Annotated in this window: 53 protein-coding genes and 1 tRNA gene (2 of these 54 only partly in view); 33 read left to right on the top strand and 21 right to left on the bottom strand. The window is 66.9% G+C overall.

Features of this window, described 5'->3' with window-relative positions:
* From J7U46_RS03530 to J7U46_RS03510, 5 genes are all read left to right on the top strand, one after another.
* Positions 1 to 681, top strand: the 3' portion of a protein-coding gene (locus J7U46_RS03530) for a hypothetical protein (protein WP_282823449.1). 150 nt of this gene lie to the left of the window's left edge; 681 of the gene's 831 nt are visible here — the last part of the coding sequence; its start codon lies off the left edge, out of view; the stop codon is at positions 679 to 681.
* 139 nt (positions 682 to 820) lie between these two features.
* Positions 821 to 1,045: an RNA-binding S4 domain-containing protein gene (locus tag J7U46_RS03525; RefSeq protein WP_282823448.1), complete on the top strand. Its 225-nt coding sequence runs from the start codon at positions 821 to 823 to the stop codon at positions 1,043 to 1,045.
* A 21-nt stretch (positions 1,046 to 1,066) separates the two neighbouring features.
* Positions 1,067 to 1,585 (top strand): ribonuclease E activity regulator RraA, encoded by a 519-nt coding sequence (gene rraA / locus J7U46_RS03520; RefSeq protein ID WP_282823447.1) that lies wholly within the window; start codon positions 1,067 to 1,069, stop codon positions 1,583 to 1,585.
* Between the two features lie 27 nt (positions 1,586 to 1,612).
* Complete coding sequence (locus J7U46_RS03515) at positions 1,613 to 2,698, top strand: hypothetical protein (protein ID WP_282823446.1); 1,086 nt, start codon at positions 1,613 to 1,615, stop codon at positions 2,696 to 2,698.
* Between the two features lie 103 nt (positions 2,699 to 2,801).
* Complete coding sequence (locus J7U46_RS03510) at positions 2,802 to 4,091, top strand: amidohydrolase family protein (RefSeq protein WP_282823445.1); 1,290 nt, start codon at positions 2,802 to 2,804, stop codon at positions 4,089 to 4,091.
* A gap of 4 nt (positions 4,092 to 4,095) precedes the next feature.
* On the opposite strand, the gene J7U46_RS03505 is transcribed toward J7U46_RS03510, so the two are convergent.
* Positions 4,096 to 5,949 (bottom strand): EAL domain-containing protein, encoded by a 1,854-nt coding sequence (locus tag J7U46_RS03505; RefSeq protein ID WP_282823444.1) that lies wholly within the window; start codon positions 5,947 to 5,949, stop codon positions 4,096 to 4,098.
* A 493-nt stretch (positions 5,950 to 6,442) separates the two neighbouring features.
* Here J7U46_RS03505 and J7U46_RS03500 point away from each other — a divergent pair, with 493 nt between their 5' ends.
* Positions 6,443 to 8,776 carry a hypothetical protein gene (locus J7U46_RS03500; protein ID WP_282823443.1) on the top strand — a complete coding sequence of 778 codons (2,334 nt, stop codon included), beginning with the start codon at positions 6,443 to 6,445 and terminating at the stop codon, positions 8,774 to 8,776.
* A 33-nt stretch (positions 8,777 to 8,809) separates the two neighbouring features.
* A complete protein-coding gene (locus J7U46_RS03495; protein ID WP_282823442.1) occupies positions 8,810 to 9,577 on the top strand; it encodes a PEP-CTERM sorting domain-containing protein in 768 nt (255 codons plus the stop codon).
* Here J7U46_RS03495 and serB read toward each other — a convergent pair.
* The 4 genes from serB to mfd form a co-directional block, all read right to left on the bottom strand.
* Positions 9,574 to 10,287: a phosphoserine phosphatase SerB gene (gene serB / locus J7U46_RS03490; protein ID WP_282823441.1), complete on the bottom strand. Its 714-nt coding sequence runs from the start codon at positions 10,285 to 10,287 to the stop codon at positions 9,574 to 9,576. The two genes, J7U46_RS03495 and serB, sit on opposite strands and share 4 nt — an antisense overlap.
* Entirely contained in the window at positions 10,287 to 10,709 is a 423-nt protein-coding gene (locus tag J7U46_RS03485) for a PIN domain-containing protein (RefSeq protein ID WP_282823440.1), read from the bottom strand. The genes serB and J7U46_RS03485 overlap by 1 nt, the downstream gene beginning before the upstream one ends.
* Complete coding sequence (locus tag J7U46_RS03480; protein ID WP_282823439.1) at positions 10,706 to 11,029, bottom strand: virulence-associated protein VapB; 324 nt, start codon at positions 11,027 to 11,029, stop codon at positions 10,706 to 10,708. Before J7U46_RS03480 ends, J7U46_RS03485 begins: the two co-directional genes overlap by 4 nt.
* A gap of 62 nt (positions 11,030 to 11,091) precedes the next feature.
* Positions 11,092 to 14,550, bottom strand: a complete 3,459-nt coding sequence (gene mfd, locus J7U46_RS03475; protein WP_282823438.1) for a transcription-repair coupling factor — start codon at positions 14,548 to 14,550, stop codon at positions 11,092 to 11,094.
* Positions 14,551 to 14,683: 133 nt separating this feature from the next.
* Between mfd and J7U46_RS03470 the strand changes: the two genes are divergently transcribed.
* A complete protein-coding gene (locus tag J7U46_RS03470) occupies positions 14,684 to 16,468 on the top strand; it encodes a DUF885 domain-containing protein (protein WP_282823437.1) in 1,785 nt (594 codons plus the stop codon).
* A 113-nt stretch (positions 16,469 to 16,581) separates the two neighbouring features.
* Positions 16,582 to 17,109, top strand: a complete 528-nt coding sequence (locus J7U46_RS03465) for a hypothetical protein (protein ID WP_282823436.1) — start codon at positions 16,582 to 16,584, stop codon at positions 17,107 to 17,109.
* A gap of 78 nt (positions 17,110 to 17,187) precedes the next feature.
* On the opposite strand, the gene J7U46_RS03460 is transcribed toward J7U46_RS03465, so the two are convergent.
* The 6 genes from J7U46_RS03460 to J7U46_RS03435 all read right to left on the bottom strand — a co-directional run bounded on the left by J7U46_RS03460 (position 17,188) and on the right by J7U46_RS03435 (position 24,174).
* Entirely contained in the window at positions 17,188 to 18,624 is a 1,437-nt protein-coding gene (locus J7U46_RS03460) for a PA domain-containing protein (RefSeq protein ID WP_282823435.1), read from the bottom strand.
* A complete protein-coding gene (locus J7U46_RS03455; RefSeq protein WP_282823434.1) occupies positions 18,611 to 19,090 on the bottom strand; it encodes a hypothetical protein in 480 nt (159 codons plus the stop codon). The genes J7U46_RS03460 and J7U46_RS03455 overlap by 14 nt, the downstream gene beginning before the upstream one ends.
* A gap of 93 nt (positions 19,091 to 19,183) precedes the next feature.
* Positions 19,184 to 19,768 (bottom strand): choice-of-anchor J domain-containing protein, encoded by a 585-nt coding sequence (locus J7U46_RS03450; RefSeq protein WP_282823433.1) that lies wholly within the window; start codon positions 19,766 to 19,768, stop codon positions 19,184 to 19,186.
* A gap of 249 nt (positions 19,769 to 20,017) precedes the next feature.
* A complete protein-coding gene (locus J7U46_RS03445; protein ID WP_282823432.1) occupies positions 20,018 to 21,067 on the bottom strand; it encodes an RNA methyltransferase in 1,050 nt (349 codons plus the stop codon).
* Positions 21,068 to 21,117: 50 nt separating this feature from the next.
* Positions 21,118 to 23,664 (bottom strand): ATP-binding protein, encoded by a 2,547-nt coding sequence (locus J7U46_RS03440; protein WP_282823431.1) that lies wholly within the window; start codon positions 23,662 to 23,664, stop codon positions 21,118 to 21,120.
* 18 nt (positions 23,665 to 23,682) lie between these two features.
* Complete coding sequence (locus J7U46_RS03435; RefSeq protein WP_282823430.1) at positions 23,683 to 24,174, bottom strand: cache domain-containing protein; 492 nt, start codon at positions 24,172 to 24,174, stop codon at positions 23,683 to 23,685.
* Between the two features lie 83 nt (positions 24,175 to 24,257).
* Between J7U46_RS03435 and ispD the strand changes: the two genes are divergently transcribed.
* Together ispD and ispF are read left to right on the top strand one after the other, a co-directional pair.
* Positions 24,258 to 24,968 (top strand): 2-C-methyl-D-erythritol 4-phosphate cytidylyltransferase, encoded by a 711-nt coding sequence (gene ispD, locus J7U46_RS03430; RefSeq protein WP_282823429.1) that lies wholly within the window; start codon positions 24,258 to 24,260, stop codon positions 24,966 to 24,968.
* A gap of 2 nt (positions 24,969 to 24,970) precedes the next feature.
* The gene (gene ispF / locus J7U46_RS03425; RefSeq protein WP_282823428.1) at positions 24,971 to 25,468 is read left to right on the top strand and encodes a 2-C-methyl-D-erythritol 2,4-cyclodiphosphate synthase; all 498 of its coding nucleotides are present in this window, start codon (positions 24,971 to 24,973) and stop codon (positions 25,466 to 25,468) included.
* On the opposite strand, the gene J7U46_RS03420 is transcribed toward ispF, so the two are convergent.
* Together J7U46_RS03420 and ompR are read right to left on the bottom strand one after the other, a co-directional pair.
* Entirely contained in the window at positions 25,446 to 26,771 is a 1,326-nt protein-coding gene (locus J7U46_RS03420; RefSeq protein ID WP_282823427.1) for an ATP-binding protein, read from the bottom strand. The genes ispF and J7U46_RS03420 overlap by 23 nt on opposite strands.
* Before the next feature lie 16 nt (positions 26,772 to 26,787).
* Entirely contained in the window at positions 26,788 to 27,519 is a 732-nt protein-coding gene (gene ompR, locus J7U46_RS03415; RefSeq protein WP_282823426.1) for a two-component system response regulator OmpR, read from the bottom strand.
* A 147-nt stretch (positions 27,520 to 27,666) separates the two neighbouring features.
* Here ompR and J7U46_RS03410 point away from each other — a divergent pair, with 147 nt between their 5' ends.
* Positions 27,667 to 28,380 carry an SIMPL domain-containing protein gene (locus J7U46_RS03410; protein WP_282823425.1) on the top strand — a complete coding sequence of 238 codons (714 nt, stop codon included), beginning with the start codon at positions 27,667 to 27,669 and terminating at the stop codon, positions 28,378 to 28,380.
* Between the two features lie 59 nt (positions 28,381 to 28,439).
* Complete coding sequence (locus tag J7U46_RS03405) at positions 28,440 to 29,030, top strand: ATP-dependent Clp protease proteolytic subunit (protein ID WP_282824952.1); 591 nt, start codon at positions 28,440 to 28,442, stop codon at positions 29,028 to 29,030.
* A gap of 101 nt (positions 29,031 to 29,131) precedes the next feature.
* Here J7U46_RS03405 and J7U46_RS03400 read toward each other — a convergent pair whose 3' ends face one another.
* Positions 29,132 to 29,902 (bottom strand): 3-hydroxybutyrate dehydrogenase, encoded by a 771-nt coding sequence (locus J7U46_RS03400; protein ID WP_282824950.1) that lies wholly within the window; start codon positions 29,900 to 29,902, stop codon positions 29,132 to 29,134.
* Positions 29,903 to 29,975: 73 nt separating this feature from the next.
* On the opposite strand from J7U46_RS03400, the gene J7U46_RS03395 reads away from it, so the two are divergent.
* The 3 genes from J7U46_RS03395 to J7U46_RS03385 all read left to right on the top strand — a co-directional run bounded on the left by J7U46_RS03395 (position 29,976) and on the right by J7U46_RS03385 (position 33,187).
* Positions 29,976 to 30,845 (top strand): alpha/beta hydrolase, encoded by an 870-nt coding sequence (locus tag J7U46_RS03395; RefSeq protein WP_282823424.1) that lies wholly within the window; start codon positions 29,976 to 29,978, stop codon positions 30,843 to 30,845.
* Positions 30,842 to 33,043 (top strand): bifunctional (p)ppGpp synthetase/guanosine-3',5'-bis(diphosphate) 3'-pyrophosphohydrolase, encoded by a 2,202-nt coding sequence (locus J7U46_RS03390; protein WP_282823423.1) that lies wholly within the window; start codon positions 30,842 to 30,844, stop codon positions 33,041 to 33,043. The genes J7U46_RS03395 and J7U46_RS03390 overlap by 4 nt, the downstream gene beginning before the upstream one ends.
* 67 nt (positions 33,044 to 33,110) lie before the next feature.
* Positions 33,111 to 33,187: transfer RNA gene (locus tag J7U46_RS03385), tRNA-Val, on the top strand.
* Positions 33,188 to 33,408: 221 nt separating this feature from the next.
* Here J7U46_RS03385 and J7U46_RS03380 read toward each other — a convergent pair.
* Positions 33,409 to 34,350, bottom strand: coding sequence for a PEP-CTERM sorting domain-containing protein (locus J7U46_RS03380; protein WP_282823421.1), 942 nt, complete (start codon positions 34,348 to 34,350; stop codon positions 33,409 to 33,411).
* Positions 34,351 to 34,654: 304 nt separating this feature from the next.
* On the opposite strand from J7U46_RS03380, the gene J7U46_RS03375 reads away from it, so the two are divergent.
* On the top strand, positions 34,655 to 36,007 hold the full coding sequence (locus J7U46_RS03375) for a tetratricopeptide repeat protein (protein WP_282823420.1): 1,353 nt from the start codon (positions 34,655 to 34,657) through the stop codon (positions 36,005 to 36,007).
* Positions 36,008 to 36,201: 194 nt separating this feature from the next.
* The gene (gene phaR / locus J7U46_RS03370) at positions 36,202 to 36,777 is read left to right on the top strand and encodes a polyhydroxyalkanoate synthesis repressor PhaR (RefSeq protein WP_282823419.1); all 576 of its coding nucleotides are present in this window, start codon (positions 36,202 to 36,204) and stop codon (positions 36,775 to 36,777) included.
* 31 nt (positions 36,778 to 36,808) lie between these two features.
* On the opposite strand, the gene J7U46_RS03365 is transcribed toward phaR, so the two are convergent.
* Entirely contained in the window at positions 36,809 to 37,606 is a 798-nt protein-coding gene (locus J7U46_RS03365) for a transporter substrate-binding domain-containing protein (RefSeq protein ID WP_282823418.1), read from the bottom strand.
* A 112-nt stretch (positions 37,607 to 37,718) separates the two neighbouring features.
* Between J7U46_RS03365 and rimO the strand changes: the two genes are divergently transcribed.
* Both rimO and J7U46_RS03355 read left to right on the top strand, forming a co-directional pair.
* On the top strand, positions 37,719 to 39,110 hold the full coding sequence (gene rimO / locus J7U46_RS03360; RefSeq protein ID WP_282823417.1) for a 30S ribosomal protein S12 methylthiotransferase RimO: 1,392 nt from the start codon (positions 37,719 to 37,721) through the stop codon (positions 39,108 to 39,110).
* 11 nt (positions 39,111 to 39,121) lie between these two features.
* On the top strand, positions 39,122 to 40,312 hold the full coding sequence (locus tag J7U46_RS03355) for a PLP-dependent transferase (RefSeq protein WP_282823416.1): 1,191 nt from the start codon (positions 39,122 to 39,124) through the stop codon (positions 40,310 to 40,312).
* Here the strand turns inward: J7U46_RS03355 and smpB are convergent.
* Positions 40,298 to 40,759, bottom strand: coding sequence for an SsrA-binding protein SmpB (smpB, locus tag J7U46_RS03350; RefSeq protein ID WP_282823415.1), 462 nt, complete (start codon positions 40,757 to 40,759; stop codon positions 40,298 to 40,300). The genes J7U46_RS03355 and smpB overlap by 15 nt on opposite strands.
* 48 nt (positions 40,760 to 40,807) lie before the next feature.
* Here smpB and J7U46_RS03345 point away from each other — a divergent pair, with 48 nt between their 5' ends.
* Positions 40,808 to 41,275, top strand: coding sequence for a type II toxin-antitoxin system RatA family toxin (locus J7U46_RS03345; RefSeq protein WP_282823414.1), 468 nt, complete (start codon positions 40,808 to 40,810; stop codon positions 41,273 to 41,275).
* Positions 41,262 to 41,612, top strand: coding sequence for an RnfH family protein (locus J7U46_RS03340; RefSeq protein ID WP_282823413.1), 351 nt, complete (start codon positions 41,262 to 41,264; stop codon positions 41,610 to 41,612). The genes J7U46_RS03345 and J7U46_RS03340 overlap by 14 nt, the downstream gene beginning before the upstream one ends.
* A gap of 63 nt (positions 41,613 to 41,675) precedes the next feature.
* Here J7U46_RS03340 and J7U46_RS03335 read toward each other — a convergent pair whose 3' ends face one another.
* Positions 41,676 to 42,188, bottom strand: coding sequence for a DUF4124 domain-containing protein (locus J7U46_RS03335; protein WP_282823412.1), 513 nt, complete (start codon positions 42,186 to 42,188; stop codon positions 41,676 to 41,678).
* A gap of 125 nt (positions 42,189 to 42,313) precedes the next feature.
* On the opposite strand from J7U46_RS03335, the gene guaB reads away from it, so the two are divergent.
* From guaB to J7U46_RS03315, 4 genes are all read left to right on the top strand, one after another.
* Positions 42,314 to 43,786 carry an IMP dehydrogenase gene (gene guaB / locus J7U46_RS03330; RefSeq protein ID WP_282823411.1) on the top strand — a complete coding sequence of 491 codons (1,473 nt, stop codon included), beginning with the start codon at positions 42,314 to 42,316 and terminating at the stop codon, positions 43,784 to 43,786.
* A 107-nt stretch (positions 43,787 to 43,893) separates the two neighbouring features.
* Positions 43,894 to 45,099: a TCR/Tet family MFS transporter gene (locus J7U46_RS03325; RefSeq protein WP_282823410.1), complete on the top strand. Its 1,206-nt coding sequence runs from the start codon at positions 43,894 to 43,896 to the stop codon at positions 45,097 to 45,099.
* Between the two features lie 39 nt (positions 45,100 to 45,138).
* On the top strand, positions 45,139 to 46,746 hold the full coding sequence (gene guaA, locus J7U46_RS03320; protein ID WP_282823409.1) for a glutamine-hydrolyzing GMP synthase: 1,608 nt from the start codon (positions 45,139 to 45,141) through the stop codon (positions 46,744 to 46,746).
* Between the two features lie 58 nt (positions 46,747 to 46,804).
* Positions 46,805 to 47,368 carry a hypothetical protein gene (locus J7U46_RS03315; RefSeq protein WP_282823408.1) on the top strand — a complete coding sequence of 188 codons (564 nt, stop codon included), beginning with the start codon at positions 46,805 to 46,807 and terminating at the stop codon, positions 47,366 to 47,368.
* A gap of 15 nt (positions 47,369 to 47,383) precedes the next feature.
* On the opposite strand, the gene J7U46_RS03310 is transcribed toward J7U46_RS03315, so the two are convergent.
* Both J7U46_RS03310 and J7U46_RS03305 read right to left on the bottom strand, forming a co-directional pair.
* The gene (locus tag J7U46_RS03310) at positions 47,384 to 47,626 is read right to left on the bottom strand and encodes a glutaredoxin domain-containing protein (protein WP_282823407.1); all 243 of its coding nucleotides are present in this window, start codon (positions 47,624 to 47,626) and stop codon (positions 47,384 to 47,386) included.
* Between the two features lie 32 nt (positions 47,627 to 47,658).
* Positions 47,659 to 48,906 (bottom strand): spore maturation protein, encoded by a 1,248-nt coding sequence (locus J7U46_RS03305; protein ID WP_282823405.1) that lies wholly within the window; start codon positions 48,904 to 48,906, stop codon positions 47,659 to 47,661.
* Positions 48,907 to 49,032: 126 nt separating this feature from the next.
* Between J7U46_RS03305 and J7U46_RS03300 the strand changes: the two genes are divergently transcribed.
* Both J7U46_RS03300 and J7U46_RS03295 read left to right on the top strand, forming a co-directional pair.
* Entirely contained in the window at positions 49,033 to 49,608 is a 576-nt protein-coding gene (locus J7U46_RS03300; RefSeq protein WP_282823403.1) for a 2'-5' RNA ligase family protein, read from the top strand.
* Positions 49,609 to 49,641: 33 nt separating this feature from the next.
* A complete protein-coding gene (locus J7U46_RS03295; protein ID WP_282823402.1) occupies positions 49,642 to 49,869 on the top strand; it encodes a hypothetical protein in 228 nt (75 codons plus the stop codon).
* Between the two features lie 4 nt (positions 49,870 to 49,873).
* Here the strand turns inward: J7U46_RS03295 and J7U46_RS03290 are convergent, their stop codons facing one another.
* The gene (locus tag J7U46_RS03290; RefSeq protein WP_282823401.1) at positions 49,874 to 50,944 is read right to left on the bottom strand and encodes a DUF72 domain-containing protein; all 1,071 of its coding nucleotides are present in this window, start codon (positions 50,942 to 50,944) and stop codon (positions 49,874 to 49,876) included.
* Between the two features lie 48 nt (positions 50,945 to 50,992).
* Here J7U46_RS03290 and tadA point away from each other — a divergent pair, with 48 nt between their 5' ends.
* From tadA to J7U46_RS03265, 5 genes are all read left to right on the top strand, one after another.
* Positions 50,993 to 51,562 (top strand): tRNA adenosine(34) deaminase TadA, encoded by a 570-nt coding sequence (tadA, locus tag J7U46_RS03285; RefSeq protein WP_282823400.1) that lies wholly within the window; start codon positions 50,993 to 50,995, stop codon positions 51,560 to 51,562.
* Positions 51,559 to 52,509, top strand: a complete 951-nt coding sequence (locus J7U46_RS03280; protein WP_282823399.1) for an LD-carboxypeptidase — start codon at positions 51,559 to 51,561, stop codon at positions 52,507 to 52,509. Before tadA ends, J7U46_RS03280 begins: the two co-directional genes overlap by 4 nt.
* A 587-nt stretch (positions 52,510 to 53,096) precedes the next feature.
* Positions 53,097 to 53,744: an energy transducer TonB gene (locus J7U46_RS03275; RefSeq protein WP_282823398.1), complete on the top strand. Its 648-nt coding sequence runs from the start codon at positions 53,097 to 53,099 to the stop codon at positions 53,742 to 53,744.
* 105 nt (positions 53,745 to 53,849) lie between these two features.
* Positions 53,850 to 54,671, top strand: coding sequence for a MotA/TolQ/ExbB proton channel family protein (locus tag J7U46_RS03270; RefSeq protein ID WP_282823397.1), 822 nt, complete (start codon positions 53,850 to 53,852; stop codon positions 54,669 to 54,671).
* Positions 54,672 to 54,695: 24 nt separating this feature from the next.
* Positions 54,696 to 55,102, top strand: partial view of a biopolymer transporter ExbD gene (locus tag J7U46_RS03265; RefSeq protein ID WP_282823396.1) — the 5' portion only. 19 nt of this gene lie beyond the right edge of the window; only the first 407 of its 426 coding nucleotides appear in the window; the start codon lies at positions 54,696 to 54,698; its stop codon lies beyond the right edge, outside the window.

Genomic DNA, 55,102 nt, shown 5'->3' with positions numbered 1-55,102 from the left:
GCCAGCGGCTTCGCGCTGGAGTGTCTCGAGACCGACGAGTCGGTACTGCGCAGCCAGCGCGACGATCTCAGCCGGGCCGAGCTGTTGCGCCGGCTGCAGGCCTTCCTGGCTTGCGGCGGCGAGGGTGAGACGGAGGCGCCCTGGCGCCAGGGGCTGCGCTGGTCGGCCGGCGGGGAGGAGCGACCCGACGAGGGCCGGCCGCCCGGTTGGGGCCGATGGCTGCGTGATCTGCTGCTGCTCATGCTCTTCCCCAGCCTGCTGGCGGCGGGCGGCTACTGGGGGCATCTGGAGGGCGAGCGCTATCGCAGTCAGGCGCGGCAACTCGAGATGCAGGTGCTGGCGCGCGAGGTGCGCAGCACGGGTTCCAAGACCTACACCGTGTTGACCCTGAGCGCTACCGATGAAGCCCTGGGGCGCAAGACCCGCCACGTCTATGCCGCGGGCTCGAAGAACCAGCTGCGGCATGCCCAGGTGGGCGAGCGCATCCAGCTCTGGCAGCGCCAGATTGGCAGCGGCGAATTGCGCGATATCCCTCCGAACGGCAACCTGCCGTTCGTGCTGGCGGGCATGTTCGCGTTCGGGATCCTGGTCTTCTGGGGGCGTGGTGTGCGCCAGGGCTTGCGCGTCCGCGGCCGGCCCGGGCGCTGGAGCGTCGTGCCGGCGCGTTCAGTCGGGCCTTGATCGCGTCCGGCAGGCGGGGGCTGTGCATGGCCACCCGATGGCGGCACGGTACGCACGACCCGGTCAGCGGCTTGGCAGGAAATGAAGGGACAGGGTCGGGCATGGGGACTCCGGGCCGCCCCTGCGCGACAATCACCGCATGCAAGACATTTCCTTCGAACTGCGTGGCGAATACATCGAGCTGGACAAGCTGCTCAAGGCCACCGGCCTCGCCGAGAGCGGTGGCCGCGCGCGCGTGATGATCACCGAGGGCCAGGTGCAGGTGGATGGTCGGGCCGAAAGCCGCAAGACGGCCAAGATCCGGGCCGGACAGCGTGTGCAGCTGGCAGGCCAGGCGATCGTGGTGCTGGCCCCCTCGGCCTGAAGCCGGCATGATCGATCCCTCATGAGCACGCCAACCACCTTTTCCACCTGTGACCTCTGCGATGCCTACAAGGCCGACGCAAGCGGGGTGCTGAGGGTGCTGCCCGGCGGGCTCTACCGCAGCTATGGTGGGAAGACGAGCTTTGCCGGGGCGATCAGCACCGTGCGCTGCCTGGACGACAACAGCCGCATCAAGGCCGCCGTCGAAGGCCCTGGTGAGGGCCGCGTGCTGGTGGTCGATGGGGGTGGCTCGATGCAGCGTGCGCTGCTCGGCGGCAATCTCGCCGCTGCGGCCGCGCGCAATGGCTGGGCCGGGCTCCTGATCCACGGCTGCGTGCGTGATCTTGCCGAGCTCAGGACGGCCGACGTCGGCATCCTGGCCTTGGGCCATGTGCCCATGCCCACGGAGCGTCAGGGGCAGGGCGTTGTCGACCTGGCCCTGCAGCTGCACGGCCTGCTGATACGCCCGGGCGAATGGCTTTATGCCGATGCGGATGGCGTGGTGATCAGTGCTGCGCCCCTGCATGCCAGGGCCGGCTAGCGGCACGACGACCCAGGCCAGGCCGCCATGCAGTCCCGGAGCGCGCCCACCATCACGCGGACCTGCGAGCCGCTGCTGAACGAGGCGCGCGCCGCCTTGGCCGCCGAGCGCCTGGATGAAGCCGCTGCGTTCGCCGCCGAAGCCGAGACCCAGGGCCTCGCTCACAAGGCGCTGCGCTGCGCCGCCCGGGCGGCTCAGCTGCAGGCCGAAGCGGCCTGGCGGGCCGGCCGCTATGCCGCAGCCTTCGCATCGGCCCTGCGCGGCGCGCAGCAACTGGGCGAAGCCCTGGCCTCGGCGGACCGCGTGCGTTGCCTGGAACTCGCGGCTTTGGCGGCTTGTTCGGCCGGCCTGCCCGAGGAGGGTCTGCCGCTGGCTGCACAGGCCGTTGCCCTGGCGGACCGGCAGGGATTGTTCGAAACGCTGGCCGCCGCGCTGGCGGCCTTGGCCCATGTGCAGGCCCATCTGGGCGAGTTCGACGAGGCGGAGCGCCTGCATCTGCAGGCCCTGTCGCGAGCGCGCGAGTCGGCCGATGGCCAGATCCTGGTTCGCAGCTATGCCAATGCGCTGATGGCCGGCGTGTTTGCGCACCAGGCCATGCTGGATGACCGTCAGTTCGACCGGGCTGCGGCCTGGGGCCAGCGCCTGCTGCTGCTGGCCAACCAGGCTCGCCGCCATCTCGACGAGCCCTTCATGTCGCCCTGGCAGCGCGCCGTGCTGCGGCTCAATATCGCCCATGGTCTGCTGTGCGGCGGCCGGCTGGACGAGGCTGCGCAACTGCTGGAGCAGGCCCGCCAGCTGTCCGACTCGCTGAGCAGCGCGCCGTTGCGCGATTCACTGGCCCACGCGCTCTGCGAGGTGGAGCTGCGCCAGGATCGCCTGGAACAGGCAGCCGCGCGCGTGCCCGAGCTGCTGCGCCACCTGGGGGACTCGTCCAACGCCCAGTTTCGCGAGCAGGTGCTGCGCACGGCGAGGGCGCTGGCCCTTCGCCGGGGGCGTGCGGAGCAGGCCGAGCGCCTGGCACAGCAACTGGCCGAGGTCGTCGAAGACCAGCGCCGGCAGCGCCTGCAGGCGGCCGCCGAGATTCGCGCCGCCCAGCAGTCCCTGCGGCTCTAGCAAGCAGCCAGGGGCGTGCTAACCCCTAGCGTGGCTCGCACGTGTAGCCACCGCAGCGGCGTGTCGCTGGCTACACTGCCGCGCACCCGCTACGGAGCAACGCATGCCGATGATGAAACGCCTCTCCATCGCCCTGGCCGCCGCCCTGCTGGCCGGTCTTGCGCAAGCCGACACCCTGATCCACGCCGGCCGGCTGATCGATGTCGAACAGGGCAAGGTGCTCGAGCAGATGTCCATCGTCATCAAGGACGGCCGCATCAGCGAGGTCAAGGCCGGCTACCTCGACCCGAAGGGCTATGCGCCGTATCACGACCTGCGCACGCAGACGGTGATGCCGGGCCTGATCGACATGCACGTGCATGTGTCGCACGAGGGCAGTGGCGCCGGCGGCTATGCCGAGCGCTTCTACCTGAACCCTGCCGACTACGCGCTGCGCGCCACGCAGTACCTGACGCGCACCCTCAATGCCGGCTTCACCACGGTGCGCGACCTGGGCGCCGGCGAAGGCCTGGCCATCAGCCTGCGTGACGCGGTGCGCAAGGGCTGGATCAAGGGCCCGCGCATCTTCGCGGCCGGCAAGGGCATAGGCACGACGGGTGGCCATGCCGATCCAACCAATGGTTTGAACATGGAGCTCATGCACGACCACGGCCCCGAGGGCGGCGTGATCAACAGCGCGGCCGATGCCCGCAAGGCCGTGCGCCAGCGCTACAAGGAAGGTGCCGACCTGATCAAGATCACCGGCACCGGCGGCGTGCTGAGCCTTGCGAAGAACGGCCAGAACCCGCAGTTCATGGAGGACGAGGTCGAGGCCATCGTCAAGACCGCGCGTGACTACGGCTTTGCCGTGGCCGTCCATGCCCATGGACGCGACGGCATCATGCGGGCGGTCAAGGCCGGCGTCGATTCCATCGAGCACGGCACCTACATGGACGATGAAATCATGCGCGAGATGAAGGCGCGTGGCACCTGGTTCGTGCCGACCATCTCGGCCGGCAAGTTCGTGGCCGAGAAGGCCAAGATCGACGGCTACTTCCCTGAGGTGGTGAGGCCCAAGGCCGCGGCCATCGGCCCGCTGATCCAGGCCACCGCCGGGCGCGCCTACAAGGCCGGCGTGAAGATCGCCTTCGGCACCGATGCCGGCGTGGGCCCGCATGGCACGAACGGCCTGGAGTTCGTCTACATGGTCGAAGCCGGCATGCCGCCGATGGAGGCCATCAGGGCCGCCACCATCAACGCGGCGCAACTGCTGCGCCAGAGCGACCAACTGGGCACGATCACACCGGGCAAGCTGGCGGATATCGTCGCTGTCAATGGCGACCCGCTGCGCGACATCAGCCTGATGACAAAGGTCGGCTTCGTGATGAAGGACGGCGTGGCCGTCAAGCCCTGATCGATCAAGCCCGGCCGGCCAACTGCGCTGCCAGTGCCGCCGCCGTCATCGGGCGGCCCAGCAACCAGCCCTGCGCCACCTCGCAGCCCGCCTCCAGCAGGATGCGGCGCTGCGCCTCGGTCTCCACACCCTCGGCCACCACGGTCAGCTTGAGGCCCTTGCCTATGCCGATCACGGCCCGCGCAAGGGCGCGGTCGTCGGCATCGGTTGCCAGGTCGGCGACGAAGCGCTTGTCCAGCTTCAGCTCCCTCAGCGGCAGCCGCTTCAGGTAGCTGAGGCTGGAATAGCCGGTGCCGAAATCGTCGACCGAGATCTGCACGCCCATGCGGTCCAGCTCGGCCAGTTGCGCGCGGGCGGCGCCGTCGTCGTCCAGCATCAGGCGCTCGGTGACCTCCAGCGTCAGCTGCTCGGCGTGCAGGTCGTGCCGCTGCAGTTGCTGCCGCACATGGGTGGCCACGTCGTCCTGCAGGAAGCGCAGCGGCGAGACATTGACCGACACCGAGGGCACCGCGATGCCGGCCTCGCGCCAGGCCGCCATCTGGGCGCAGGCGGCTTCCAGCACCCAAGCATCCACGGCGTTGATCAAGCCGCTTTCCTCGGCCACCGGGATGAAGCGGTCCGGGGGCACGCTGCCAAGGGTGGGGTCCTGCCAGCGCAGCAAGGCTTCGACGCCGACGAGGGCATCGTCCGCCAGGCGCCGCTTGGGCTGGTAATGCAAGGACAGGCCGCCGTTCACGAGCGCATGGCGCAGCGCGCCTTCGAGCTTCAGCCTCTCGTCCAGCGCCGCATTCATCTCGCGCAGGAAGAAGCGCGCGCAGTTGCGACCGGCGGCCTTGGCCTCGTACATGGCCAGGTCGGCGTTCTTCAGCAACTGCTCCAGGTTGTGGCCGTCGTCCGGTGAGGTGCACACGCCGATGCTGGCCGTGAGATTCAGGCTCTCGCGGCCGGGCAGCGCCAGGGGCGGCGCCAGCATGGCGAGCAGCTTGCCGGCCACCTGCATGGCGGCGGCGGCATCGCAGTCGGGCAGCAGGGCGACGAACTCGTCGCCGCCCAGGCGGGCCAGCGTGTCCGTCTCGCGCAGCCCGGCCTGCAGGCGCCGCGCAATCGCCAGCAGCAATTGGTCGCCCATGGCATGGCCCATGGAATCGTTGACGGTCTTGAAGCGGTCGATGTCCAGCAGCAGCAGCGAGGTGGGCAGGCTGAGCTTGCTGGCCACCTGCAGGGCCTGGCCGGCGCGGTCGGCCAGCAACGTGCGATTGGGCAGGCCAGTGACGCTGTCGTAGTAGGCCAGGCGTTCGATGCGGCGCTGGTGCTCCTCATGCTTGAGCGCCACCATGCACAGGTGCACGCAGGCCTCGACCATGAAGCGGTGAAAGGGCGCCACCGGTCGCGGCTCGCGGTAGTACAGCGCGAACGTGGCGGCCACGCGGCCCTGGTCCAGCAGGATGGGCGAGGACCAGCAGGCCGCGAGGCCAAAGCTCTGGGCCAGCGCACGGTAGTCATCCCACAGCGGATCGGTGGCGATGTCGCTGACCTCGACCGGCTCGCGCCGCCAGGCCGCCGTGCCGCAGGAGCCGGCCTTGGGGCCGATCAACGCGCCTTCGAGGGCCTGGCTGAAGGCCGCTGGCAGACCCGGCGCGGCGAGCGGGTGGACCTGGCCGCCGGTGTCCACCGCCAGCACCGTGCACAGCACCTCGGGCGCCAGCGCCTCGACGCGGCGGCACAGCAGGTCCATCACCGCAGCCAGCGGGCGGCTGAGGGCCACGGCCTCCAGCACCTCGCGCTGCAGGCCCGCCACGGCGCGCTCTTGATCGATGCTCAGCGGCGGCGTTTGCGGCCCGCTAGCCAGATTGCTCATCGCTTCACTCCCTGGGCGGCTGGTTTGAACCGGCGAGACTGGCACCGCTTGCCCGATTCTGCACGGACGCGGCGGCTGTCGCCTGAGCAATGGCAAGCAGCCGCCGAAACCGTCGGCCCGCGGCATCAGTGCCGACCCGGGCCCGCGAACGCGGGGCAGGGAATGCCTGCATAGACCCAAAATCATGAAACCGGAACACTGTTTCGAAACAGCAGTGCCAGTGGCGCGCTGACCGCGCCCGTCCTTGCTGACCCGCGCTTGCCCCCCGAGCAAGCCCGCGGCCCGACCGCCTGCTGCCGTCGCGCCGCGCCCCACGCGCCCGCCTTCGCCGGGTGCGCGTTCTTCTCCCCCATTCGGCCTGTTGCCGACGAAGACCAGGCCGTCCCGATGCCAGCGCTGCCCAGCGGCCACGCTGCGGATCGGTTCGCGCCTGCAAGACCCCCACCACAGACAAGCCGGGCCCACCGATGGCACCGGCGCAGGAGACATGCGCATGAAGCGAAGCAAGGACCCCCAACGGCTGCAGCGCCGCACGCTGCTGGTATCGGCGATCTCGCTGGGCCTCACGGCCTGCGGCGGCGGCGAGGACGCGGCGAACCGGGCGAGCGCTTCGGGCGCTTCGGGCGCCACGGCACAGAGCGCCGTGGCCAGCACCGGCCCCACCGTGCAGGCCCAGGCCGCCCGCCTGCCCAAGCCAACGACGCCGGCCCCCGCGCCCGCCATTGATGCCGTGAGCCTCACTGATACGACGGCGCCGCTGCTGTTCGACATCGGCGACCGCACCTATTCCGCGCCGGTGCTGACCGGCGGCCTGCACTCGCCGGCCAACTACCGCAAGGCGCCGGTGCTGCCGGCCTGGCAGTTCGCCACGACCGACCCGACCGGCGGCGTGCTCACCTTCGAGCGCGAAGTGGCGCCCGACATCGGCTGGCACAGCTACTCGCGCCAGGGCAAGTTGGTGGTGACTGGCGGCTCCGGCGCGGCGGCCAACCGCGTCTACACGGTCTTCAACAAGGAGCAACTGCTGGCCGCACTGCGCGAGGCCAGGAACGAGCCCAAGATCATCCGCATCGTCGGCCACATCGACTTTCGCTGGAAGAACGGCAACACGGTGTTTGAGGAGTACACCAGCTATGAGGACCAGAAGCAGGGCGGTTCGTTCTCGGTGCCGTCCAACACCACGCTGGTGGGCATCAACGACGCCAGCGGCAAGCCCGCCCGCATCACCGGCACGCAGATCCTGATCGGCAAGGAAGCGCAGACCACATCGGCCGGTGCCGAGGCCGACTTCAAGAAATGGGTGGCCGACGGCAAGGACCCGGAACTGTTCCCGACCTGGACCCGCAACATCATCGTCCGCAACCTCCTGATCGACACGCCCTGGGACGTGAACCCCGAGGACAGCGACAACGCCTATGCCGACGGCATCGCGATTACGCGGGGCGAGTACATCTGGATCGACCATGTGGCGATCAGCGATGGCGACACGCCCGACTCGCTGGCCAGCGACACGCGCCACGACGGCGGCCTCGATATCGTGCGCGGTTCCGACTACGTGACCGTCTCCAACAGCTATTTCAGCAAGCACCACAAGCTGACCCTGGTCGGCAACGGCGACTCGGGCCGTGCCTGGAGCGATGCCGGCCGCCTGCATGTGACGCTGACCGGCAACTGGTGGGACAGCACGGGTTCGCGCCTGCCGCTGGTGCGCTTCGGCCAGCTGCACCTCTACAACAACCTCATCAGCGGCAGCACCAGCACTTCCAATTCGGACCTGAAGTTCATGTCGGGCCTGGACGTGCGCTACCAGTCCGACGTGATCTCGGAAAGCAACTTCTACGAGTTCACCGGCCTCAAGCCCAAGGAGCTCTGCGGCAAGCTGGCCGGCGGCAAGGATGCGATCAGCTTCCGCAGCTCGGGCCACCGCTTCATCAGCGACAAGGGTGACGACGGCAAGCCCATGCTGGACATCATCGATGCCGAGCTGCAGGGCTGTGACTCGCTGCCGGTGGCCAACAACTGGGTGCCGCCCTACGCCTACACGCTGCTGCCGGCCGACAACCTGCGCGTTGCGCTGAAGCAGTCGGCTGGTGCCGGCCGCCTCGGCATGTTTGCCCTGGCCGGCCCCACGCCGGCACCGGCGCCGGGCACGCCGGTGGCCTCGCCGCCGCCGGCTCCGACGCCAGCGCCCACACCGGCTCCCTCGCCGTCGCCGACGCCTGCGCCCGCACCGTCCCCGTCGGGCCCGGCCTGCACCACGGCCCTGCCTTGCAGCACCGGCAGCGGCGAGCAGCTGATGAGCAGCGCCGTCACTGCCACCGTGCCGGCCAGCAGCTATGTCGATGGCGTCTACACGATGAGCGGCGCTGGCACGGTCAACACTGGCGCGCCCTATGCCTTCAACTTCAAGTACACGAGCTTGAGCGGCGACTTCACCTTCACCGCCCGCATCGTGAGTCAGGGCGGCAGCAGCGACGCCGGCCGGGCCGGCGTGGTGGCCATCGAGGCCTTGAGCGGCACGCCGATCTATGCCTGGACCGCGCGCTACTCCAGCACCGGCGATATCCGCGCCGCGATCAACGGCAACAACAAGAGCAGCCTCGCCGGTTTCAGCACGTCCACACCGCCGGTGTGGGTGCGTGTGCAGCGCCGTGGCAATGCTCTGTATTCGGCCGCCTCGAACGACGGCGTGACCTGGGCCGAGAAGACCAACGTCAACGTCACGGCCAGCACGCTCTACGTGGGCCTGGCGCTCTCGTCCGGCAGCAACACCACCGCCGTAACGGCCAACTTCGACAACGTGAGCATCGTCGGCGGCGGCCGCTGATGCCCGGCATCCACAAGACAGGAGACCATTGATATGAAGACGATGAAGCAACGACTGCTGGCCCTCGCGGCGGTGACGCTGGGCCTGCACGGTGCGGCCCAGGCCGGCCCCGTGCTGAGCACCAGCTATGGGAGCCTGCTTGGCTCGACCATCACGTTCAACGAGCTGGCAGCTGACCTCTTGAACGGCCTGGTCGTCAGCGGCGGCGTGACCTTCGGCGAGCGCTTCGCCGGCCAGGTGCTGGCCGTGACCAAGGCACCGCGCCCCGGCGTGGTGGCGCAAGACTGGTTCGACGACCTCTCGACCGGCGCGCCCACCGCCGGCCTCACCGTGCTGGCCGGCGCCAACGACCACAACCTCGGCACCTACGACTACGGTGATGCGCGTGGCAATGCACTGGCCGGCATTGGCCCGACCATGGCCGATGGGGCCGACCCGTTCGGCTTCGGCTCGATCTCGGCGCGTTTCGCGTCGGGCCAGTCGGGCCTCGGCTTCTACCTGCGCGATGGTGACGGCGGCAGCGCCACGCTGGCGCTGTACCGCGCCGACGGCAGCCTGATCCAGTCCTTGCTGCTGAGCGGCGTCAGCGACGGCTACTACGCCTTCACCCGCGAGGGCGGCGTGGCCGACATTGCCGGCTTCTCGCTCTACAGCCGCGACAGCTACTACGGGATGAGCATCGACGACCTGCGCCTCGGCTCAGCCGCAGCACGTGTGCCGGAGCCTAGCTCGGCCCTGCTGCTCGGCGTGGCGCTGTGCGGCCTCGGCGGCGTGCGACGCTTCGGCCGCAAGCAGGCTTAGGCGAGCAGGCTCAGCAGGCGGTCCAGGCCGCCTGCGTTGATGGCCACCATGGCCTGCTCGCGGACCTTGGGCTTGGCATGGAAGGCCACCGACAGGCCGGCCGCGCCCATCATCGGCAGGTCGTTGGCACCGTCGCCCACGGCGATGCACTGGCGCGGCTCGGCGCCGATCTCGGCGGCGCATTGCAGCATCATGCGACGCTTCTCCTCGCCGTCGCAGATCTCGCCCCAGGCCTGCATCACGAGGCCACCGGTGAGGGCGCCGTCGGCGATCTCCAGTTCGTTGCTGCGCACATAGTCCATGCCCAGTTCGCTGGCCACGAAGCGCGTGAAGAAGGTGAAGCCGCCAGACACCAGCACGAGCTTCAAGCCCGCCGCCTTCAGCGCTGCGCACAGCTCGCGGGCACCGGGGTTGAACTTCAGGCGCCCGGCCAGCACCTGGTCCAAGGCGGTGGTGGGCACGCCCTTCAGCAAGGCCAGGCGGCGGCGCAGGCTGTCCTTGAAGTCGGTGATCTCGCCGCGCATGGCCGCCTCGGTGATGGCTGCAACCTCTTCCTTCTTGCCGGCGGCGGCCGCGATTTCATCGATGCACTCGATGTTGATCAGCGTTGAGTCCATGTCGAAGGCGGCAAGCCGGAAGTCGGCCAGGCCCAGCGGGGGCGTGAAGCCACGGACGACGAGGCCGGGCGCAAGTTCGGTGGGGGTGTTCATCAAGGACTACTCAACCAGTTCTCGGTCTTCAGCCCGGGCACCCGGGCAAATTCGGGATCGGCGCTGACCAGGGTGGCCTCCAGCGCCAGCGCATGGGCGGCGATCAGCGCATCGTTCGCGCCAATGGGTGTGCCAGCGCGTTCGAGCTCGGTGCGCAGGCGGGCGTAGTGTTCGGCCACGCTGTCGTCCAGCGGCAGCACCGGCAATGGGCGCATCACCTGCTCGTAGTTCTGTTGCAGGCGGGCAGAGGGTGTCTTGCGCAGCCCATAGAGCAGTTCGCACTGAACCACGATGCTGGTGCAGACGCTGGCGCCGGTTTCCGCAGCCAGCAGGACCCGCACCCTCGCCATGGCTGCGCCGGCGGGCTCGCGCATCATGCGGGAGACGATGTTGGTGTCCAGCAGATAGACCGGCGCGCTCAAGACCCGGGCTCGCTCAGGTCGATGTCATCCAGCGGCAGCAGGCCCGCGTCGACGTCGGGAAACTCCACGTCGATAGGCCCATCAAGGGCCATCCGCTCCAGCGCTTCCAGCAGCGCCGCCGGCGAACCCTTGGGATGGCGCGGCTTGATCGGTTCGATGATCAGGCGCTCGCCATCGCGGTACATCAGGGCCTCGCTGCCGGGCAGCTCGAACTCGCGCGGGATGCGCACCGCCTGGTTCGCGCCATTGCGGAACAGGCGCACATGGCGCTCCGGCGTGTCGCCGGCGTAGGCGGGGGAGCTTTCCTTGGCGCTGGGCATGGTGGTTCCTGGGCGTCTCGGATCAGTCTAGCCTATGCCTAGGCATAGGCCAAACGAAGCGGCTAGTTGCTGCGGGTCGGTTGGCCCAGCAGGCGCAGGATTTCCCGGATGGCTTGCGCGCGGTCTTTCGGGTCGGAGAGGGCCTTCTCGATGCGCAGCTTGTCGTTGCCCACCAGCTTGATGTTGCGGTTCTTCTGCACCAACTCGATCACGCGCATCGCATCGATCGGCGGGTTGGGGCGGAAGCTGATGTTCATCAGCGTCGGCGCGGCATCGATCTTCTGCACGCCATAGGGCTTGGCCAGGACGCGCAGGCGGTGGGTGTCGAACAGCGTCTGGCCTTGCGCCGGCAGCTTGCCGAAGCGGTCGGTGATCTCTTCCAGCATGGCGTCGATCTGCTCGGGCTTCTCGGCCGTGGCCAGGCGCTTGTAGAGCGACAGGCGCACATGCACGTCGCCGCAGTAGGCATCGGGCAAGAGGGCCGGTGCATGCAGGTTGATTTCGGTGGTGGCCGACAGCGGGCTCAGCAGATCGGGCTCGCGGCCGGCCTTCAAGGAGCGCACGGCTTCCGAGAGCATGTCGTTGTAGAGCTGGAAGCCGACTTCCATCATGTTGCCGCTCTGGTTCTCTCCGAGCACCTCGCCGGCGCCGCGGATCTCCAGGTCGTGCATCGCGAGGTAGAAGCCCGAGCCCAGCTCTTCCATCTGCTGGATCGCCTCCAGCCGCTGGGCGGCCTGCTTGGTGAGGCCCTGGATGTCCGGCACCATCAGGTAGGCATAGGCTTGGTGGTGCGAGCGCCCGACGCGGCCGCGCAGCTGGTGCAGCTGCGCGAGGCCGAACTTGTCGGCGCGGCTGATGACGATGGTGTTGGCACTCGGCACGTCGATGCCGGTCTCGATGATGGTCGAGCACAAGAGCACGTTGTGCTTGCCGCCGACGAACTCGCGCATCACCCGTTCCAGCTCGCGCTCGGGCATCTGGCCGTGGGCCACGACGATGCGGGCCTCGGGCAAGAGCTCCTCGAGCTTCTGCTTGCGGTTCTCAATCGTCTCGACCTCGTTGTGCAGGAAGTAGACCTGGCCGCCGCGCTTGAGCTCGCGCAGCACGGCCTCGCGGATGGTGCTGGACCCTTCGGCGCGCACAAAGGTCTTGATGGCGAGGCGGCGCTGCGGCGCGGTGGCGATGACCGAGAGGTCGCGCAGGCCTTCCAGCGCCATGCCCAGCGTGCGCGGGATCGGCGTGGCGGTCAGGGTCAGCACGTCCACCTCGGAGCGCATCGCCTTCATCGCCTCCTTGTGGCGCACGCCGAAGCGGTGCTCCTCGTCGATCACGAGTAAGCCGAGGCGTGCGAACTTGACGTCGGGCGAGAGCAGCTTGTGCGTGCCGATCACGATGTCGATCGTGCCGTCCGCCAAGCCCTCCATCGCGGCCTTGATCTCCTTGGCGGAGCGGAAGCGGCTCATCTCGGCCACCTTGATCGGCCAGCGGCCGAAGCGGTCGGAGATGTTCTGGTAATGCTGCTCGGCCAGCAGCGTGGTGGGCGCCAGCAGGGCCACCTGCTTGCCGCCCATCACGGCCACGAAGGCCGCGCGCAGCGCCACCTCGGTCTTGCCGAAGCCCACGTCGCCACAGACCAGGCGGTCCATGGGCTTGGGGCTGATCATGTCCTGGATCACCGCATGGATGGCGGCGCGCTGGTCGGGCGTTTCCTCGAAGCCGAAGCTGGCGGCGAAGGCCTCGTAGTCGTGGCCCGAATAGCGGAAGGCATGGCCCTCGCGGGCGGCGCGTCGGGCATAGAGGTTGAGCAGCTCGGCGGCGGTGTCGCGCACCTGTTCGGCGGCCTTGCGCTTGGCCTTTTCCCACTGGCCCGAACCGAGCTTGTGCAGCGGCGCTTCTTCCGGCGAGACGCCGGTGTAGCGGCTGATCAGGTGCAGTTGAGCGACGGGCACATAGAGCGTGGCCTTGTCGGCGTACTCGAGGTGCAGGAACTCGCTGGCACCATCGCCGATGTCGATGTTGATCAGGCCCTGGTAGCGGCCGATGCCGTGGTTCACATGCACCACCGGGTCGCCGACCTTCAGTTCCGACAAATCCTTGATCAGCGCATTGACGTCGCTGACCTGCTCCTGCTTGCGGCGCCGCCGCGTGGTGGGCGTGGTTGCAAAGAGTTCGGTCTCGGTGAACAGCTGCAGCTCGCGGCCATCCTCGCGCCAGAAGAAGCCGGCCGCCAGCGGCGCGGCCATGATGGCGAACTTCTCGTCGGAGGCCTCGAACTCGACGAGGCTGGCGACGCTGGGCGGATCGATCTTGTTGTCGCGCAGCAGTTCCAGGAGACTCTCGCGCCGGCCTTCGCTCTCGGCCAGCAGCAGCACGCGGTGCGGCGTGCTTTTGAGGTGCGCGGCCAGGCGGGCCAGCGGCTCTTGCGCGCCGCGTTCCACGCTCACGTCGGGCAGGGGCCGCGCGTAGTCCACGGGCTCGGCACCGCGCACCGCCAGCACCGGATGCGGATGCGTGAGGGCGAAGAAGTCCTCGACCTTCAGGAAGATCTCTTCCGGCGGCAGGATGGGCCGGTCCGGGTCGTGCTGCAGGAAGCGGTGGCGCTCGCGCGTATCGGTCCAGAAGCGGCTGAGGCTTTCGTCCACCTCGCCATGCAGGGCCAGGGCGCAGGCCTCGCCCAGGTAATCGAAGACCGAGGCGCAGTGCTCGAAGAAGATCGGCAGGTAGTACTCGATGCCGCCGGTGGCGAGGCCCTGGTCGATGTCCTTGTAGATCCGCGACTTGGTCGGGTCGCCGTCCATCTTCTCGCGCCAGCGGGCGCGGAAGGCCTTGCGCGCCGCCTCGTCCATCGGGAACTCGCGGCCCGGCAGCAGCCGCACCTCGGGCACCGGGTAGAGGCTGCGCTGGGTGTCGGGGTCGAAGGTGCGGATGGAATCGACCTCGTCGCCGAACAGGTCGACGCGGTAGGGCACGGGCGAGCCCATGGGGAAGAGGTCGATCAGGCCGCCGCGCACCGCGTATTCGCCGGGCGAGACCACCTGGCTCACATGCGTGTAGCCGCCGAGGGTCAGCTGCGACTTGAGCGAGGCCTCGTCAAGCCGCTGCTTCTGTTTGAAGTTGAAGGTGGTGGCCGCGAGGAAGCTAGTGGGCGCTAGGCGGGTGAGGGCGGTGGTGGCCGGCAGCAGCACCACGTCCACATCGCGTTGATCGACCGGCTTGCCTTGCGATTGCAAGAGCCGCCACAAGGTCGCCAGGCGCTCGGAGATCAGGTCCTGGTGCGGGCTGAAGGTGTCGTAGGGCAGGGTCTCCCAGTCGGGGAACACGGCCACGCGCAGCTCGGGCGCGAAGAACTTCAGCTCGTCCTCGAGGCGCTGGGTATCGCCCGGCTCGGCGCAGATCACGGCCGAGAGCCGGCCGGCCTCGCGCTGCTGCAGGCAGAAGCGCGCCAGCAGCAGGGCGTCGGCGGAACCGGTGGGACGGGGCTGGGAGAACTTCTTGCCGGGGGCGATCAGGGGCAGCTGCATGACAGGGGCGCACAAATGAGTTCAGCCCCGAGACGGGGCCTGCGCTCATTGTAGGGATGGGGCCGCGAGCCTGCCGATATGATCCGCGCCACTTACACAGACCCTTGTGCAGACAAGAACGGAGCCTTCGCCGATGCGCACCCTGCTCGCCACCCTCACGCTCGCCACCTTGAGCCATGCCGCCCTGGCACAGGCCACGCCCGCCAGTGAAAGCGACCGCTTCAAGCAATGGCTGGACAGCAGCTGGGAGCAGACGCTCAAGCGCTCGCCCACGCTGGCCACCTCGCTCGGCGACCCGCGCTACAACGACCAGTTGCCCGACACCACCAGCGCCGCCTGGCGCGCCGAGAGTCAGGCCTATCTGGCCTCGCAGCTGAAGGCGTTGAAGGGCTTCAGGCGCGAGGCGCTGGACGCGAAAGACCGGCTGTCGCTGGCCATCATGCAGCGCAACCTGGAAGAGGGCCTGGCGGGCAATCGCTTCCCCGACTGGATGCAGCCGCTGAACCAGTTCGGCAGCATGCCGGGCTTCCTGGCGCAGCTGGGGTCGGGCCGCTCGATCCAGCCGTTCAAGACCAGCAAGGATTACGAGGACTGGATCAAGCGCCTGTCGCGCGCCGTGCCCATGTTCGACGGCATGATCGCCAATATGCGCACCGGCATGGACAAGGGCGTGACCCAGCCCCGCCCGGTGATGGAGAAGGTGGTGCCGCAGCTGGCCGCGCTGATCAAGGACGAGCCCGAGCAGACGCTGTTCTGGGGGCCGTTCAAGAGCTTTCCCGAGGCCGTGCCCGCCGCTGACCGCGAACGCCTGAGTGCGCAGATGCGCCTGCTCTTGAAGGACCAGGTGATGCCGGCCTACAAGCGTCTGCATGCCTTTGTCCGCGACGAGTACCTGGCCAAGGCCCGCACCAGCACCGCCTGGTCCGACCTGCCCGATGGCAAGGCCTGGTATGCCTACCGCGTGGCCGGCAACACGACGACGGCACTCTCGCCCGACGAGATCCACGAGATGGGTCTGAAGGAAGTGGCCCGCATCCTCGGCGAAATGGATGCGGTGCGCCGCCAGGTCAAGTTCGAGGGCGACCTCAAGGCCTTCTTCGCTCACCTGCAGGACGACCCGCGCTACTACTACACCAAGCCGGAAGATCTGCTGGCCGGCTACCGCGAGCTGCAGAAGAAGATCAACGCGCTGACGCCCAAGCTCTTCGACATCGCGCCCAAGGCCGACTACGAGGTGCGTGAGGTCGAGGCCTTCCGCGCGCAGAGCGCGGCTGGTGCTTCGTACCAGAGCCCTTCGGCCGACGGCTCGCGCCCGGGCGTGTTCTACGTCAACACCTTCAACCTGAAGGCCCAGCCCATCTTCGGCATGGAGACGCTGTCCCTGCACGAGGCCTCACCGGGCCACCACTTCCAGGTGGCCATCGCGCAGGAAGACAAGGACCTGCCCAAGTTCCGCCGCTTCGGCACGGCCTACACCGCCTATGTGGAAGGCTGGGCGCTCTATGCCGAGAGCCTGGGCAAGGAGCTGGGCCTCTTCACCGACCCCTACCAGTGGTACGGCCGCCTGTCGGACGAGCAGCTGCGCGCGATGCGCCTGGTGGTCGACACCGGTCTGCACCACAAGGGCTGGAGCCGCCAGAAGGCGATCGACTACATGCTGGCCAACTCCTCGATGGCCGAGAGCGACGTGGTGGCCGAGGTCGAGCGCTACATCGTGATGCCGGCCCAGGCCCTCGGGTACAAGATCGGCCAGTTCGAGATCAGCAAGCTGCGCCGCGAAGCAGAAGCTGCGCTCGGTCCGCGTTTCGACATCAAGGCCTTCCACCGCCTGATCCTGACCTCGGGTCAGGTGCCGATGAGCGTGCTTGCCGAGCTGGTGCGCGACTGGGTGGCTACCCAGAAGGCCCAGAAGCCCTGAGCTGAATGCATTCCAGGCTGCGGCTGGTGCAGCCTGTCGCAGCCTGCTTGGCGGGCCTTGGCGCTCTCCCTACATTGCGTTCCATCAGCAACGCTTTGTTTGGGAGACCTGCCATGAACAAGCTCTTCACCACTGCCACCACCCTCCTGATCGGCACCGCGAGCCTGATCAGCGCGCCGGCCCATGCCGATGGCAAGGGCTTCAAGGCCGGCGCCGAATTCCGTGAAGACGCCTCGTTGAGTGAGATAGGCCTTCCGGCCTATCCCGGCGCCGTGGCCCAGCTCGACAAGGAGCAGGACAAGGCGGCCCTGACGCTCGGCCTGTGGGGCGGAGCGTTTGGCTTCAAGCTCCAGGTGCGCAAGTTCATGAGCAGCGATGACATCGAGGCCATCACCGGCTTCTACGTCAAGGCCTTGTCCCAGTACGGCAAGGTGCTGGAGTGCGCCAAGGCACCGCCGCGTTCCAAGCGCGAAGGCAAGTCGGACGACAAGACGCTCAGCTGCTCCGACGAGGAGCGCCAGTCCGGCAAGCGCGTCTACAAGGTCGGTGCCGACAACATGAACTTCCGCCTGGTCTCGCTGCAGCAGGCGGGCACGGCGGTGAACTTCCAGATGGTGCGGGTGCAGATGAAGGTCGACTGATCCGCCGCTGCTGCGGCCATGAGAAAAGGGGCACGGCTTGCGCCGTGCCCCTTCGCGTTTTGCGCGCTCGGTGGCTGCTTACCAGCCGATTTCCTGCAGCAGGATGTAGGTCAGGTCAAGCGGCGGGATGACCGATTGGGTCAGGTCGCCATTGATCGCCGGCTCCATCAGCAGATTGCGGGTGGCTGTGGTGTCGAAGTGGGACACCGAGGAGCCGCTCTGGTAGGGGTTGGGTGCGAACATCATCACGCGACCCAGGGAATCGGCGCCCGCCATCTTGGTGCCGAACAGTCCCAGCGTGGCGATCACGGTCGAGCCGGTGCGCGAGCGGGTGGTCAGCTTGGACAGCAGAGCCACGCCATCCGCTTGCGAGATACGCACCGCAGGGATGGTGATGCTCGGGTCCGTGCCGCCCAGGCCGGCCGGGGCGCCGGCGGCGTTGTCGGCCACCAGCACGCCGATGGCACCTGCGTCCTGCGCGTTCTTCACCTTGATGGTGAAGCCGCAGACGCCACGGCTCACCAGGGCGATGTTGCCCCGGATCGCCGTGGCATTGGTGCCGGTGATCGGTGAGCAGGCCAGACTCAGTGCAGTGCCATCGAGCACGGGCATGACCTGCCCGGTGCGCGGCGTGGTCAGCGAAGCGCCGAAGCTGGCTTCACCGGCAGCATGCAGGCCCGCCGTGGTGCCAGCGCCCGAGCCCGAGATGAACACACCGGCATCGCCGGTGCGCAGCACCGAAGGCGCGGCGGCATTGACCATCGGGCCGCTCCAGACCAGCTTGTCCACCGACAGCGACGAGGCTGCACGCTGGGCGGCGGTCATGTCCTTCCACAGCAGGCCGGTGGCCGTGCCCATCAGGAAATGGTCCCAGATGGACGGGGCACCGCTCAGATAGGCGCCAGTCTGGCCGTTGGTGAAGGTCTGGAAGCCCAGGCCATGACCCATCTCGTGCTGCAGCACGGCGACGAAGTCGACGGCTGAGCCGTGATTGCCATCGACACCCAGGTAGAAGGGGCTGCCGGCCAGGCAGTTCGACTGGCCAAGGTTCACGTTGAAGTTGGCGTTGATCTGCGCCGCGTTCAGCGTGCCCAGGTAGGTGCCGGCGATCTTGTTGGCCAGCGCGTAGGAGTACCAGGTGCCGGTCTTCGGTGCGCCCGCGAAGTTGCGGAAGACCGAGGTGGCACCGGCGCTGCCCAGCGTTGCGCTGGTGGCCGTGCAGGTCAGGGCACTGAACTGCGCATTGATGATGATGGGCTGGTTGCTGGTGAGCGTGGCGCCCCACAGATTGGCCGCGTAGGTGAACGCGAACAGGCGCTGCGCGCCCAGCGTCGTGCCCGGGTTGCCGCCAACCGGCGCGGCCGGCGTGGTGTCGTTGAAGCCGATGCCTGCCGCATTGATGTTGTTGATGATGATGGTCGCAGCGGCCTGGGCCTGGCTGGCCACCAGGCTGCCAGCGAGTGCCAGCGAGCCGATCAGCGTCTTGAAGAGTGCTTGTTGCTTACTTGAGCTCATAGCCATGCTCCTGGTGTGCCTTCACAGCCTTGCTGCTAGCGGGCTTCTTGCCCTTGAGGATGGCGTCGACCGCCGGCTTGCCATGGACGCATTGGTATTCGACGCTGCCGTCGGCGCGGCGCACGGCCACCGAGTACATGTGGCTGCTCTCGTCCAGCGGCATTTCCACGGTGCCATCGGCATGCTGGATTTCCTGCTGGGTCACGGCCGTGGCGGCCTTGCGCTTGCCAGCATTGGCGGAGGCCTTGGCCTTGGCGGCCGCTGCGTCAAGTTCGGCGGCTTCGGTGGAGGTCAGGGCGCGCAGTTCACCCGTTACTGGGTCCTTTGCCACGCGCAGGCCAGCCTTGGCATCGGCTGCCTGAGCCAGCGGCGTTGCCGCAAATGCAATCACGGCCGCAGCCGCGGCCAGCCCCACACGAAGGGCTTGCTGCCCCTCGGTGCGGGAGGTCTTGATCCTCTTGAACATGACGATTCCTTTATGCAGTTGTTGTGCAAGCTAGGAGATCGCGCCGGCGCGGGGTTGCCGAACCGGTGCGACAGGCGGGTAGAGACTTGTCTTTCAGTTCTTGCGGGCGCTCTTGCGGCGCGCGATGCCGAGGCCGGCGAGGCCCAGGCCCACCAGCGCGAAGCTGGCCGGCTCGGGCACGACGCTGACGCTGTCGATGCCGGCGTAGTTGGCGGTGTCGGCCAGGCCTGCGTATTCAAAGGCGATGCGGCCGGAGGTGGCGCCGGGCAGCAGGTAGCTGAAGTCCATCCAGCCGTCGGTCGGGGCGGTCAGGGTGCCCAGCAGGCTGAAGCCGGCGGTGTCGGTGCCGTTTCCGGCGCTGAAGTAGACCTTGATCGTGTCGAAGAAGCCTTCGGCCATGTCGCCACGTGCCGCGAAGTGCAGGGTGGCGCCGCTTCCCACCATGATCTCGGGGCTGATCAGCCAGTTGGACAAGGCGCCCGAACCGGTGGACGAGCTCAGCCAGTTCGCTGCGGCAAAGGAGTCGTCAGGGCCGCTCTGGGCCGTGAAGATCTCAGGGCCGCCCTGGAACCAGTTGTTGCCAGGCGTGGCGCTGTTGTTGGTGAGGATCCAGCCCGAAGTGGCCAGGTTGTTGAAGCCTTCGCTGTAGATCGTGCCGGCGGAGGCGCTGGCCGCCATGGCAATCCCTGTCAGTCCCAAAAGGCATTTTTTTGCCAAGTTCATAGTGACCTCGTTTGGTGTCGATGAAAACCGCAGCGAGCCGGGGTACGGCCCACCCTGTTCAATGCGCACAGGGCGAAACCGCACTGCGCATCGTCAACATGATGGAGAGGTCGTGACTTTTGGGATTTACGGGTCTGCCCTAGGTCCCCCCGAGGCGTGGGGGCGGGTTTCCGTGTGGAAAACTGCGCGGCCCGTGGGGTGAATCTAGGGTTTGCCCGCCTGGCGCAGCAGGCGTAGGGGCTGCGCGCCAGCCTGGCTGCGGGCCCGCAATTGGCCGCAGCCGCCGTCCACGTCCTGGCCGGCGGAGTCGCGCAGCTTGGTCAGCACGCCGCGCGCATGCAGCTCGGCCGCAATCGAGCGCGCCCGCTCCCAGCTCGGCCGGCGGTAGGCCAGGTCGGGGATCTGGTTGTAGGGAATCATGTTGAGCAGGCCGCGCTTGCCCTTGAGCAGGCGCACGATGCCGTCGAGTTCCTCGGCGCCGTCGTTGACGCCCTCGATCAGGGTCCACTGGTACTGGATCGGGTAGCCGCTGAAACGCGCATAGCGCTCCCCGGCCTCGACGATGTCCTCAGGGCTCAGGCGCGGCGCACGTGGCAGCAGCTCGCGACGCAGCTCGGCCTTGCTGGTGTGCAGCGACAGCGCCAGCGCCGGCTTGACCGGGCCGAGGTCGGGGGCGTGCAGGCGCTCGAACAAGCGCGGATCGCCAACGCTGGAGAGCACCAGGTTCTTGTGGCCGATACCGCCTTCCAGGCCGAGCAGGGTGATGGCTTCCAAGACGTTGTCGAGGTTGTGGGCCGGCTCGCCCATGCCCATGAACACGACCTTCTTGACCGGCCGGCGTTGCCGGGCCAGCACCAGCTGGGCCACGATCTCGGCGCTGGTGACCTGGCGTATCAGGCCCTCGCGCCCGGTCATGCAGAAGCTGCAGCCGACGGCGCAACCGACCTGGCTTGATACACACAGGCCGTCGCGCGGCAGCAGCACGCTTTCCACCATCTGGCCATCGGCCAGGCCCACCAGCAGCCGCACCGAACCGTCCTCGCCCGGATGCTCGGAGACGACGCGGGCCAGCGCGGCCAGCTCGACATCCAGGGCGGGCAGGGCTTCGCGCAGGGCGAGGGGCAGGAAATGCTCGGGCCGGCGCCGGCCGCTGTCGTGCGGCTTGGCCTGCACCCAGTCGCGCAGCACGCGCTGCTCGTGTTTGGGCAGGGCGCCCAGGGCGTGCAGGCGCTGGCGGAGGTCGGAAATCAGCATGGGGTCGGGTGGGCGCGGCCTGGCAGTGTAGCGGCCGGCCTGCAGGCCCTTCAGGGCGGCTGCAGGCAGCGCCGCACCAGGCCGGGCAGCTCGTCGAGGGTGTTCTGCTTCTGCAGCACGGCGCAGGCGCCCAGGGCCTCGGCGCCGGCCAGCAACTCGTCGTTGATGTAGCCCGAGGTGATGATCAGCGGCAGGCCGGGCCGCAGCTCGGCGGCCGCCTTGGCCACCTCCAGACCCGACATGTCGGGCATGTTGAAGTCGGTGATGAAGAGCCGCACATCGCAGCCCGGTTCGGCCAGCGCCGCCAGCGCTTCGCTGGCCTGCTGGTAGCAGCTGACCTCGTAGCCGCAGCGCTTGAGCAGGCGCTCGACCATCAGCAGCATCACCTCGTCGTCATCCAGGTAGAGCACATGGCCCTGCCCCTGGCCGTCCTGCAGGCTCTGTGGCGACAGCGGGTCTTGGCCCGTTGCGACCGCATCCGCCAGCGGCAGGTAGAGGTGGAAGGTGGTGCCGGCGCCGAGCTTGCTGTCCACCGTGATCGCGCCGCGGTGGGCGGTGACGATGCCGTGCACCACGGCGAGCCCGAGGCCCGTGCCCTGGCCCACCGGCTTGGTGGTGAAGAAGGGCTCGAAGACGCGGGCCTGCAGCTCCTCCGACATGCCCACGCCGTTGTCGCCCACCCACAGGTGAACGTAGTCGCCAGACGGCAGGCGTGTGAGGCGCGGGTCGGCCGGGTGGTCCAGCCGCAGCCGGCCGTAGCCCACGCTCAACCGGCCGGTGCTGCCGCTGAGCGCGTGCCAGCCATTGGTGCAGAGGTTCATCAGCACCTGCTGCAGCTGCGTGGCGTCGGTCTCCAGGCTCAGCGCTTCCTCGCTGAGGTCCAGGTCCAGGGCCACGCGGGCGGGCAGGGTGGCGCGCAAGAGGCTCAAGGACTCTTCGACGATGGGCCGCAGCGGTTGCACCAGCATCTGGTGCGGCTGGCGGCGGCTGAAGGCGAGGATCTGCTGCACCAGGCTGCGGGCGCGCAGGGCGGCCTTGTTGATCTCGTCCAGGAAGCTGCGTGCGCCGTGGTCTACCGGCACGTCCTGACGGGCCATGCCCACGTTGCCGAGGATGGCGGCGAGGATGTTGTTGAAGTCGTGCGCAATGCCGCCGGCCAGCGTGCCTATGGCCTCCATCTTCTGGGCCTCGCGCAGTTGCTGCTCGAGCTGGCGCAGCCTTGCCTCGGCCTCGCGCTGCTGGGTCTCGTCGATGGCCGAGAAGATCGCGATGCGGCCTTCCTCGCCCTCGAACACCTGGACCGAGACCATGCAGTGCATCAGCTGGCCGTCCCGGTTGCGCATGCGTGCCGGGTACTGACTCAGATGGCCGTCAGCGGTAATGCGCTCCAGGTAGGGCTGTCGGTCGGCGTAGTCGGCCCAGACCTTCAGCTCGGCCGGCGTGCGGCCGACGAAGTCCTCGCGCCGGTAGCGGAACAAGGCCAGCATGGCCTCGTTGGCCGCGACGATGCGGTCGTCCGACAGGCGCACCAGCGAAAGCGGCACCGGCGAATGCAGGAAGACGCTGCCGAACCTGGCTTCGCTGCGCGAGAGCTCGGTGCGCGACTTGTTCAGCCGCCGGATGTGCCAGAGCAGGAAGAAGCTCAGCAGGCCGACAAAGACCATGATGGCCAGCGAGAACACGATGCGGTCGCGGCTGCGGATCTGCCAGGGCGCCAGCACGTCATCGAGCTCGCGCGCATAGATCGCCGTGACCGGGAAGCCCGCCACCTTTTTGTAGAAGTAAAGACGGGGCGCGGCCACCCCGCCGCCCAGCAGGCCGGCATCCTCGAACTGCCCTTCTCGCTGCGGCTGGCGCAAGCGCTGCTGGATCGGCGAGCTGGAGATGTCGGCGCCCACCTCGTCGCCCTGCTGCGGCGCCCTCACGATCAGGTGGCCGTCGTCCGATACCAGGGCCACCAGGGCATTGCCGTCTCGGGCCAGCGGCACATAGAACTTGCTGAAATAGGAGACGCTGACATCGGTGCTCAACAGCCCCAGAGGCTGGCCATCGCTGCTCGTGAAGCTGCGAGCCAGCGGCAGGATCAGCTCGCCGTCGTAGAAGCGGGCGAAGGGCCGACCCAGCACCGGCTCGCGTTGATCCGGATGGCTCAGCAACAGCGGGATGTAGGTGCGGTCATCGGCGTCGGTCTGGTAGGCCGGATAGTCGATCGTGCTGACAGAGGCCACGCCGTGCAGGTTGACGTACTGGAACGAGGTGAGGATGCGGTTGAGGGGCTGGGCATCGGCCAGCACCTTGCGTATCAGGGCATCGTTGGCGGGTTTGCCCTCGCGTGCCACCTCGATGGCCCGCGCCAGCGCATCGATGTTGCCTGCTGCCTCGTTGAGGATCTGCTTGGCATGCTCCTCCAGCAGGCGCACGGCCGTCAGCCCATGCTCGCGCTCGGAGCTCAGGGTCAGGGCCTTGTCCTGGCGTATGGCCAGCGCGGTCTGGGCCGCGATGGCCAGCAGCGTCAGTGCGACGAAGAACAGCAGCACCAGGCTGGCGCCGCGTGTGGTCTCGGCAAGACGCTTGATTCGCTCGATGAAGGTGCGCATGCGACTCGGCGAGCCGGCCTATCGATAGATGCCCGTGCCCAGGCACAGCGTGGGCACGCCCGGCACGCGTTCGACATAGCCGCGCTTGGGCTCCACCACCTTGGTGATCGGATGCGGCCACTTGTACCGGACCCAGCCCTTGCCCGCCGGTGTCTCGAAGCAGATCTTGACCATCTCGCGTATCAGGTAGACGCCGTCGACGTCGCGCATCTCGATCATCACCTTGCCGCGGATCTTGGGGTTCTTGCCATGCACGATCTGGAAACCGTCCGGGGCCAGGCTGAACAGGTAGAGATCGCCGTGCGGATTGATGGGGCTCTGGCTGTTGAACGGGCTGTCCAGGCGGTTGAACTCGGCCAGGGCCTTGTCGGTGCCATGCTGCTTCAGATAGTCCTGCGCCTGCTGTATCAGGCGGACCGCATCGGCTTCCCCGGAGCGGTCCAGGGCCTGGGCGGCGCTGGTCAGGCCGGCCAGCAGCAGGCCGCAGAAGGTGGGGAGCGTGAGTGTCATGAACCGGGCCGGTGAACAGCGGGCGCCGCGAGGCAGGGCCGGTCCAGCATACTCCGCCGCAGCGCCTGCTTAGAATCCGCGCCATGACAAATCTCCGTCCGGCGCAGCCGGCCCGGGCCTTTGCCCTGGTGCCCGCTGCCGGCGTGGGCGAGCGCTCCGGTGCCGACCGCCCCAAGCAGTACGTGACCCTGGCCGGCCAGGCCTTGATGGCGCACACGCTGGCCGCCCTGCAGTCGGTGCAAGCGCTCAGTGCCACCCTGGTGGTGATTTCGCCCGAGGATGCGTATTTCGAGTCAGCCCTGCCGGGCTTCGTCGGCGAGCAGGCCTGGCTGGCACGCTGCGGCGGCGCCACCCGTGCCGCCACCGTGGCTGCCGGCCTGGAAGCGCTGCTGGCGCGCGGCGCGAGCCAGCAGGACTGGGTGCTGGTGCACGATGCAGCGCGCTGCCTCGTGCGTCCCGAATGGATTGAGCAACTGATCGCGGCCTGCCAGGGCGATGCTGTCGGCGGCCTCCTGGCCTTGCCGCTGGCCGACACTCTGAAGGAGTCGGACGAAGGCCGTGCCCGCGCGACGCTGGACCGGCGCGGCAAGTGGGCCGCGCAGACGCCGCAGATGTTCCGCATCGGCCTGCTGCGCGAGGCCTTGCTGAAGGCTGGCGACGCCGTCACCGACGAGGCCAGCGCCATCGAGGCCCTGGGCCTCGCGCCCTTGCTGGTCGAGGCCAGCCTGGAAAATTTCAAAGTCACCTGGCCGGCGGATTTCGCGCTGGCCGAGCGCTTGCTGAGGAGCCGCTGATCATGAACATCCGCATCGGCGAGGGCTGGGACACCCATGCCCTGGTCACTGGCCGGCCCCTGGTGCTGGGCGGCATCACCATTCCCCACACGCATGGCCTGCTGGGCCATTCGGATGCCGACGCGCTGGCTCATGCGATCACCGATGCGCTCCTGGGCGCCGCGGCGCTGGGCGACATCGGCAAGCTCTTTCCCGACACCGCAGCCGAGTTCAAGGGCGCTGATTCCATGGTGCTGCTGGCCGAGGCCTACCGGCGCGTGGGCAAGGCCGGCTGGCAGATCGTGAACATCGACTCGACCATCGTGGCGCAAGCGCCCAAGATGGCGCCCCACATCCTGGCCATGCGCACGCGCCTCGCGGAGGTCCTCGGTATCGACCTCAGCCAGGTCAATGTGAAGGCCAAGACGGCGGAGAAGATGGGGCCGGTTGGCGAGGGCCGCGCCATCGAGACGCGCGCCGTCTGCCTGCTCGTCGCGGCTACGAAGCCAGCCGCAGTGTGATCAGGGACAGCAGGCCACCGCCCTCGGCGTTGGCCAGCTCCAGCCTGGCGCCTATGCGCTGCAGTGACTTGTCCACGATGGCGAGGCCGAGGCCGGCGCCGGTGGCCGCCGTGCGGGCCGCATCGCCGCGGTAGAAGGGCGTGGTCAGGCTGGTCAGCTTATCGGGCGGCACGCCGGGCCCGTGGTCACGCACCCTGAGCAGCACCTGCCCGTCCTTGAGGTCGAAGGTGTCGACCTCGACCTCGGCCGGCTCCTCGCCCTCGCGGGCGTAGCGGCGCGCGTTCTCGAACAGGTTCAGCAGCACGCGCCCCAGCTCGGTCTCGTCGGCCCAGACCTTGAGATGCTGAGGCACATCGGCGCTGATGCGGATCTGCGTCGGATCGCGGAAGGCCATGGCCTCGCGCTCGACCAAGTCGGCCAGGTTGATCGCGTTCAGCTTGGTCTCGTTCGGCCGCGCATAGTCCATGAACTTGCTGATGATGGCATCGAGCTGGTCGATGTCTTGCGCCATGAACTGGCGCGCCTGCTCGTCGCTGACGCTCATCTCGGCTTCGAGCCGCAGCCGGGCCAGCGGCGTGCGCAGGTCGTGCGAGATGCCGGCCAGCATCACGGTGCGGTCCTCTTCCATGCGCGCCAGTTCGCGCGCCATGCGGTTGAAGCCCATGTTGACCTCGCGGATCTCGCTGGTGAGCGTGCTCTCGTCCAGCCGCGAGTCGTACTCGCCCTCGCGGATACGCCCGGCGGCGATGGAAAGCTCGCGCAGCGGCTGGTTGATCAAGCGTGCCACGCCGGCCGAGCCGAGGGCCGTGGCCACCAGGGCGATCAGGGCCCACCAGCCGTTGCCGCTCAGCGAGACCGACAGCGGCGCCGGGCTGGTGCGCAGCCAATAGGCATCGCCCTCGATGCTGAAGCGCACCCACAGGCCGCCGACCTGGTTGACTTCGCGGGCCACGATGGTGTCGGGCCCGAGCTTGCTGCGCAGCTCGGCTGCCAGGCGGTTGGAGAACGAGGTTTCGTTGTAGGGCAGCCAGCGGTCGCCGGGCTCGGCCACCTCGACCTGCACCGCCTCGCTGCGGCTCAGCGACTTGACCACGGCCACGCGGTTGATGCTGTCGGCATCGGCCAGCGCTGCGCGGCTGAGGTTGACCAGGCCAGCCAGCTGCTGCGCGGCCTCGAGCGCGCGCGGCTCGGCCTCCAGCGCCTTGAAGGTCTGCTGCCAGGCCAGCACGCTGCCCACCAGCAGCAGGGCAAGCAGGGCGAAGGTGCGCCAGAAAAGATTCAGCGCCAGCCGAGGCTGAGTCATGCCGGGGACGGCCCAGTCAGGCTGCGCCGTCCGGCACGAAGACGTAGCCCACGCCCCAGACCGTCTGGATGTAGCGCGGCTGCGAGGGGTCGTCTTCGAGCAGTTTGCGCAGGCGCGAGACCTGCACGTCGAGGCTTCGGTCGAAGGGTTCGAACTCGCGGCCGCGCGCCAGCTGGGCCAGCTTGTCGCGCGACAGCGGCTGACGTGGGTGGCGCACGAGCGCCTTGAGCATCGAGAACTCGCCGGTGGTCAGCGGCAGCTGCTCGCCGTTCTTGCTGAGCTTGCGCAGGCCAAGGTCGAACTCGAAGGGGCCGAAGCTGACCGTCAGCGCCTCCTTGGTTGGCGCGCCGGGTGCCTCCATGGCGGGGCGGCGGCGCAGCACGGCATTGATGCGTGCCAGCAGCTCGCGTGGGTTGAAGGGCTTGGCCAGGTAATCGTCGGCGCCCACCTCGAGACCCACGATGCGGTCCACGTCCTCGACCTTGGCGGTCAGCATGATGATGGGCGTCATGTCGTTGTTGGCGCGCAGGCGGCGGCAGATCGACAGGCCATCCTCGCCAGGCAGCATCAGGTCCAGCACGATCATGTCGAAGCTCTCGCGCGTCAGCTGCTTGTTCAGCGCGCGGCTGTCCTCGGCCAGCAGCACCTCGAAGCCTTCCTGGGTCAGGTAGCGGCGCAGCAGGTCGCGGATGCGCGCGTCGTCATCGACGACCAGGATCTTGTTGGGTTTGGCGTTCGCGGCGTTCATGGCTGACGCTCCTGAATTTGTAACAGGCGCATTGTGGCGAGGTTTTTTGCGGGGGCAAGCGGGGCGGGAGCGTCGTTACAGCCCCGTAACAATTCCGAGCCGCCTGCGCGCGTTATCGTCAGGTTTTCACGAGATGGAGGACGCCCCATGAAATTGATCAAGCGACATGCCGCCGCCCTGGCCTTGTTCGCGCTGGCTGCCGGCAGCCAGGCCCAGGCGGTGGAGCCGCTGCGCCGCGATTCGCTGTCCTTCAGCGTCAGCGCGAGCACCGAGGTGCAGCAGGATGTGCTGAGCCTGGGCTTTTCCACGAGCCGCGAAGGCACAGACCCGAACGTGGTGCAGGCCGCCCTGAAGAGCGCGCTTGATACCGCCCTCGCTGAAGCCCGCAAGATCGCCAAGCCGGGCCAGGTCGATGTGCAAACCGGCAATTTCTCGCTCTACCCGCGCTACTCGCCCAAGGGCGGCATCAACGGCTGGCAGGGCCAGGCCGAACTGATCGTCGAAGGCCGCGACACGGTGGCCATTGCGGCGCTGAGCGGCCGCATCAACACCATGGCGATCTCGCGCTCCGGCTTTCAGCTGTCGCGCGAGGCGCGGGCCAAGGCGGAGGCGCAAGTGGTGGGTGAGGCGATCCAGCGCTTTCGCAGCCAGGCCGGCGACTATGCGCGCCAGTTCGGCTATGCCGGCTATTCGATCGGCGAGGTCAGCGTCAACACGAGTGACGCTGCGCCTGCGATGCGCCTGATGGAAATGAAGGCCATGGCACCGGCCATGAACGCGCCGCTGCCCATCGAGTCGGGCCGGGCCACGGTCAGCGTGTCGGTCAGCGGTTCGGTGTTCATGAACATGGTCAACAAGTGAGGCCAGCGAAGCTGGGCAACAATGCAGGCACTTTGCTGAGGAACAAGCCCATGAATGAGATGCACCGCAACGCCGCCGACGACAAGACCGCCAAGCCCGAAGCCACCGACAAGCTCGAGGAGCAGCTGAGCTTCAAGTCACGCTTCGTGATGGTGTTCGGCGAGATCGACGACAAGATGGCGCACGCCACCTGCCGCCGCCTGCTGGCACTGGCCGCTGATTCGGATGCGCCGATCACGATGCTGATTTCGTCCCCGGGCGGCCATGTGGAATCGGGCGATGCGATCCACGACATGATCCGCTTCATCAAGGCCCCGGTCACGACGCTGGGCACCGGCTGGGTGGCCAGTGCCGGCGCCCACATCTTCCTGGCGCCCCCGAAGGAGCGCCGCCTGTGCCTGCCCAACACGCGCTTCATGATCCACCAGCCGGCTGGCGGCGCCGGCGGCCAGGCGAGCGACATCGCCATCATGGCCCGCGAGATCATCAAGACCCGCGAGCGCATTGCTGCCGTCATCGCCAAGCAGACCGGCAAGCCGCTGGACGCAGTGTTGGTCGACATGGAACGCGACTACTGGATGAGCGCGGACGAGGCCGTGAAGTACGGCCTGGTGTCCCGCATCATCGAGAAGCAGTCGGAGCTTGGTTGACCACCCCCGAGGCGCGCTGCGCCTCCCCCTCAAGGGGGCGCGCTCGATGGCCCGGCAAAGCCGGATCCATGAGCGCCGCTGGATCTGAACGCCCGCAAGTCTTATTGCGCGGTCCAGCCGCCGTCCAGCGCCCAGGCCTGGCCCTGGATATTGCTGGCGGCGTCTGAGCACAGGAAGACCGCCAGTTCGCCCAACTGCTCGGGCGTGGTGAATTGCAGCGAAGGCTGTTTTTCGGCCAGCAGGCGGCGCTTGGCTTCGGCGTCGTCCACGCCGTCGGCAGCGGCACGCGCATCAACTTGCTTTTGCACCAAGGGCGTCAGCACCCAGCCCGGGCAGATCGCATTGACGGTCACGCCACTGGTGGCGGATTCGAGCGCCACGGCCTTGGTGAAGCCGACGATGCCGTGCTTGGCCGCCACGTAGGCCGACTTCTGCGCCGAGGCGACGAGGCCATGGACCGAAGCGATGTTGAGCACCCGGCCCCAGCCGCGTTTCTTCATGCCAGGCAGTGCGAGGCGCGTGGTGTGGAAGGCCGAGCTGAGGTTGATCGCGATGATGGCGTCCCAGCGCTCGGCCGGAAAGCTTTCCACCGGCGCCACATGCTGGATGCCGGCGTTGTTCACGAGCACGTCGCAGCCACCGAACTCGGCCTCGATGTAGGCCATCATGGCCTCGATCTCGGCGGTCTTGCTCATGTCGGCGCCGTGGTAGCCCACCTTGACGCCGAGCTTGGCGACCTCGGCCTTGGGCCCCTCATGGTCGCCGAAACCGTTGAGCACGATATTGGCGCCCTGGCGGGCGAGGGTCAGGGCGATGCCCAGGCCGATACCGCTGGTGGAGCCGGTGACGAGGGCGGTCTTGCCTTTCAACAACATGGGAAGTCCTTCTTGGCTTGCTAGGATGGTCGAGACGGAATCAGCGAACAAAGTCGCAAGGATACAAACAATGTCAGCCCCCACCTTGAAGCGTGTCCAGTGCCTGAGCCCGGCGGGCCTGCATCACATGGCTTATTGGGAGTGGGAAGGCCCCCGGCCGGATGCGCCGGTGCTGATCTGCGTGCACGGCCTCTCGCGCCAGGGCCGCGACTTCGACCTGCTGGCCCGTGTGCTGCAGACGCAGTACCGCGTGATCTGCCCCGACGTGGTGGGGCGCGGTCATTCGGACTGGTTGAGCAATCCGCAGTACTACCAGATCCCGACCTATGTGGCCGACATGGTCACCCTGATCGCTCGGCTCGACGTGGAGGAGGTGGATTGGATCGGCACCTCGATGGGCGGCCTGATCGGCCTTGGCCTTGCTGCGCAGCGCAACAGCCCGGTGCGACGCCTGGTGCTCAACGATGTGGGACCGACCATCGAGTTCGCCTCGCTGCAGCGCATTGCGCAGTACCTGGGCAAAGGGCCGACCTTCGCCACGCTGGAGGAGGGCGCTGACTATCTGCGCCGTGTCTCGCTGGGCTTCGGGCCACATACGCGCGATGCATGGCTGGCGCTTTCTACGCCGATGTTCCGCCAGGTGGGTGATCGGCTGCGCCTGCATTACGACCCCTCGATTGCGGTCACGCTGGCTGACGTAACGCCTGAACAGGTGGCAGCGGGCGAGGCCGGCCTTTGGGCTGCCTGGGATGCGCTGCGTGCCCCGACGCTGCTGCTGCGGGGCGCCGAATCTGACCTGCTCTCGGCCAAGACCGCCGATGCGATGACGGAGCGCGGCCCTCATGCCGAACTGGTCGAGTTTGCTGGCATCGGTCACGCCCCCACCTTGCAGGCGCCCGAGCAGGTCGCCGCGATCTCGAAGTTCCTGTTTCGCGGATGAAGACAGTTCCCCAGGGTGGCCCATCGGCCCCCATCGTCGCCCTCGACTTTGCAGCGCAACCGGCCGATGCGGCCGAGGTGCAGCGCGCACGCGCCTTCGCCGAGCCGCTGCTGGCCGGCCAGCCGCTGGACACTGGTGAGGAGGCCCTGGCCCATGCAGACGGCGTGGCAGCCATCCTCGCGGCCATCGGCGCTGCGCCGGCGCTGCAGGCGGCTTCTTACCTGGTCTATGCCGGTGACTTCCTGAACAAGCCCGAGGAGATCGTGGCCAAGGCCTTCGGCGAGTCGTATGCCAGCCTGGTCACGCACACACGCAAGCTGGTGCAGATCCAGCGGGCAGCGCGCGCCGCCAAGGTCGGCGAGGACCAGCGCGCCACGCAGACCGAGCGCGTGCGCAAGATGCTGCTGGCCTTCTCGCATGATCTGCGCGTGGTGCTGCTTCGCCTGGCTTCGCGCCTGCAGACGCTGCGCTACTTCGCCGCCAGCAAGACGGTCTGCCCGCAGGACCTGGCGGCCGAGTCGCAGCAGGTTTTCGCGCCGCTGGCCAACCGGCTCGGCATCTGGCAGATCAAGTGGGAACTGGAGGACCTCTCCTTCCGCTTCCTGCAGCCCGAGGACTACCGCGGCATCGCCCGCGCGCTGCACGAGAAGCGCGTGGAGCGCGAGCAGCGCATCGAATCGGTTCGGCAGCAGTTGCAGGCCGACCTGGCCACGCAAGGCATCGCCGCCGAGGTGCAGGGCCGGCCCAAGCATCTCTACAGCATCTGGAAAAAGATGCAGGGCAAGCGCCTGGACTTGGAGCGTGTTTTCGACCTGCGGGCGCTCCGCGTGATCGTGGCGGGCGTGCCCGAGTGCTATGCGGTGCTGAGCCGCCTGCACGAGCTTTACAGGCCGGTGGAAGGTGAGTTCGATGACTACATCGCCCGGCCCAAGCCGAACGGCTACCAGTCGCTGCACACCGTGGTGCTGGGGCCTGACGGCAAGGCCATGGAAGTGCAGATCCGTACCCGTGCCATGCACGAGCATGCGGAGCATGGCGTGGCCGCACATTGGGCCTACAAGGAGGCGGGCGCGCGCGGCTATGCGGGCGTTTCGGCCGCTGGTGATTTTGAAGAGCAGGTCGCGCAGGCGCGCCGCGCCGTGCTGCATCAGCTGCTGGCCTGGGAGCGTGACACCACGGCCTCCGAGGCGGCGGTGTTCGATGACCGCATCTACGTCTTCACGCCGCAGGCTTCCATCGTCGAGCTCAGCGCGGGTGCGACGCCCATCGACTTCGCCTATGCGGTCCACACCAACCTCGGTCATCGCTGCCGGGGCGCCAAGGTGGACGGCGCGATGGTGCCGCTCAATACCAAGCTGAAGAGTGGCCAGACGGTGGAAATCACCGCGATCAAGGAGGGCGGCCCCTCGCTGGATTGGCTCAACACCGAACTCGGCTACCTGCAGAGCCCGCGCTCGCGTTCCAAGGTGCGGGCCTGGTTCAATGCACTGCAGCAGGCCGAGACGGTGGCCAAGGGCCGCGAACTGGTCGAGAAGATCCTGCAGCGCGAAGGCAAGACGGCCATCCGCCTTGAGGACCTGGCCGCGCGCCTGGGCTTCAAGAATGCCGATGCGCTGTTCGAGGTGGTGGGCAAGGATGAATACTCGCTGCGCAATATCGAGCTGCTGCTGCGCCCACCCGAACCTGAGCCCGACCAAGACGAGTGGCTGGCCCAGCGCCGCACGCGCCCGGTTCAGAGCGGCATGCCCAAGGGCGGCGTCCTGGTGGTGGGCATCGACTCGCTCTTGACCAATCTCTCACGCTGTTGCCGGCCCGCGCCGCCGGATGCGATCGGCGGCTACGTCACGCGCGGCAAGGGCGTCGCGATTCACCGCAGCGATTGCACGAACTTCCGCGAGATCAGCCAGCGTTCGCCCGAACGCGTGATCGCCGTGACCTGGGGCGAGGGCAAGGGCGGCATATACCCAGCCGATGTGCTCGTCGAGGCCAGTGACCGCCAGGGCCTGCTGCGCGATGTGCTGGAAGTGTTCGCCAAGGAAAAGCTCAATGTCACTGCCGTGAACACGCAGTCGGTCAAGGCCGGCAACGACACGGCCTGGATGAGCTTCACCGTCGAGGTCGCCGACTCCGCCAAGCTGAGCCAGGTCTTGCGCAGCGTGGCCCAGATCCCCAGCGTGCGCGCGGCCCGCCGCAAGTGAAACGAGGAAGTTTTGATGCCAAGTTCCCGGATGACCAAAAAATCCATGCTATAGTGCGAAGCTCTTCAGGCGCGTAGCTCAGTTGGTTAGAGCACCACCTTGACATGGTGGGGGTCGTTGGTTCGAATCCAATCGCGCCTACCAAACAAGACGGCAAGCAGTGCTTGTCTCAATCGGTAGGCCTTGCCCTAGGTGAGGAACAGCAAAGCCCGGTAGATCTCTGATCTGTCGGGCTTTTTGCTTTGCGCTGTGGATCCAGGACGTTGCACTGCTGCATGTTCTGCGCCATCTTCGCCCGACCAAGAAAAAAGCCTCCGCATTGCGGAGGCTTTCTGGCGCTGGGTAGCCCCGAGGGCTGAACTCAATCAGGCGCTGCGGCGACGCGAAGCTGCCAGACCCAGCAGGGCCACGCCGATCAGGGCGATGGAGGCGGGCTCAGGCACATCGCCACCCGGCAGCGAAGGCGGGAGGCCGAGGCCTGCGAAGCCATAGCCATAGGCCGGGGCCCAGTCGCCATCTGCCACGCTGTTGCCGGTCGTGTACGAGTAGGCTTCGACGCCCACCGAACCCAGGGCGGCCTTCAGACCACCCACGGTACGCGAGGCGCCAATGTAGGTGTCAAAGGACACGGATGCACCGGTCAGCAGTTCGCCAAAGCCGAACACGAAGAAGCCACCCTTGTCGCCGGCGGAGTTGACCACATTGAGGTCCTTCTCTTGGCCGCGGAACACCATCGGGTCGGGCACCGCGAACGGGTTGGTGGACGTGGTCAGGACGCGGCCGCCGGGGCCGGTCGGTGTGCCGCCGTAGACGGTGGTGTAGTTGCTGCCAAAGAAGCCGGGCGTGACGTCCCAGTCCAGCGTGCGGGCGTAACGGACGTCGCTCAGCGACCCGGCCGTGGTGTTGGTCAAGGTGATGGACACCTTGAACAGCGAGCCGCCGGCGGCATAGGTGTAGGTTTGCGTGACCTGCAGGCCGTTGCTCATCTGAACCACCGATTGTGCATACAGACCTGAGCCACTGGCGGTGGTCGTGGTCGTCAAGGCGGAGGTGATGCCCGAGCCGTTAAGACCATAGACGTAGCCGCTGCTGCCACCAGCCGCCGCGCCCCAGCCTTCGCAAAGGCATCCGGGGGTGATGGCGTCGCCGGTGGGGCCGACCAGGCCGACACCAAGGGCGCCCAGGCCGCCGTTGTCCGCCACGCCCATGCGCAGCACGCCGGTATCAAGGACGGTGGAAGCTGCTTGCGCGGCAACAAAGCCGCAGGCCAGAAGCAGGCCGCTGAGTAGTTTGAAATTGGTCTTCACGATGGTTCCTTTTCCTACAAGTTGCGCCTCTATCCAGCCTTGCTTCGTCACGGAGCTTGGCTGCTTACGTACGAGGTCAAGCAATCCATATGCCAGCCCGTCGGTCTTTGTATGAAACAATGACTTAGCGCGGTTGTTTGGGCGAACTGTGATCGAGTTGTCAAGAAATTCGACAAATGAACAGCCCGTTGAGGGCCGCTCTCCTCCCTGGCTTCAGGCCCCTGGATGCGTCCATCTCGCAGGTGTTTGGCGTCGCTAGAATCATTGCAATACAACCCCAGCAACCCCGCCCAGGGCTGCCACGATGATGATGAAACCCAGCAGCCGCTTGCTTGCCTTTGTCGCCATGGCCTTGTTTGCCGCCCATGCAAGCGCGGGTGTTGTCGTGGTGGAGCCCGAGCGGGCTGGGGCTAAAGCGGAGGGGCCGGTCCAGGCCGTAACCGGTAGCCTGCTACTGAAGAACGCCGAAGCGCTCTCCAGTTGGCAAAAGGGGTACGCGGCCCTGGATGCTGGGCGCCTGGATGCCGCCGAGGTCCTGTTCCTGCAGGCGACCAAGCTGGAGCCCAAGGCCTATGAGCCCTTGCTGGCCATGGCCGACCTGGAGTTGCGGCGCTCGCGCCCTCAGGCTGTCGACGCTTTGTTGCAGCGCGCCCAGTCGGTTGCGCCGAAGTCGGCCGTCGTGGCGGCCACCATGGGACGTTTCGCTGCGGGCACGAACCGCAATGCTGAGGCGGAGCGCCACCTGAAGCGTGCGATCGAGCTGGATCCCAAGTTCGCTGCGCCCTATCTGGATCTGGGTGAGATGTACCTGAGTGCTGGCAGAGCGGCTGACGCGGTGGCAGCCTTCAAGGGGGCGGTGAGCGCCAATCCGGCGCTGCCCGGCGCTGCGTACGGCCTGGGGCGGGCGCATCTCGCCGCGAAGGATGTCGGCGCCGCGATGTCTGCCTTCGAGCAGGCGGCCAAGGTGGCGCCCAAGAATCCCCTGCCGCTGCTGGCGATTGCCGAACTGCGCAGCAGTCAGGGCGCTTTCGATCAGGCGCTGGCGTCGGTCGACAAGGCCTTGGCACTGGAGCCGAACTTGCAGCGAGCGCAGTTGGCGCGCGTAGACGTGCTGCTCGCGGCCAAGCGTGGCGATGAAGCGGTCAAGGATCTGGAGCGCTATGTCGCGGCCAGTCCGCGTACTGCGTCGGGTGTGCTGCTGTTCAAGCTTGGCAATATTCAGGAGGCTGTCGGCAAAGACGGCGATGCTTTTGCCAGCTACAAGCGAGCCACCGAGGCCGATCCGCAAATGCACGGCGCATGGAACAACCTGGCCTGGCTGGCGGCCAAGCTGAAGCGCGACCTGCCCCAGGCGCAGGAATGGATTCAGCGAGCCCTGACTCTGGCGCCAGGCGCGGTGGGCTATGTTGATACCCTGGCCGCCGTTCAGGAGGCGCGTGGCGATCTGGCGGGGGCTGAGGAGTCGCTGGCCAAGGCCGTCAAGCAGGTCCCTGGCGCGCCGTATCTGCGCTATAGGCTCGGTCAGGTGCTGGAGAAGCGCGGGCAAGTCGATCAGGCGCTGGAGAGCTACAAGGCGGCGCTGAGTCCGGGCCTGGCATTTGAGGGGGCAGACGATGCTCGTCGTCGTGTTGCCGCATTGAGTTCCAGCAAACGCTGAGCTGGCGGTTTGTCGGGCTCGTGGTTGTGCAATATTGAAGTTATTTCAAAAAGCTTCAGCCGCCAAAGAACGCTCGCCCTTCCATCCAGCCCGTGCGCGCAGCGCCGTTTGAACGGGAGCTCGGGGGTAAACCCGTCCGCCGCCCCCATGGGGGCCTCCTAGAATCTTGCTGCAACGCAATATAGGAGCAAGCGATGGCGACTGCCCGCAGAGGCAAGACGACGGAGAAGACAGCAGGCGCGGCCGAGGCGGCGCCCGAACTGCGCATCCTGAAGAAGTACCCCAACCGCCGTCTCTACGACACCAAGACCAGCAGCTACATCACCTTGGCCGACGTCAAGGCCATGGTGCTGGATGGTCAGGCTTTCGAAGTGCGTGACGCCAAGACCGCCGAAGACCTGACCCGCTCCATCCTCCTGCAGATCATCCTCGAGGAAGAAACCGGCGGCGTGCCCATGTTCACCACCCAGTCACTGGAGCAGATCATCCGCTTCTACGGCCATGCGATGCAGGGCGTGATGGGCGAGTATCTGGAGAAGAACATGCAGACCTTTGCCGAGATGCAGAAGAAGTTCGTCGACCAGAGCCCGGGCCTCGCGTTCAGCCCCGAGACCTGGGCCAAGTTCATGGGCACGCAGTCGCCGATGATGCAGGGCCTGATGGGCGGCATGGGCGGCTACGTGGAGCAGAGCAAGAACCTGCTCGAGCAGATGAGCGAGCAGATGCAGAAAGCCTTCCCCGGCATGCCCGGCTTCCCGCCGAAGAAGTAAGCAGCCGCAGCTCAGGCCAACACTGCGGTCTTCATTGCAATCCGTGGCGGCTGCGAATCTGCTTCAAGGCGCCGCTGTCTTCCAGCTTTTGCAGGGCCGCGTCGATGGCTCGGAACTGGCCCTCGTTGATCGAACGCTTGCTCAGCATCAGCCGGGCCGCGCCCTGCAGGGGCAGGTAGTCGAGCTCGATCAGCTTGAATTTCTGCTGTTGCGCGAGTTGACGCATCGCTGCCCGGTCCGCGAGGACCAGATCGCCGCGCCCCAGCTTCAGCATCTGCAGTGCATTGCCCAGCTGGTCGTAGTGCGACAGCAGGCCGTCGTTCTGCAGCGCTGGCTTGTAGGCCTCGAAGGCGTCGCCGAACCAGCCGAAGCTCTGGCTGATGAGGCTGATGCGCCGTGAGCGAATGTCCTCGAAGTTCTTGATGTTTTGCAGCTTCGATGCCTTTTCCGGCAGGGCGAACAGCGCGACGGCTTCGACGAAGTAGGGCGCGCTGAACCAGGCGACCTCGCGCCGTTCGGCCGTCATCGAGGCGGCGGGCAGGATGTCGATCTCGCCGGTGACGAACATGGTGTAGCGCCGCCGCCTGGGCAGCTCCGGCACCAGCTCCAGCGTGCAGCCGGCCTGCTGCAGGATGGCCCGCACCAGCTCGATGTCGCAGCCCTGCATCTGGCCTTCGGCGGTCATGAACAGATAGGGCGGCCGCTGTTCGACGGCCATGCGCAGCGGCCGTTCGCAAACGGGCGCAGCCAGCGCCTGGCCAAGCAGCAGGGCGCAACAAGCGAGCAAGCCCAGACGGCCGAGCAGGGCGGATGTGCGGAACCAGGACATGGGAGGGGTACTGCAAGGAACGCCGGAGGCCGATGGGCCCGATGCTAATCCTGGCGCCGCTGGCCCGGCTAGGGGACGTTGCCCGGTCGCGGGGATGAGGGACAATCGCGGCATGAGTGAATCCGCCGTCCAAAATCCCGCGCCCAAGATCGGTTTCGTGTCCCTCGGCTGCCCCAAGGCCCTGACCGATTCCGAGCTCATCCTCACGCAGCTGCGTGCGGAAGGCTATGAAACCTCCAAGACCTTCGCCGGTGCCGACCTGGTGATCGTCAACACCTGCGGCTTCATCGACGATGCGGTCAAGGAAAGCCTGGACACCATCGGCGAGGCGCTGGCCGAGAACGGCAAAGTCATCGTCACCGGCTGCTTGGGCGCCAAGGCTGGCCCCTCGAGCGACAACCTGGTGCGCGAGATGCACCCGAGCGTGCTGGCCGTCACCGGCCCGCATGCCACGCAGGAGGTGATGGACGCCGTCCACACCCACGTGCCGAAGCCGCACGACCCCTTCATCGACCTGGTGCCCGAGGCGCGCGGCATCGCCGGCATCAAGCTGACGCCCAGGCACTACGCCTACCTGAAGATCAGCGAGGGCTGCAACCACCGTTGCTCGTTCTGCATCATCCCGAGCATGCGCGGCGACCTGGTGTCGCGGCCCATCGGCGACGTGCTGAACGAGGCACGGGCGCTGTTCGAATCGGGCGTCAAGGAACTGCTGGTCGTCAGCCAGGACACCAGCGCCTACGGTGTCGACGTCAAGTACCGCACCGGCTTCTGGGACGGCAAGCCGGTCAAGACCAAGATGCTGGACCTGGTGGCCCAGCTCGGCGAGATCGCCAAGCAGCATGGCGCCTGGGTGCGCCTGCACTATGTGTACCCGTACCCGCACGTCGACGAGGTGCTGCCCCTGATGGCCGAAGGCCTGGTGCTGCCCTACCTGGACGTGCCGTTCCAGCATGCCCACCCCGATGTGCTCAAGCGCATGAAGCGCCCGGCCAATGGCGAGAAGAACATGGAGCGCATCGCGCGCTGGCGCGAGATCTGCCCCGAGATCGTGATCCGCTCGACTTTCATCGCCGGCTTCCCCGGTGAGACCGAGGCCGAGTTCCAGTACCTGCTCGATTTCATGAACGAAGCCCGCATCGACCGTGCCGGCTGCTTCGCCTATTCGCCGGTGGAAGGCGCCAGCGCCAACGAGCTGGCCGGCGCGCTGCCAGACGAAGTGCGCGAGGAGCGCCGCGCGCGCTTCATGGCGATTGCCGAGCAGGTCTCGGCCGACAAGCTGCGCTCGCGCATTGGCGCGACCATGCAGGTGCTGGTCGATTCCGCGCCGGCCCTGGGCCGCAAGGGCGGCGTGGGCCGTACCTACGCGGATGCGCCGGAGATCGACGGCACGGTGCGAATCCTGCCGCCGGAGAAGGCCAGCAAGACGTTGAAGGTGGGTGAGTTCACGCGCGTGCGCATCGTCGCGGCCGAGGGCCACGACCTCGTCGGCATGCCGATCTGAAGGAGCGCCTCTTGAGCCACAAGAAGCGCGCCCTCGCTACCGAGCAGATCCACCATCCTTACCAGCCGCCCGAGGGTTGGGCCGCCCATCCGGTGGGCGTGTTCAAGGCCTCGACCGTGCTGTTCAAGGACACGGCCGACCTGCGTCGGCCGCGCCCGCGCGACGGTCTCAGCTACCGCTACGGCCTGCATGGCACGCCCACCAGCTACACGCTGGCGGCGCGCCTCGCCACGCTGGAAGGCGCGGAGCATTGCCTGCTGACGCCTTCGGGCCTTTCGGCCATCACCGTCGTGAATCTGGCGCTCTTGCAGCCTGGCGACGAGGTGCTGCTGCCCGACAACGTCTACGGCCAGAACCGCTGGCTGGCGCAGGACTATCTGCCGCGCATGGGCATCAGCCACAAGTTCTACGACCCGCTCGACGCAGCCGCGCTGCCGCTGTCGCCGCAGACCAAGCTTGTGTGGCTCGAGGCCGCCGGTTCGATCACGCTGGAGTTTCCGGACCTGGTCGGGCTGCTGCAGCGCTGCAAGGCGGCCGGCGTGCTGACCGCGCTGGACAACACCTGGGGCGCGGGCGTGGCCTTCAATGCCTTCGAGATCGCGCCGGGCCTGGGTGTCGACATTTCCATGCAGGCGCTGACCAAGTACCAGTCGGGCGGTGCCGACGTGCTGATGGGCGGTGTCTACACCCGCGACCGCGCCTTGCGCGACCGCATCGACAACTGCCACGAGCACCTGGGCTACGGCCTTGGCCAGAACGATGTGGAGCTGGTGCTGCGCTCGCTGCCGACTTTGGAGCTGCGCTACCGCGCCCAGGACGCAACGACGCGCGCGCTCGCGGCCTGGATGCAAACGCGGCCCGAGGTGGCCCAGGTGCTGCACCCGGCGCTGCCCGGCTCGCCGGGCCACCAGCATTGGCTGCAGAGCAGCAGCGGCGGCGCAGCCTGCCTGTTCTCGGTGGTGTTCAAGCCGGAGTACACGCAGAAGCAGGTCGATGCCTTCATCGACGCGCTGGAGCTGTACGGTATCGGCTACTCCTGGGCCGGTCCGATGAGCCTCGCCGTACCCTACAACATGAGCCAGAGCCGTTCGCTGCCCATGCCGATTGCGCGCGGGCCGCTGGTGCGCTTTGCCATCGGGCTGGAGGCTGAGGCCGATCTGCGGGCCGATCTCGAACAGGCGCTCGAATCAGGCCTTGTTTGACGGGACAGCGTGGCGCATCAAGCGCCCTTTCTCCCTTTCCCAATCCCGCTTCTTCTCGGTCTCGCGCTTGTCCGCCTTGTCCTTGCCCTTGGCCAGGGCAATGTCGCACTTGATGTGGCTGCCCTTGTAGTGCAGGTTGAGCGGCACCATGGTGAAACCCTTCTGCTCGACCTTGCCGATCAGGCGACGGATCTCGTCCTTCTTCATCAGCAGCTTCTTGGTCCGGTCGGCCAGCGGGTTCACGTGGGTGGACGCGGTGCGCAGCGGATTGATGCGGCAGCCGATCAGGAACAGCTCGCCGTTCTTGATCATCACGTGGCCGTCGGTCAGCTGGACCTGGCCGGCGCGCACGGCCTTGACCTCCCAGCCTTCCAGCACCATGCCGGCCTCGAACTGCTCTTCAATGTGGTACTCGAAACGGGCGCGGCGGTTTTCAGCGATGGACATGAGGACCGATGTTGCGGCGGGTGCCGCCAATAGAATGGCCTGCATTGTATGAAGCACGTCAAAAAATCCGTCCTGCTTTGGTATTCGCCGCGCGAGATGTATGAGCTGGTCACCGATATTTCCCGCTATCCCGAGTTCCTGCCCTGGTGCGAACGGGCCGAGCTGCTCGAGCAGCACGAGGGCGGCATGACCGCCAAGCTGGGGCTCGCCTACGCCGGCGTGCGCCACGCCTTCACCACCCGCAACACGCACGAGACCGACCGCCGCGTCAGCATGGAGCTGGTCGATGGCCCGTTCTCCAAGCTCGAGGGCAACTGGTTCTTCCTGCCGCTGGGCAAGCCGGGCGCCGAGCCCGCCGTGGCCGGGCCGCAGGCCTGCAAGATCGAATTCGATCTCTGCTATGCCTTCTCCAGCAAGGCGCTGGAGGCCGTGGTCAGCCCGGTGTTCGACCGTGTGGCCAATACCTTCGTCGACAGCTTCGTGCAGCGCGCCGAGAGCGTCTATGGCGCTCGCTGAGTTGCAGCCGGGGCGCATACGCGTCGAGCTGGTGTGGAGCCCGCAGGCCGGCGATGTGCGCCATGCCTGGCTCGATCTGGCCGACGGCAGCACGCTGGAACAGGGCTTGCGCAGCTGCGCCGCCTTTGCGGATCAGTTGCCGCAGTTGGCCGAGCTGGCCTTGGGCGTGTGGGGCAGGGAGCAGCCGCTCAGCCATGCGCTGCGTGATCAGGACCGCATCGAGGTCTACCGCCCCCTGACCGTGGACCCCAAGGAGGCGCGACGCCAGCGCTACAAGGCGCGCGGCGAGCGCATCGTGTCGAGGCACAGGCCCCTGGGCGGCAAGACCAGCCGTTGATTCAACGGCAAGACCTGTCGTTGATTGGCGGCCGGCGCAGGTGGTAACTCGGCTGCCGCGAGCTCAGCGGCATTCGCTGGCGATGACGGCGCGCGAGCGCTGCATTTCTTCGGCGCGCTGCTTGTCGTCCAGTACCACGGGCTCGCCCTGGGCGTTGGTTTGCCTGACTCGCACGCCACTTTCCAGCATTTGCAGCTGGCCCTTGGCATTGCGGCAGTTCTCGGCGCGCTGGGCGGCCTGCTTGCGCTCTTCTTCCTTCTGCTTGGCGGCCTGCTCCTGTTCCTGCTGGCGCTGGCGGGCCTGTGCCTGGGCATCGGGGCGGGAGGCGGCGCTGGCCGGCGCGGCTGCTGCAGCAGCTTCCGGGGCGCTGGCGCCCAGCTGGCGCACGACCACCGGTTGGTAGCGCTGTGGCGGCTTCTGGAGGATGTCTTTCTCGGGCGTTCCCGGCGGCGGCGGCCGGTCGCTGTACTGCACGTTGCCGCTGCTGTCCTTCCATTTCCATTGGGCCTGGGCGCTGCCCACCAGGGTCAGCAGAAGCAGGAGGCAAAGCGTGGGAGACAGTCGCGACAGTCGCATGGGGCGTCGCCCGAGGGGCGTTACTGCAGGGGTGCGCAGGAGTGTACTGGCAGGGCTTGACCCCAACCAGAGCGGGAGCGTGAACTGCTTCCGTATAATGCCGCTTTGCGTCTGGAGCCTCCCACATGCGCCTTCTCGGCAAAGCGCTCACCTTCGACGATGTGTTGTTGGTGCCAGCCTTCTCCCAGGTGTTGCCTCGCGACACCAGCCTCGCCACCCAACTGACCCGCAATATCCGCCTGAACCTGCCCCTGGTGTCTGCCGCCATGGACACGGTGACGGAAGCCCGCCTGGCCATCGCCATGGCCCAGGAAGGCGGCATGGGTATCGTGCACAAGAACCTGACCGCGCAGCAGCAGGCCGCCGAGGTGGCCCGCGTGAAGCGCTATGAGTCGGGCCTGCTGCGCGACCCGATCACCATCACCCCCGAGACCACGGTCCGCCAGGTCAAGCAGCTCTCCGAGCAGCATGGCATCTCCGGCTTCCCGGTGCTGCAGGGGGCCAAGGTCGTGGGCATCGTCACCGGCCGTGACCTGCGCTTCGAAACGCGCAACGATGCCCCGGTGCGCGAGATCATGACCCCGGCCGAGCGCCTGGTCTATGTCAAGGAAGGCGCCTCGCTGGCCGAAGGCAAGGCTCTGATGCACAAGCACAAGCTGGAGCGCGTGCTGGTCGTCAACGACGCTTTCGAGCTGCGCGGCCTGATGACCGTCAAGGACATCACCAAGCAGACCAACTTCCCGAACGCCGCGCGTGACGCACAAGGCAAGCTGCGCGTCGGCGCCGCTGTCGGGGTGGGTGAGGGCACGGAAGAGCGCGTCGAGCTGCTGGTGCGTGCCGGCGTCGATGCCATCGTGGTCGACACGGCCCACGGGCACAGCGCCGGCGTGATCGAGCGCGTGCGCTGGGTCAAGCAGAACTTCCCGCAGGTCGACGTGATTGGCGGCAACATCGCCACCGGCGCTGCGGCTTTGGCCCTGGCCGAAGCGGGCGCCGACGGCGTCAAGGTCGGCATCGGCCCGGGCTCCATCTGCACCACGCGCATCGTCGCTGGCGTGGGTGTGCCGCAGATCACCGCCATCGACTACGTGGCCACCGCGCTCAAGGGCACGGGCGTGCCGTTGATTGCCGACGGCGGCATCCGCTACTCGGGCGACATCTCCAAGGCCATCGCCGCCGGCGCCAGCGCCGTGATGATGGGCGGCATGTTCGCCGGCACCGAGGAAGCGCCGGGCGAGGTCGTGCTGTTCCAGGGGCGCTCGTACAAGAGCTACCGTGGCATGGGCTCGATCGGCGCGATGAAGGCCGGCTCGGCCGACCGCTACTTCCAGGAAAACGACGAGACCAGCAACCCCAACGCCGACAAGCTGGTGCCCGAGGGCATTGAAGGTCGTGTGCCTTACAAGGGCTCGCTGGTCGCCATCGTGTTCCAGATGGCCGGCGGCCTGCGCGCCTCGATGGGCTACTGCGGTTGCGCCACGATTGCGGACATGCAGGACAAGGCCGAGTTCGTCGAGATCACCTCGGCCGGTATCCGTGAGAGCCACGTCCACGACGTGCAGATCACCAAGGAAGCACCGAACTACCGCTCTGAATAAGGCGTTAGCGGTTTGACGAACGGGGCCTAGTGCCCCGTTCCTCACTTAAGGAATTCGACGCAGTGAGCGAAAGCAGCGTTCCCAGCCGACCCACCAAATCCGCCGGCATGGGTTTCATCATGGTGGCGGTGCTGATCGACATGATCTCGATCGGCCTGATCATCCCGGTGCTGCCGCCGCTGGTGGGCACCTTCACGGCCAATCAGGCCGACCACGCCTTCTGGTACGGCGCCGTGGCCTTTGCCTTCGGCTTCGCCAACTTCCTGACCTCGCCCATCCTCGGCGCGCTGTCCGATCAATACGGTCGGCGCCCGGTGCTGCTGCTCGGCTTCTCCGGCCTGATGCTCAGCTTCTTCGTCACCGCGATGGCGACCGCGCTGTGGATGCTGATCGCGATCCGCCTCGTCAGCGGGGCCATGCAGGCGAACATCGCTGTTGCCAATGCCTATGTGGCCGACATCACGCCGCCCGAGGAGCGCGCCAAGCGCTTCGGCATGCTGGGTGCGGCCTTCGGCATGGGCTTCATCCTCGGCCCGGTGATGGGTGGCATGCTGGGCTCGATCAACCTGCACCTGCCGTTCTTCGTCGCTGGTGGTCTGGCTCTGGTGAACTGGTGCTATGGCTTCTTCGTGCTGCCCGAGTCCCTGCCTCGGGAGCAGCGCCGGCAGTTCGACTGGCGCAAGGCCAACCCGGTCAGCGCCTTCCAGAAGCTCGCCGCCTTGCGCGGCGTGGGGCCTCTCGTTTGGGTGATCGCGCTGGCCGGCCTTGCGCAGTTCGTGCTGCACACGAGCTGGGTGCTCTACACCAGCTTCAAGTTTGGCTGGGGCCCCAAGGAAAACGGCTGGTCGCTGTTCGCCGTGGGCGTGATGTCGGTGATCGTGCAGGGCCTCTTGCTGCCCAAGCTACTGAAGGCTTTCAGCCCGCAGCGCCTGGTCATCCTCGGTCTGGCCTCGGGCACGGTCACCAACTTCGTCTGGGGCGCGGCCACCGAGGGCTGGATGATGATCGCCATCATCTTCCTGAACGTGCTGGGCTTTGCCTCCAGCGCTGCGATCCAGAGCCTGATCTCCAACGCGGCCGATGCCAAGAACCAGGGCGAGACCATGGGCGCCGTGTCCTCGCTGAACAGCATGATGGCCGTGATCGCGCCGGTGCTGGGCGCAACGCTGCTGCACGCGGTTTCCGAACTGCCGCACGGCGACTGGCGCATCGGCGCTCCCTTCTATTTCTGCGCGGCCCTGCAGGCGCTCGCGCTGTTCTTTGCCTGGCGGCATTTCGCCCGCCAGCGCGCGGCCAGCCCCGCAGCGGCCTGAACACCATCTTCTGAATCTTCACGAGCTCGAGCACCCACCATGAACCACGACAAAGTCCTGATCCTCGACTTCGGCTCCCAGGTCACGCAGCTGATTGCGCGCCGTGTCCGCGAGGCCCATGTCTATTGCGAGATCCATCCGAACGATGTGTCGGACGACTTCATCCGCAGCTATGCGCCCAAGGCCATCATCCTGTCGGGCAGCCATGCCTCGACCTATGAGGACCACGAGCTGCGCGCGCCGCTGGCCGTGTGGGACAGCGGCGTGCCGGTGCTCGGCATCTGCTACGGCATGCAGACCATGGCCGTGCAACTGGGCGGCAAGGTCGAGTGGAGCGACCACCGCGAGTTCGGCTATGCCGAGGTGCGCGCCCATGGCCACACCAAGCTGCTCGATGGCATTCAAGACCACGCCACGCTAGAAGGCCACGGCATGCTCAAGGTCTGGATGAGTCATGGCGACAAGGTCACCGTGCTGCCGCCTGGTTTCAAGCTGTTGGCTTCCACGCCGAGCTGCCCGATCGCCGGCATGGCGAACGAGGAGAAGGGCTACTACGCCGTCCAGTTCCACCCCGAGGTGACGCACACCTTGAAGGGCCAGGCCATGCTGGAGCGCTTCGTGCTCGGCATTGCCGGCTGCAAGGGCGACTGGATCATGGGCGACTACATCGAGGAAGCCGTCCAGAGGATCCGCGAGCAGGTGGGCGACGAAGAGGTCATCCTTGGCCTCTCGGGCGGTGTTGACTCGTCGGTCGCTGCTGCGCTGATCCACCGCGCCATCGGCGACCAGCTGACTTGTGTCTTCGTTGACCACGGCCTCTTGCGCCTGAACGAGGGCGACATGGTGATGGACATGTTCGAAGGCAAGCTGCACGCCAAGGTGATCCGCGTGCAGGCTGAAGACTTGTTCCTCGGCCAGCTGGCCGGCGTCACCGACCCCGAGAAGAAGCGCAAGATCATCGGTGGCCTGTTCGTTGACGTCTTCAAGGAAGAAGCCGCGAAGCTGAAGGCCTCGGGCGCGGGTCACAAGGGTGCGACCTTCCTGGCTCAAGGCACGATCTACCCAGACGTGGTGGAGAGCGGCGGCACCAAGACCAAGAAGGCCACGACGATCAAGAGCCACCACAACGTGGGCGGCTTGCCCGAGCAACTGGGCCTGAAGCTGCTGGAGCCCCTGCGCGAGCTGTTCAAGGATGAGGTGCGCGAGCTGGGCGTGGCCCTGGGCCTGCCGCCCGAGATGGTCTACCGCCACCCGTTCCCCGGCCCCGGCCTTGGTGTGCGCATCCTCGGGGAAGTGAAGAAGGACTACGCCGACCTGCTGCGCCGCGCCGATGCGATCTTCATCGAAGAGCTGCGCAATACCAAGGACGAAGCCACGGGCAAGACCTGGTACGAGCTGACCTCTCAAGCCTTCACCGTCTTCCTGCCTGTGAAGAGCGTGGGCGTGATGGGTGACGGCCGCACGTATGACTACGTGGTGGCCCTGCGCGCCGTGCAGACCAGCGACTTCATGACCGCCGACTGGGCCGAGCTGCCCTACAGCCTGCTGAAGCGCTGCTCGGGTCGCATCATCAACGAAGTGCGCGGCATCAACCGCGTGACCTACGACGTGTCGAGCAAGCCGCCGGCGACGATCGAATGGGAATGAGCCGGTCGCCCGACCTGGCCGTGCCGACAAACATGATCAATTGACTGGAGGCACCGCGATGGCCGCACGTCCCGACAAATTCACCGACCGACTGTTCTTTGCCCTGCGCCCGGACGCGGCGGCCCTCGCCAGCATCGAGGCCGCGCGTGAGCGCCTGCGTACCGAGCAGGCTTTGCTCAGTGCGCCCCTGAAGGCCGAAGAGCTGCAGATCACGCTTCACCATCTCGGCGACTTCGTGCGCTTTCCGCAAGAGCTCGCTGACAAGGCGATGGCCGCTGCGGCTTCGTTCAGCGCTGCAGCCTTCGAGGTCAAGCTGGATCAGGCCTCAAGCTTGAAGCGCCGTGATGCCAAGAAGCATCCCTTGGTGCTGCTGCCTGGCGAGGCATCGCTTGTGGCTTTGAAGGCTTTCCACGCGCAGCTCACAGCTTCGCTTAAGACTGCAGGCATCTACCGCTATGCCAGCTTCAATCCGCATCTGGCCTTGCTGGAAGACGTGATGGCGGTTGAGCAACAGCCCATAGCCCCGATCAGCTGGACGCCCAGCGAGTTCGTGCTGGTGAACGGCAAGTTCGGCAAGGGCGAGGATGTGGTGCTCGGCCGCTGGACTTTTCCGCAGCCCTGAGCCTTCGCCCGAGTCTTAGAGCTTCAGCTGCGCAAATGCCGCCTGAAGCCCGGCCACGCCGCCCACACGCTGCTCGTTGATGAAGACCTGCGGCATAGCACGCACCGACGGCCCGCACTTTTCATAGAAGGCCATGCGCTGCTCTTCGTCATCGATCTTGATTTCCTCGTAGGCGAGGTTCTTCGCCTTCAGGAGGTTCTTGACGATGTCGCACTGCGGGCAGGCGGACTTGGAATAGACGACGATCTTGAGTTGCATGGCGGCAGTCTAAGCGGAGGGCGCCGGGCGCCTCACTTGAAGAACCAGTACCCGACGACGATGGCACCGACGAGGCCCACCACGTCGGCAATCAGGCCGCAGGTCAACGCGTAGCGGGTCTTCTTGATGTTGACGCTGCCGAAGTAGACCGCCAGCACGTAGAAGGTGGTCTCGGTCGAGCCCTGGATGATGGCGGCGAGCTTGCCCTGGAAGGAGTCGACGCCGTAGGTCTTCATCACGTCGACCATCAGGCCGCGCGCGCCGCTGCCGGACAGCGTCTTCATCAGGCCCACGGGCAGGGCGGGCACGAAGTCGGTCGGCAGGCCCATGGCGCCCACGCACCAGGCGATGCCGCGTATCAGGTAGTCCATGCCGCCGGTGGTGCGGAACACCGAGATGGCCACCAGGATGGCGATCAGGTACGGGATGATCTGCACGGCCACGCCGAAGCCTTCCTTGGCACCCTCGACAAAAGCCTCGTAGACATTGATGCGCCGCCAGGCGCCCACGGCGACGAAGGCCACAATGATGCTCATGATCACCAGGCTGCCCAGGAGGCCGATGTAGCGCGACATCTCTTCCGGCGGGTAGTTGTGCAGCCAGCCATACAGGCCCGCCATCAGCGCCGCGAAGCCGCCGAAGAAGGCCAGCATGGGCGCGCTGTAGAGCTTGATCTTCTGCACCCAGGCCACGGCCACCAGGCCGGCCACGAAGCTGATGAAGGTGCCGATCAGCGTGGGCAGGAAGATGTCGGCCGCGTTGAAGTTCACCAGGTGCTGGTCGATGGCCATGGTCTGGCGGATCGCAATCACCGAAGTCGGGATCAAGGTGATGCCGGCCGTGTTCAGCACCAGGAACATGATCATCGCGTTGCTGGCCGTGTCCTTCTGCGGGTTGATCTCCTGCAGCTCCTTCATGGCTTTCAGGCCCAACGGCGTGGCCGCGTTGTCGAGGCCGAGCATGTTGGCGGAGAAGTTCATCACCATCGAGCCGCCGGCCGGATGGCCTTTGGGCACCTCGGGGAAGATGCGCGAGAAGAAGGGTGCAATGGCGCGCGCGAACAGCTGGATGACGCCGGCGTTCTCGCCGATCTTCATGATGCCGAGCCACAGGCTCATCACGCCTACGAGGCCGAGGGAGATGTCGAAGCCGGTCTTGGCGGTGTCGAAAATGCCGCTGAGCACCTGGCTGAAGATCAGCAGGTCGCCCTGCATCAGGCGTATCAGCGCCACGCCGAAGCCGGCCAGGAAGAAGGCGATCCAGATGTAGTTGAGCACCATGGCGGGTTCGTGCTTTCGCGAGCGGCAAAGCCGCGATTATTCAGGCTGGCCGCGCGTCCGGCCGCTGGCCGGCCATCGCCAACGCGGGTCTGGCCATCACCGCAGCTCATGCGCTAGGCTTGGCCGATGCCCGACACCCCTGCCGCCAGCTCAACGGCTCGGCCGACCGACCGCCTGTTCTTCGCGCTGCGACCGGATGCGCAGATCGCCGGGCTGATCATGCAGCGGCTGGCCGCGCTGCGTCAGGCGCTCGGGCTCAAGGGCCGGCCGCTCAAGGCCGAGCATCTGCACATCACCCTGCATCACGTCGGCGATTTCCCGGCCTTTCCGGCGGACCTGGTGCGCCGCCTGCTGGAAGCCGGCCAGGCCCTGCATGCGCCGGCCGTGCCCATCTGCCTGGATGCTGTGCTGAGCTTTGGCCGGCAGAACCGGCGCAACAACCCGCTGGTGCTGCTGGCGGGCGAGCCACTGGAGCCCTTGCGGGCCTTCCATCGCAGCCTGGGCGTGCATCTGCAGGCAGCCGGGGGGACAGGGCTGCGCGGCAAGTTCACGCCGCACCTGACCCTGCTCTACGATGACGCCCTGATTGAGCTGCAGGCGCTGGAGCCGCTGCACTGGACGGCGACCGAGTTCCTGCTGATCGACAGCCTGATAGGCCAGACCCGGCATGTGGTGCTGGGGCGCTGGACCTTGCGGGGCTGAACCTCTTCACTAACGCCCAAGGGACGACAAGACATGCGCGCAGCTTTCAGCATCCTCGGACTGGTCGTCGCTTTTGCCATCGTGATGTTCATGATGAAGAACCAGGCCAAGCAGTTGGTGCCGCAAGTGGCCAAGCCGGTGGCAGGCGCTTCGGCGGCATCGTCCTCCGTAGGGCAGTTGCCTGCACCAGCAGCGGTGGGGGCGCAGGTGCAGAGTGCCATCGATCAGGCGGCCGCGAAGGCCTCGGACGCTCAGCCCTGAAGGCTCAGCCCGGGCTGATGATCTCGCGGGCCAGGGCCTGGACGCTCAAGGGTCCGCAGCCCTCGGCCTGGTTGCTCACCGTCACATAGGCCGGGCGGCCGGCGGCCGTGGTGCCGCGTATTATCTTGGCCAGCACCGCGCGCGTGGCCGGGTCGGGGTCGATGATGCGGCTGAAGTCGCCGTACTTCTTCTCGGCGTCCGCATAGCCGAACGGGCCGTGGCAGGCGTTCAGGTTCCAGCGGCCGACCAGCGGGCCTGGCCACAGCGCACGCAGCAGCCACAGCTGGTCTTCGATGGGCGGCAGCTTGGGATGCAGGCCGAGGCAGTAGGTGGCCCCCTGGGTGCGCAGCAGCTCCACGAGGCGCGGCTGCAGCCATTGTGGGTCGCGCACCTCCACGGCGATGGCGGCCTCCGGAGCAGCGCTGGTGAGGCTGGGCAGGGCGTCGAGCATGCGTTCCAGGCGCTCGAACTGTTCGTTCATGCGCGAGAGCTGAGAGCCTGAGAGCGGACTCAGCTGGAACACCAGGGCGCCGATCTTGCTGCCCAGGCCCTCCAGCGCTGGCTCGATGAACTGCTGCACGGCCAAGGTCGGGTCCAGGAAGGCGGGATTGGCTTCGCGGCCTCGGCCATCCTCGGCGCGGATCTGGGCGTCGCTGACCAGGGCCGGCGCCTTCACCGTGAAGCGGAAATCGGCGCTGACCTGGCTGGCGTAGCGCTGGTACTGGCTGGCCGTCAGCGGCTGGTAGAAGCCGCGGTCGATGCTGATGGCCCGCATCAGCGGCTGCTGGTCGTAGGCGGCCAGGCCGTGGCGGGAGAGCAGGGTCTCGGCATATTCGCCATCCCAGACCAGCCCGCGCCAGCCCGGATAGCTCCAGGACGAGCAGCCCAGGCGGGCCTGGGCGGGCAGGGCGGCGGCCAGCGCCAGCACTTCGTCGCTCGGCAACTGGGGTTTGATCTTGCTGCCCTTGGCGGCTGCGTTGGAAGCCTTGGGCGCCTTGTTTGCCGGCGCCGCGATGGGCTCGCCGAACAGGTCGTGCTGCAGGGCCGCCGGGCCTGGTTCTTCCTCGTCCTTCATCGGCCGGCAGCATAGCCGGCTTGCTACACTGCCCGCGCCCCTTCTGCCATGACCGACGACCCGCTTCTCCCCGCCGACGAATACGCGATGCGCCTGGCGCTGGCCCAGGCCCACAACGCCCTGCTGGTCGGTGAGGTGCCGGTCGGTGCCGTGCTGATGCGCCAAGGCCAGGTGATCGCCACCGGCTACAACCGGCCCATCACCACGCATGACCCCACGGCCCATGCCGAGATCGTGGCGCTGCGCCACGCTGCCACGCTGCTTGGCAACTACCGGTTGCCGGAATGTGAGCTCTATGTGACCTTGGAGCCCTGCGCCATGTGCGCCATGGCCATGATGCATGCGCGGCTCAAGCGCGTGGTGTTCGCCGCACCCGATCCCAAGACCGGCGTGGCTGGTTCGGTGCTGGACCTGTTTGCCCAGTCTCAGCTCAACCATCACACGGCTGTGCAGGGCGGCGTGCTGGCCGAGCCGGCGGCCAAGCTGCTGCGCGACTTCTTTGCCGAACGCCGCGAGCAGGCCCGCCAGCGCCGCGACCGCGCGCGCGCCGCCGCCCCTCAAGACCAAGAGCCCATCCCCACCGGGGAGGCCATTCACCTGGACGAATACAAACCATGAGCTCACTGACCCTCTACACCCCGGCCGGCGTGCTGGCCCAGGCCCAGCCGCTGAAGCGCGCGGCCAAGCGCCTGGCCAAGTTGGGCTTCGATGTCGAGATCGACGAAAGCGCCCTGGCCAAGCACCAGCGCTTCGGCGGTGACGACGCCACGCGCCTGGCGGCCCTGCACCGCATCGCCAAGGCCGGCCCCCACGTTGCGCTGGCTTCGCGCGGCGGCTACGGCATGACGCGCCTGCTGGACCAGATCGACTGGAAGCTGATGGTCAAGAGCGCCGAGCGTGGCACGCGCTGGGTCGGCCAGAGCGACCTGACCTCGCTGCAGTTGGGCCTGCTGGCCCATGCCAAGGAGGGGCACCACCCGATCAGCTGGGCGGGCCCGCTGGCCTGCGACGACTTCGGCCGCAGCGAGGAGGAGGGCGGTGTCGACGACATCACGCAGGACTGCTTCACCGAGGCCATGAGCGGTGCACTGGAGGCTGTGGGCTTTCGCACCGAGGCCGGCTTCGAGGAACTGGGCGTGCGCGGCCAGCTGTGGGGCGGCAATCTCTGCGTGCTGAACTCGCTGCTCGGCACCCGGCATTTCCCCCAGATCAAGGGCGGCATCCTGTTCCTGGAAGACGTCAACGAGCATCCCTACCGGGTGGAGCGCAGCCTGCTGCAACTGCAGCAGGCGGGCGTGCTGGATGCGCAGAAGGCCATCGTGCTGGGCGACTTCAGCGGCTGGCGCAAGTCACCGCTGGACCGGGGCTACACGCTGAAGACGGCCATCGAGCGGGTGCGTGCCAGTACCCGCACGCCCATCCTGACGGGCCTGCCGTTCGGCCATGTGCGCACCAAGGTCTGCCTGCCCGTGGGCGCCAAGGCCGAGCTCTATGTGCAGGGGCGAGAGGTGCTGATCGGCTGGGCGGCGGAGCACCACCACCACCCTCACCTGCATCGGCATTGAGCCGGGCGCTGTGCGCGCAAGCGGCTGCAGTCTAAGTAAAAACCCTTTATCTCCGGAACCCGTAACGCTTTTCGATACCAATAAAATACCAAAAGCCGATGACGGGGTGCAGTGTGCTTGGTCATCGGTCGGAAAGCCGCTTGACAAGGCGCTCTCGCAGGGAAGCTGGGGAATTCCCCAGGGCCAAGCTAGGGGGCTGCTCATTTATGATGGGAGGCGTTCGAGGGAGGCTGACGAGTAGTTCTGCTACGTCGTCGCATGCCACCCCCCGGAAGTCGCCCGCAGGTCCCTGGCCAGCGGGCATTTTTGTTGAGTGATGGCTTTCCATCTGACCCAGTGATTTGAGACTTGATCTTCGTGTAGCCGGCGGTTGCGCAGTGCCCCTCTTGTAGTCGGGGCGCAGTGGTGCGAAAGTGCCCATCCCGCGCAGTTCTGCTGGCGACTCGCACGGCCAGCGATTTGCAGTTTTTTCGGCCCGGCTTCCAAGCTGGGGACTTTGTTAACACTTTCAAAGCGGGCGCTGTGCAGGGTCAACAACCCCCACATCTGATGATGGAAAAGATTGGCAGTCTTATGAAGGAGCGCGCATGAACTTTGCGCAAGAACAGAAGGGCACATCGCGCGCGACTGGATTCGGCATCGTTGTGCTGATCCACATCCTGATCATTTGGGCGCTGGCCAGTGGTCTCGCGCGCAAGATCGTCAAGGCCGTGGCCGAGCCGATCGAAACCAAGGTGATCGAAGAGAAGGTCAAGCCGCCCGAAGAAATCAAGAAGGTCGAGCCGCCGCCGCCCAAGCTGGACACGCCGCCGCCGCCTTTCGTGCCGCCGCCTGAAGTGGTGATCACCGCCCCGGCACCGCCGGCCGTGATCACCACGCCGACGACGGCGACGCCGCCTCCCGTCCGTGACGTGGCTCCGACGCCGCCGGCACGCCCGGCTCCGGCTCCCGCCCCGGCTGCGCCTACCGGCAAGGTCACCGCCGCCATGGTCTGCACCAAGATGGGCAAGCCTGAGGCTCCCGCCATGAACTGGAGCGGTGAAGCCCTGATCAAGGCCACCGCCACCGTCAAGGCGGGCCGCGTGGTCTCGGTGGAACTGCAAAGCATGCGCGGTGGTGTCGACCGCAAAGCGCTGCGCGCCATGAACCAGGCGATCGAGGCCACCCTGAAGGATTCCTATGAATGCCCGGGCGACCACGTGTTCGAACAGGAATTCCAGTTCCGCATCGAATAAGCCTCGCCCCGCAACGTTCGCATGAGGCGGGCCTGGACCAAGGCCCCCTCGTTCCCCAAAACCGATATCCGATCGATATCCGATTTCTTCCTAGGAGTTGACTCCATGATCTCTCGTATCTCCGGCTTCCTGGCCGCCGTTGCAATGGCCGCGACCCTGGCGCTGTCCTCGCAAGCCTCCTTCGCTCAAGCCGCTGACGCTGCTTCTGCTGCCCCGACCACCGAAGCCGCTCCGGCTCCGGCTGCCGCCGCTGCTCCTAAGGCTGAAGAAAACCCCTACGGCCTGGGCCACATGTTGTCGCACGGCGACGCCGTGTCCAAGGGCGTGCTGTTCCTGCTGGCCATCATGTCGATGGGCAGCTGGTACATCCTGATCACCAAGCTGTGGGACACGCAAAAGCTGTCCAACGAAGCCAAGGAAGTCCGCGCTACCTTCTTCAAGAAGGCCAGCCTGGCTGACGGCGTCAAGGGCCTGAAGGACACCGGCGCTTTCCGCTTCATCGCTGCTTCGGCCATCGAGGCTTCGGAGCACCATGAAGGCGCCCTGACCGAGAACATTGACCACAGCAGCTGGGTCACGATGAACGTCGAGCGCGCCGTGGGTGAAGTCAACAGCCGCGTCGGTTCGGGCCTGGGCTTCCTGGCTACCGTCGGTTCGACCTCGCCGTTCATCGGCCTGTTCGGCACGGTGTGGGGCATTCTGCAAGCCCTGACCGCCATCGGCGTTGCTGGTCAAGCTTCCATCGACAAGGTGGCAGGCCCGGTGGGTGAAGCGCTGATCATGACCGCCATCGGTCTGGGCGTCGCTGTGCCGGCCGTGCTGGGCTACAACTGGCTGGTCAACCGCAACAAGGCCGTCATGGGCCAAGTGCGTGCCTTCGCCGCCGACCTGCACGGCGTGCTGATGGGCAACCGCGCCAAGCGTTAATCCCCGCTTCCCGGAGAACCCATCATGGGAATGAACGTCGGATCCTCTTCCGGCGATGATGAGGTGGTCTCGACCATCAACACCACGCCCCTCGTGGACGTGATGCTGGTGCTCTTGATCATCTTCCTCATCACCATCCCGGTGGTGACCCAGTCGGTGAATCTGTCTCTTCCCAAAGAGACGAACATCGTCCGTGTCACCAAGCCGGAAAACATCGAAATCGCAGTGACCAAGGACGGCGACGTCTACTGGAACACTGGTCTGGTGCCCGACATGGAGACGCTGGTCGCCCGCCTGAAGGAAAAATCGGTGCTGAACCCTCAGCCCGAAGTCCACATCCGCGGTGACGATCGTGCGCGCTATGAGTCGGTTGGCAAGGTCATCTATGCCAGCCAGCGCGCTGGCATCATGAAGATCAGCTTCGTCACCGA

This window comes from Pelomonas sp. V22 (genome assembly GCF_030014915.1).
In the GTDB taxonomy this organism is placed as follows: domain Bacteria; phylum Pseudomonadota; class Gammaproteobacteria; order Burkholderiales; family Burkholderiaceae_C; genus JAUASW01.
The sequence above is the reverse complement of the archived record's forward strand: the minus strand, read 5'-3'. Positions and strand labels throughout refer to the sequence as shown.

Bases quoted from the DNA above. Each gene is read 5' to 3' on its own strand.
- J7U46_RS03525 (WP_282823448.1), top strand. From the start codon at position 821: ATGCAAGACATTTCCTTCGAACTGCGTGGCGAATACATCGAGCTGGAC.
- rraA (WP_282823447.1), top strand. From the start codon at position 1,067: ATGAGCACGCCAACCACCTTTTCCACCTGTGACCTCTGCGATGCCTAC.
- J7U46_RS03515 (WP_282823446.1), top strand. From the start codon at position 1,613: ATGCAGTCCCGGAGCGCGCCCACCATCACGCGGACCTGCGAGCCGCTG.
- J7U46_RS03510 (WP_282823445.1), top strand. From the start codon at position 2,802: ATGCCGATGATGAAACGCCTCTCCATCGCCCTGGCCGCCGCCCTGCTG.
- J7U46_RS03505 (WP_282823444.1), bottom strand. From the start codon at position 5,949: ATGAGCAATCTGGCTAGCGGGCCGCAAACGCCGCCGCTGAGCATCGAT.
- J7U46_RS03500 (WP_282823443.1), top strand. From the start codon at position 6,443: ATGAAGCGAAGCAAGGACCCCCAACGGCTGCAGCGCCGCACGCTGCTG.
- J7U46_RS03495 (WP_282823442.1), top strand. From the start codon at position 8,810: ATGAAGACGATGAAGCAACGACTGCTGGCCCTCGCGGCGGTGACGCTG.
- serB (WP_282823441.1), bottom strand. From the start codon at position 10,287: ATGAACACCCCCACCGAACTTGCGCCCGGCCTCGTCGTCCGTGGCTTC.
- J7U46_RS03480 (WP_282823439.1), bottom strand. From the start codon at position 11,029: ATGCCCAGCGCCAAGGAAAGCTCCCCCGCCTACGCCGGCGACACGCCG.
- mfd (WP_282823438.1), bottom strand. From the start codon at position 14,550: ATGCAGCTGCCCCTGATCGCCCCCGGCAAGAAGTTCTCCCAGCCCCGT.
- J7U46_RS03470 (WP_282823437.1), top strand. From the start codon at position 14,684: ATGCGCACCCTGCTCGCCACCCTCACGCTCGCCACCTTGAGCCATGCC.
- J7U46_RS03465 (WP_282823436.1), top strand. From the start codon at position 16,582: ATGAACAAGCTCTTCACCACTGCCACCACCCTCCTGATCGGCACCGCG.
- J7U46_RS03460 (WP_282823435.1), bottom strand. From the start codon at position 18,624: ATGAGCTCAAGTAAGCAACAAGCACTCTTCAAGACGCTGATCGGCTCG.
- J7U46_RS03455 (WP_282823434.1), bottom strand. From the start codon at position 19,090: ATGTTCAAGAGGATCAAGACCTCCCGCACCGAGGGGCAGCAAGCCCTT.
- J7U46_RS03450 (WP_282823433.1), bottom strand. From the start codon at position 19,768: ATGGCGGCCAGCGCCTCCGCCGGCACGATCTACAGCGAAGGCTTCAAC.
- J7U46_RS03445 (WP_282823432.1), bottom strand. From the start codon at position 21,067: ATGCTGATTTCCGACCTCCGCCAGCGCCTGCACGCCCTGGGCGCCCTG.
- J7U46_RS03440 (WP_282823431.1), bottom strand. From the start codon at position 23,664: ATGCGCACCTTCATCGAGCGAATCAAGCGTCTTGCCGAGACCACACGC.
- J7U46_RS03435 (WP_282823430.1), bottom strand. From the start codon at position 24,174: ATGACACTCACGCTCCCCACCTTCTGCGGCCTGCTGCTGGCCGGCCTG.
- ispD (WP_282823429.1), top strand. From the start codon at position 24,258: ATGACAAATCTCCGTCCGGCGCAGCCGGCCCGGGCCTTTGCCCTGGTG.
- ispF (WP_282823428.1), top strand. From the start codon at position 24,971: ATGAACATCCGCATCGGCGAGGGCTGGGACACCCATGCCCTGGTCACT.
- J7U46_RS03420 (WP_282823427.1), bottom strand. From the start codon at position 26,771: ATGACTCAGCCTCGGCTGGCGCTGAATCTTTTCTGGCGCACCTTCGCC.
- ompR (WP_282823426.1), bottom strand. From the start codon at position 27,519: ATGAACGCCGCGAACGCCAAACCCAACAAGATCCTGGTCGTCGATGAC.
- J7U46_RS03410 (WP_282823425.1), top strand. From the start codon at position 27,667: ATGAAATTGATCAAGCGACATGCCGCCGCCCTGGCCTTGTTCGCGCTG.
- J7U46_RS03405 (WP_282824952.1), top strand. From the start codon at position 28,440: ATGCACCGCAACGCCGCCGACGACAAGACCGCCAAGCCCGAAGCCACC.
- J7U46_RS03395 (WP_282823424.1), top strand. From the start codon at position 29,976: ATGTCAGCCCCCACCTTGAAGCGTGTCCAGTGCCTGAGCCCGGCGGGC.
- J7U46_RS03390 (WP_282823423.1), top strand. From the start codon at position 30,842: ATGAAGACAGTTCCCCAGGGTGGCCCATCGGCCCCCATCGTCGCCCTC.
- J7U46_RS03375 (WP_282823420.1), top strand. From the start codon at position 34,655: ATGATGATGAAACCCAGCAGCCGCTTGCTTGCCTTTGTCGCCATGGCC.
- phaR (WP_282823419.1), top strand. From the start codon at position 36,202: ATGGCGACTGCCCGCAGAGGCAAGACGACGGAGAAGACAGCAGGCGCG.
- J7U46_RS03365 (WP_282823418.1), bottom strand. From the start codon at position 37,606: ATGTCCTGGTTCCGCACATCCGCCCTGCTCGGCCGTCTGGGCTTGCTC.
- rimO (WP_282823417.1), top strand. From the start codon at position 37,719: ATGAGTGAATCCGCCGTCCAAAATCCCGCGCCCAAGATCGGTTTCGTG.
- smpB (WP_282823415.1), bottom strand. From the start codon at position 40,759: ATGTCCATCGCTGAAAACCGCCGCGCCCGTTTCGAGTACCACATTGAA.
- J7U46_RS03345 (WP_282823414.1), top strand. From the start codon at position 40,808: ATGAAGCACGTCAAAAAATCCGTCCTGCTTTGGTATTCGCCGCGCGAG.
- J7U46_RS03340 (WP_282823413.1), top strand. From the start codon at position 41,262: ATGGCGCTCGCTGAGTTGCAGCCGGGGCGCATACGCGTCGAGCTGGTG.
- J7U46_RS03335 (WP_282823412.1), bottom strand. From the start codon at position 42,188: ATGCGACTGTCGCGACTGTCTCCCACGCTTTGCCTCCTGCTTCTGCTG.
- guaB (WP_282823411.1), top strand. From the start codon at position 42,314: ATGCGCCTTCTCGGCAAAGCGCTCACCTTCGACGATGTGTTGTTGGTG.
- J7U46_RS03325 (WP_282823410.1), top strand. From the start codon at position 43,894: ATGGGTTTCATCATGGTGGCGGTGCTGATCGACATGATCTCGATCGGC.
- guaA (WP_282823409.1), top strand. From the start codon at position 45,139: ATGAACCACGACAAAGTCCTGATCCTCGACTTCGGCTCCCAGGTCACG.
- J7U46_RS03315 (WP_282823408.1), top strand. From the start codon at position 46,805: ATGGCCGCACGTCCCGACAAATTCACCGACCGACTGTTCTTTGCCCTG.
- J7U46_RS03310 (WP_282823407.1), bottom strand. From the start codon at position 47,626: ATGCAACTCAAGATCGTCGTCTATTCCAAGTCCGCCTGCCCGCAGTGC.
- J7U46_RS03305 (WP_282823405.1), bottom strand. From the start codon at position 48,906: ATGGTGCTCAACTACATCTGGATCGCCTTCTTCCTGGCCGGCTTCGGC.
- J7U46_RS03300 (WP_282823403.1), top strand. From the start codon at position 49,033: ATGCCCGACACCCCTGCCGCCAGCTCAACGGCTCGGCCGACCGACCGC.
- J7U46_RS03295 (WP_282823402.1), top strand. From the start codon at position 49,642: ATGCGCGCAGCTTTCAGCATCCTCGGACTGGTCGTCGCTTTTGCCATC.
- J7U46_RS03290 (WP_282823401.1), bottom strand. From the start codon at position 50,944: ATGAAGGACGAGGAAGAACCAGGCCCGGCGGCCCTGCAGCACGACCTG.
- tadA (WP_282823400.1), top strand. From the start codon at position 50,993: ATGACCGACGACCCGCTTCTCCCCGCCGACGAATACGCGATGCGCCTG.
- J7U46_RS03280 (WP_282823399.1), top strand. From the start codon at position 51,559: ATGAGCTCACTGACCCTCTACACCCCGGCCGGCGTGCTGGCCCAGGCC.
- J7U46_RS03275 (WP_282823398.1), top strand. From the start codon at position 53,097: ATGAACTTTGCGCAAGAACAGAAGGGCACATCGCGCGCGACTGGATTC.
- J7U46_RS03270 (WP_282823397.1), top strand. From the start codon at position 53,850: ATGATCTCTCGTATCTCCGGCTTCCTGGCCGCCGTTGCAATGGCCGCG.